General features: G+C 32.2%; 60 protein-coding genes (1 of these 60 running past the window's edge). 32 read left to right on the forward strand and 28 right to left on the reverse strand.

Features of this window, described 5'->3' with window-relative positions; translation table 11 throughout:
• Nucleotides 1-1,054: 1,054 nt before the first annotated feature.
• On the forward strand, nt 1,055-1,309 hold the full coding sequence (locus tag CIGNP103_RS00005; protein WP_336526465.1) for a DNA-processing protein DprA: 255 nt from the start codon (nt 1,055-1,057) through the stop codon (nt 1,307-1,309).
• 587 nt (nt 1,310-1,896) lie between these two features.
• Nucleotides 1,897-2,766 carry a zinc transporter ZupT gene (gene zupT / locus CIGNP103_RS00010; protein ID WP_086224646.1) on the forward strand — a complete coding sequence of 290 codons (870 nt, stop codon included), beginning with the start codon at nt 1,897-1,899 and terminating at the stop codon, nt 2,764-2,766.
• Nucleotides 2,767-2,803: 37 nt separating this feature from the next.
• On the opposite strand, the gene CIGNP103_RS00015 is transcribed toward zupT, so the two are convergent.
• Genes CIGNP103_RS00015 through CIGNP103_RS00045 form a run of 7 tightly spaced genes read right to left on the reverse strand, consistent with a single transcriptional unit; the run spans nt 2,804 to nt 8,490 of the window.
• Nucleotides 2,804-3,070 (reverse strand): FlhB-like flagellar biosynthesis protein, encoded by a 267-nt coding sequence (locus CIGNP103_RS00015; protein WP_086224645.1) that lies wholly within the window; start codon nt 3,068-3,070, stop codon nt 2,804-2,806.
• Nucleotide 3,071: 1 nt separating this feature from the next.
• Complete coding sequence (fliK, locus tag CIGNP103_RS00020; protein ID WP_236847400.1) at nt 3,072-4,922, reverse strand: flagellar hook-length control protein FliK; 1,851 nt, start codon at nt 4,920-4,922, stop codon at nt 3,072-3,074.
• Nucleotides 4,906-6,126, reverse strand: a complete 1,221-nt coding sequence (locus tag CIGNP103_RS00025; protein ID WP_086232176.1) for an MFS transporter — start codon at nt 6,124-6,126, stop codon at nt 4,906-4,908. Before CIGNP103_RS00025 ends, fliK begins: the two co-directional genes overlap by 17 nt.
• The gene (locus CIGNP103_RS00030) at nt 6,113-6,625 is read right to left on the reverse strand and encodes a hypothetical protein (RefSeq protein ID WP_086224642.1); all 513 of its coding nucleotides are present in this window, start codon (nt 6,623-6,625) and stop codon (nt 6,113-6,115) included. Before CIGNP103_RS00030 ends, CIGNP103_RS00025 begins: the two co-directional genes overlap by 14 nt.
• A complete protein-coding gene (locus CIGNP103_RS00035; protein WP_086224641.1) occupies nt 6,622-6,867 on the reverse strand; it encodes an AtpZ/AtpI family protein in 246 nt (81 codons plus the stop codon). Before CIGNP103_RS00035 ends, CIGNP103_RS00030 begins: the two co-directional genes overlap by 4 nt.
• Nucleotides 6,864-8,135 (reverse strand): glutamate-1-semialdehyde 2,1-aminomutase, encoded by a 1,272-nt coding sequence (gene hemL / locus CIGNP103_RS00040; RefSeq protein ID WP_086241372.1) that lies wholly within the window; start codon nt 8,133-8,135, stop codon nt 6,864-6,866. Before hemL ends, CIGNP103_RS00035 begins: the two co-directional genes overlap by 4 nt.
• Nucleotides 8,125-8,490 (reverse strand): c-type cytochrome, encoded by a 366-nt coding sequence (locus CIGNP103_RS00045; protein WP_086224639.1) that lies wholly within the window; start codon nt 8,488-8,490, stop codon nt 8,125-8,127. The genes hemL and CIGNP103_RS00045 overlap by 11 nt, the downstream gene beginning before the upstream one ends.
• Before the next feature lie 76 nt (nt 8,491-8,566).
• Here CIGNP103_RS00045 and folD point away from each other — a divergent pair, with 76 nt between their 5' ends.
• The 15 genes from folD to CIGNP103_RS00120 all read left to right on the forward strand — a co-directional run bounded on the left by folD (nt 8,567) and on the right by CIGNP103_RS00120 (nt 21,800).
• Entirely contained in the window at nt 8,567-9,418 is an 852-nt protein-coding gene (folD, locus tag CIGNP103_RS00050; RefSeq protein WP_086241371.1) for a bifunctional methylenetetrahydrofolate dehydrogenase/methenyltetrahydrofolate cyclohydrolase FolD, read from the forward strand.
• 3 nt (nt 9,419-9,421) lie between these two features.
• Nucleotides 9,422-10,255, forward strand: coding sequence for a signal peptidase I (gene lepB / locus CIGNP103_RS00055; protein ID WP_086268364.1), 834 nt, complete (start codon nt 9,422-9,424; stop codon nt 10,253-10,255).
• 88 nt (nt 10,256-10,343) lie between these two features.
• Entirely contained in the window at nt 10,344-10,793 is a 450-nt protein-coding gene (rpiB, locus tag CIGNP103_RS00060; protein WP_086224636.1) for a ribose 5-phosphate isomerase B, read from the forward strand.
• Nucleotides 10,784-11,116, forward strand: a complete 333-nt coding sequence (locus CIGNP103_RS00065; RefSeq protein ID WP_086224635.1) for a hypothetical protein — start codon at nt 10,784-10,786, stop codon at nt 11,114-11,116. Before rpiB ends, CIGNP103_RS00065 begins: the two co-directional genes overlap by 10 nt.
• Before the next feature lie 27 nt (nt 11,117-11,143).
• Entirely contained in the window at nt 11,144-11,683 is a 540-nt protein-coding gene (locus tag CIGNP103_RS00070; RefSeq protein ID WP_086268365.1) for an adenine phosphoribosyltransferase, read from the forward strand.
• 3 nt (nt 11,684-11,686) lie between these two features.
• Nucleotides 11,687-12,292 (forward strand): DedA family protein, encoded by a 606-nt coding sequence (locus tag CIGNP103_RS00075; RefSeq protein ID WP_086232168.1) that lies wholly within the window; start codon nt 11,687-11,689, stop codon nt 12,290-12,292.
• A complete protein-coding gene (locus CIGNP103_RS00080; protein WP_086268366.1) occupies nt 12,282-13,751 on the forward strand; it encodes a leucyl aminopeptidase in 1,470 nt (489 codons plus the stop codon). The genes CIGNP103_RS00075 and CIGNP103_RS00080 overlap by 11 nt, the downstream gene beginning before the upstream one ends.
• Complete coding sequence (ychF, locus tag CIGNP103_RS00085; RefSeq protein ID WP_086268367.1) at nt 13,751-14,854, forward strand: redox-regulated ATPase YchF; 1,104 nt, start codon at nt 13,751-13,753, stop codon at nt 14,852-14,854. The genes CIGNP103_RS00080 and ychF overlap by 1 nt, the downstream gene beginning before the upstream one ends.
• 407 nt (nt 14,855-15,261) lie before the next feature.
• Nucleotides 15,262-18,039, forward strand: a complete 2,778-nt coding sequence (gene napA / locus CIGNP103_RS00090; protein WP_086268368.1) for a periplasmic nitrate reductase subunit alpha — start codon at nt 15,262-15,264, stop codon at nt 18,037-18,039.
• 1 nt (nt 18,040) lies between these two features.
• Nucleotides 18,041-18,793 (forward strand): ferredoxin-type protein NapG, encoded by a 753-nt coding sequence (gene napG / locus CIGNP103_RS00095; protein WP_086224629.1) that lies wholly within the window; start codon nt 18,041-18,043, stop codon nt 18,791-18,793.
• Nucleotides 18,790-19,575 (forward strand): quinol dehydrogenase ferredoxin subunit NapH, encoded by a 786-nt coding sequence (napH, locus tag CIGNP103_RS00100; RefSeq protein WP_086241365.1) that lies wholly within the window; start codon nt 18,790-18,792, stop codon nt 19,573-19,575. The genes napG and napH overlap by 4 nt, the downstream gene beginning before the upstream one ends.
• Complete coding sequence (locus CIGNP103_RS00105; protein WP_236845186.1) at nt 19,572-20,108, forward strand: nitrate reductase cytochrome c-type subunit; 537 nt, start codon at nt 19,572-19,574, stop codon at nt 20,106-20,108. Before napH ends, CIGNP103_RS00105 begins: the two co-directional genes overlap by 4 nt.
• A complete protein-coding gene (locus tag CIGNP103_RS00110; protein ID WP_086224627.1) occupies nt 20,105-20,566 on the forward strand; it encodes a 4Fe-4S ferredoxin in 462 nt (153 codons plus the stop codon). Before CIGNP103_RS00105 ends, CIGNP103_RS00110 begins: the two co-directional genes overlap by 4 nt.
• Nucleotides 20,566-21,462 carry a hypothetical protein gene (locus CIGNP103_RS00115; protein ID WP_086232162.1) on the forward strand — a complete coding sequence of 299 codons (897 nt, stop codon included), beginning with the start codon at nt 20,566-20,568 and terminating at the stop codon, nt 21,460-21,462. Before CIGNP103_RS00110 ends, CIGNP103_RS00115 begins: the two co-directional genes overlap by 1 nt.
• Entirely contained in the window at nt 21,462-21,800 is a 339-nt protein-coding gene (locus CIGNP103_RS00120) for a chaperone NapD (protein WP_086232161.1), read from the forward strand. Before CIGNP103_RS00115 ends, CIGNP103_RS00120 begins: the two co-directional genes overlap by 1 nt.
• Before the next feature lie 72 nt (nt 21,801-21,872).
• Here CIGNP103_RS00120 and CIGNP103_RS00125 read toward each other — a convergent pair whose 3' ends face one another.
• The 8 genes from CIGNP103_RS00125 to glmU all read right to left on the reverse strand — a co-directional run bounded on the left by CIGNP103_RS00125 (nt 21,873) and on the right by glmU (nt 29,404).
• The gene (locus CIGNP103_RS00125; RefSeq protein ID WP_086228081.1) at nt 21,873-22,961 is read right to left on the reverse strand and encodes a type I restriction endonuclease; all 1,089 of its coding nucleotides are present in this window, start codon (nt 22,959-22,961) and stop codon (nt 21,873-21,875) included.
• Nucleotides 22,962-23,090: 129 nt separating this feature from the next.
• The gene (truA, locus tag CIGNP103_RS00130) at nt 23,091-23,855 is read right to left on the reverse strand and encodes a tRNA pseudouridine(38-40) synthase TruA (RefSeq protein WP_086268369.1); all 765 of its coding nucleotides are present in this window, start codon (nt 23,853-23,855) and stop codon (nt 23,091-23,093) included.
• On the reverse strand, nt 23,855-24,880 hold the full coding sequence (locus CIGNP103_RS00135; RefSeq protein WP_086268370.1) for an LptF/LptG family permease: 1,026 nt from the start codon (nt 24,878-24,880) through the stop codon (nt 23,855-23,857). Before CIGNP103_RS00135 ends, truA begins: the two co-directional genes overlap by 1 nt.
• Nucleotides 24,877-25,605 carry a prepilin peptidase gene (locus CIGNP103_RS00140; RefSeq protein WP_086268371.1) on the reverse strand — a complete coding sequence of 243 codons (729 nt, stop codon included), beginning with the start codon at nt 25,603-25,605 and terminating at the stop codon, nt 24,877-24,879. Before CIGNP103_RS00140 ends, CIGNP103_RS00135 begins: the two co-directional genes overlap by 4 nt.
• Complete coding sequence (uppS, locus tag CIGNP103_RS00145) at nt 25,605-26,282, reverse strand: polyprenyl diphosphate synthase (protein WP_086232157.1); 678 nt, start codon at nt 26,280-26,282, stop codon at nt 25,605-25,607. The genes CIGNP103_RS00140 and uppS overlap by 1 nt, the downstream gene beginning before the upstream one ends.
• Nucleotides 26,279-26,950 carry a hypothetical protein gene (locus CIGNP103_RS00150; RefSeq protein WP_086268372.1) on the reverse strand — a complete coding sequence of 224 codons (672 nt, stop codon included), beginning with the start codon at nt 26,948-26,950 and terminating at the stop codon, nt 26,279-26,281. Before CIGNP103_RS00150 ends, uppS begins: the two co-directional genes overlap by 4 nt.
• A complete protein-coding gene (gene coaBC, locus CIGNP103_RS00155; RefSeq protein ID WP_086241360.1) occupies nt 26,947-28,107 on the reverse strand; it encodes a bifunctional phosphopantothenoylcysteine decarboxylase/phosphopantothenate--cysteine ligase CoaBC in 1,161 nt (386 codons plus the stop codon). The genes CIGNP103_RS00150 and coaBC overlap by 4 nt, the downstream gene beginning before the upstream one ends.
• Nucleotides 28,097-29,404, reverse strand: a complete 1,308-nt coding sequence (glmU, locus tag CIGNP103_RS00160; protein ID WP_180381786.1) for a bifunctional UDP-N-acetylglucosamine diphosphorylase/glucosamine-1-phosphate N-acetyltransferase GlmU — start codon at nt 29,402-29,404, stop codon at nt 28,097-28,099. The genes coaBC and glmU overlap by 11 nt, the downstream gene beginning before the upstream one ends.
• 131 nt (nt 29,405-29,535) lie before the next feature.
• On the opposite strand from glmU, the gene CIGNP103_RS00165 reads away from it, so the two are divergent.
• From CIGNP103_RS00165 to CIGNP103_RS00180, 4 genes are read left to right on the forward strand one after another with little or no spacing between them, the layout of a single operon-like run.
• Nucleotides 29,536-30,729 (forward strand): efflux RND transporter periplasmic adaptor subunit, encoded by a 1,194-nt coding sequence (locus tag CIGNP103_RS00165; protein WP_086252423.1) that lies wholly within the window; start codon nt 29,536-29,538, stop codon nt 30,727-30,729.
• On the forward strand, nt 30,729-32,654 hold the full coding sequence (locus CIGNP103_RS00170; RefSeq protein WP_086226938.1) for a MacB family efflux pump subunit: 1,926 nt from the start codon (nt 30,729-30,731) through the stop codon (nt 32,652-32,654). The genes CIGNP103_RS00165 and CIGNP103_RS00170 overlap by 1 nt, the downstream gene beginning before the upstream one ends.
• A 1-nt stretch (nt 32,655) precedes the next feature.
• Entirely contained in the window at nt 32,656-33,951 is a 1,296-nt protein-coding gene (locus CIGNP103_RS00175) for a TolC family protein (RefSeq protein WP_086241357.1), read from the forward strand.
• Nucleotides 33,952-35,208 carry a ComEC/Rec2 family competence protein gene (locus CIGNP103_RS00180; RefSeq protein ID WP_086241356.1) on the forward strand — a complete coding sequence of 419 codons (1,257 nt, stop codon included), beginning with the start codon at nt 33,952-33,954 and terminating at the stop codon, nt 35,206-35,208.
• Here CIGNP103_RS00180 and CIGNP103_RS00185 read toward each other — a convergent pair.
• The 3 genes from CIGNP103_RS00185 to CIGNP103_RS00195 are packed head-to-tail and all read right to left on the reverse strand — an operon-like array spanning nt 35,179 to nt 38,580.
• Nucleotides 35,179-36,426: an ArsS family sensor histidine kinase gene (locus CIGNP103_RS00185; protein WP_086228943.1), complete on the reverse strand. Its 1,248-nt coding sequence runs from the start codon at nt 36,424-36,426 to the stop codon at nt 35,179-35,181. The genes CIGNP103_RS00180 and CIGNP103_RS00185 overlap by 30 nt on opposite strands.
• A 21-nt stretch (nt 36,427-36,447) precedes the next feature.
• On the reverse strand, nt 36,448-37,122 hold the full coding sequence (locus CIGNP103_RS00190; RefSeq protein WP_086224612.1) for a response regulator transcription factor: 675 nt from the start codon (nt 37,120-37,122) through the stop codon (nt 36,448-36,450).
• 45 nt (nt 37,123-37,167) lie between these two features.
• Nucleotides 37,168-38,580 (reverse strand): Do family serine endopeptidase, encoded by a 1,413-nt coding sequence (locus tag CIGNP103_RS00195; protein WP_086228069.1) that lies wholly within the window; start codon nt 38,578-38,580, stop codon nt 37,168-37,170.
• Between the two features lie 151 nt (nt 38,581-38,731).
• Here CIGNP103_RS00195 and CIGNP103_RS00200 point away from each other — a divergent pair, with 151 nt between their 5' ends.
• The 10 genes from CIGNP103_RS00200 (at nt 38,732) to CIGNP103_RS00245 (ending at nt 48,972) form a co-directional block, all read left to right on the forward strand.
• A complete protein-coding gene (locus CIGNP103_RS00200) occupies nt 38,732-39,619 on the forward strand; it encodes a DnaJ C-terminal domain-containing protein (RefSeq protein WP_086224610.1) in 888 nt (295 codons plus the stop codon).
• Between the two features lie 10 nt (nt 39,620-39,629).
• Nucleotides 39,630-39,989 carry a heat shock protein transcriptional repressor HspR gene (locus CIGNP103_RS00205; protein ID WP_086224609.1) on the forward strand — a complete coding sequence of 120 codons (360 nt, stop codon included), beginning with the start codon at nt 39,630-39,632 and terminating at the stop codon, nt 39,987-39,989.
• Between the two features lie 5 nt (nt 39,990-39,994).
• A complete protein-coding gene (locus tag CIGNP103_RS00210; protein WP_086252425.1) occupies nt 39,995-41,662 on the forward strand; it encodes a cation:proton antiporter in 1,668 nt (555 codons plus the stop codon).
• Nucleotides 41,663-41,664: 2 nt separating this feature from the next.
• The gene (locus CIGNP103_RS00215; protein WP_086224607.1) at nt 41,665-43,101 is read left to right on the forward strand and encodes a potassium/proton antiporter; all 1,437 of its coding nucleotides are present in this window, start codon (nt 41,665-41,667) and stop codon (nt 43,099-43,101) included.
• A gap of 8 nt (nt 43,102-43,109) precedes the next feature.
• The gene (locus tag CIGNP103_RS00220; protein WP_086241354.1) at nt 43,110-43,871 is read left to right on the forward strand and encodes a TSUP family transporter; all 762 of its coding nucleotides are present in this window, start codon (nt 43,110-43,112) and stop codon (nt 43,869-43,871) included.
• Nucleotides 43,872-43,979: 108 nt separating this feature from the next.
• Complete coding sequence (locus tag CIGNP103_RS00225; protein ID WP_086224605.1) at nt 43,980-44,660, forward strand: F0F1 ATP synthase subunit A; 681 nt, start codon at nt 43,980-43,982, stop codon at nt 44,658-44,660.
• Nucleotides 44,661-44,838: 178 nt separating this feature from the next.
• A complete protein-coding gene (locus tag CIGNP103_RS00230; RefSeq protein WP_086232147.1) occupies nt 44,839-45,375 on the forward strand; it encodes a thiamine phosphate synthase in 537 nt (178 codons plus the stop codon).
• A 67-nt stretch (nt 45,376-45,442) separates the two neighbouring features.
• Entirely contained in the window at nt 45,443-46,864 is a 1,422-nt protein-coding gene (gene gatB / locus CIGNP103_RS00235; protein ID WP_086268374.1) for an Asp-tRNA(Asn)/Glu-tRNA(Gln) amidotransferase subunit GatB, read from the forward strand.
• Nucleotides 46,865-47,026: 162 nt separating this feature from the next.
• Nucleotides 47,027-47,917, forward strand: a complete 891-nt coding sequence (locus CIGNP103_RS00240; protein ID WP_086268375.1) for an NAD(P)H-dependent glycerol-3-phosphate dehydrogenase — start codon at nt 47,027-47,029, stop codon at nt 47,915-47,917.
• Complete coding sequence (locus tag CIGNP103_RS00245) at nt 47,914-48,972, forward strand: glycoside hydrolase family 3 N-terminal domain-containing protein (RefSeq protein ID WP_086224600.1); 1,059 nt, start codon at nt 47,914-47,916, stop codon at nt 48,970-48,972. The genes CIGNP103_RS00240 and CIGNP103_RS00245 overlap by 4 nt, the downstream gene beginning before the upstream one ends.
• Here CIGNP103_RS00245 and CIGNP103_RS00250 read toward each other — a convergent pair.
• The 10 genes from CIGNP103_RS00250 to CIGNP103_RS00295 all read right to left on the reverse strand — a co-directional run bounded on the left by CIGNP103_RS00250 (nt 48,969) and on the right by CIGNP103_RS00295 (nt 57,069).
• On the reverse strand, nt 48,969-49,403 hold the full coding sequence (locus tag CIGNP103_RS00250; protein WP_086252427.1) for a hypothetical protein: 435 nt from the start codon (nt 49,401-49,403) through the stop codon (nt 48,969-48,971). The genes CIGNP103_RS00245 and CIGNP103_RS00250 overlap by 4 nt on opposite strands.
• Nucleotides 49,390-50,265 carry an EamA family transporter RarD gene (gene rarD, locus CIGNP103_RS00255; RefSeq protein ID WP_086268376.1) on the reverse strand — a complete coding sequence of 292 codons (876 nt, stop codon included), beginning with the start codon at nt 50,263-50,265 and terminating at the stop codon, nt 49,390-49,392. Before rarD ends, CIGNP103_RS00250 begins: the two co-directional genes overlap by 14 nt.
• Nucleotides 50,265-51,008 (reverse strand): amino acid ABC transporter ATP-binding protein, encoded by a 744-nt coding sequence (locus tag CIGNP103_RS00260; protein ID WP_086252429.1) that lies wholly within the window; start codon nt 51,006-51,008, stop codon nt 50,265-50,267. The genes rarD and CIGNP103_RS00260 overlap by 1 nt, the downstream gene beginning before the upstream one ends.
• A gap of 9 nt (nt 51,009-51,017) precedes the next feature.
• The gene (locus CIGNP103_RS00265) at nt 51,018-51,680 is read right to left on the reverse strand and encodes an amino acid ABC transporter permease (protein WP_336526372.1); all 663 of its coding nucleotides are present in this window, start codon (nt 51,678-51,680) and stop codon (nt 51,018-51,020) included.
• Entirely contained in the window at nt 51,673-52,422 is a 750-nt protein-coding gene (locus CIGNP103_RS00270) for a transporter substrate-binding domain-containing protein (RefSeq protein WP_086268377.1), read from the reverse strand. Before CIGNP103_RS00270 ends, CIGNP103_RS00265 begins: the two co-directional genes overlap by 8 nt.
• 123 nt (nt 52,423-52,545) lie before the next feature.
• Nucleotides 52,546-53,085, reverse strand: a complete 540-nt coding sequence (gene pgsA, locus CIGNP103_RS00275) for a CDP-diacylglycerol--glycerol-3-phosphate 3-phosphatidyltransferase (protein ID WP_236845433.1) — start codon at nt 53,083-53,085, stop codon at nt 52,546-52,548.
• Nucleotides 53,085-53,873: an enoyl-ACP reductase gene (locus CIGNP103_RS00280; protein ID WP_086224594.1), complete on the reverse strand. Its 789-nt coding sequence runs from the start codon at nt 53,871-53,873 to the stop codon at nt 53,085-53,087. Before CIGNP103_RS00280 ends, pgsA begins: the two co-directional genes overlap by 1 nt.
• Nucleotides 53,873-54,766: a 4-hydroxy-tetrahydrodipicolinate synthase gene (gene dapA, locus CIGNP103_RS00285; RefSeq protein ID WP_086232139.1), complete on the reverse strand. Its 894-nt coding sequence runs from the start codon at nt 54,764-54,766 to the stop codon at nt 53,873-53,875. Before dapA ends, CIGNP103_RS00280 begins: the two co-directional genes overlap by 1 nt.
• Complete coding sequence (locus CIGNP103_RS00290) at nt 54,763-56,010, reverse strand: M16 family metallopeptidase (protein ID WP_086238392.1); 1,248 nt, start codon at nt 56,008-56,010, stop codon at nt 54,763-54,765. The genes dapA and CIGNP103_RS00290 overlap by 4 nt, the downstream gene beginning before the upstream one ends.
• The gene (locus tag CIGNP103_RS00295) at nt 56,011-57,069 is read right to left on the reverse strand and encodes a quinone-dependent dihydroorotate dehydrogenase (RefSeq protein WP_086241346.1); all 1,059 of its coding nucleotides are present in this window, start codon (nt 57,067-57,069) and stop codon (nt 56,011-56,013) included.
• Nucleotides 57,070-57,301: 232 nt separating this feature from the next.
• On the opposite strand from CIGNP103_RS00295, the gene CIGNP103_RS00300 reads away from it, so the two are divergent.
• Nucleotides 57,302-57,671, forward strand: partial view of a hypothetical protein gene (locus CIGNP103_RS00300; RefSeq protein ID WP_180379737.1) — the start only. It continues 392 nt past the right edge of the window; 370 of the gene's 762 nt are visible here — the first part of the coding sequence; the start codon lies at nt 57,302-57,304; the stop codon falls past the right edge of the window.

A 57,671-nucleotide genomic window follows, 5' to 3' on the forward strand; every position in this document is an offset into this window, starting at 1 on the left:
TTTTTACTTTATATCTTTTAACTAATTTATTAATTCTTGGATATTTTATTATTATAAGTTGTTAAGTTTAGATGTTTTAGTGTTTTTATGGCTTATATTATTAATCCTTTAGGTATTCTTGTTATTGATTTGGATGGAACTTTATTGGATACTAATTATACTAATCTTATATTATATAAAGATGTTTTAAGCAATAAGTTTGGAATGTCTCACTTAATAGAGTTGCTATAAAAATTTTAAATAACTGTTTGTAAAATCCATTATCTGCAGTAGAATTACTTAAAATAAAAGAGTATAAAGAACAAATTTATTCTAAATATTTAAATTTAACAAAAGTAAATTATTTACTATATTATCTAATATTAGAATTGCATAAAACAAATAGAATTATTTTATTGACTAATACTAATAAAAATAGAGCTGATGAGCTTATAAAATTTTTATGATTTACAAAATTATTTTTCTTATATCTATTATAACTCTAGCAGAAATAAGTATTATAATTTGAGCAATAATTTAAATTTGGTTCCTAATAATCTTATTGTTTATGATGATGAAACAATTGAAATTTAAAATGCAAGAATGCGTAAGTAAAATTATATTATCAAATTTTTATATAGGATAAAATATGCAAAAATATAATATATTTGATTTTACAATTAGTAGAAATGATTTTTATCTAAAAATATAAAAGCCTTTTATAGCTTAGATTATATTGGTAATTTACGTGTTGATTGTGAAAATTTAAAAAAGAATCCTGCTAGATTTATTTATACTATTAAAGAGGATTTTTGCAAATCAAAAGTTCAAGGTAAATTTGATAATACTTCAAATATATGTTTTAGATATATCTATACTTTTTTATCAAATATTGATTTGCTTAAATGGTCTTTTAAGCATTCATATTATGTTTGTTTGGTTTCTGAACTATATGCTAATAATGAAAAAATACGCTTTAGAGATAGCTAGGTTTGTGTGAATAATTTAAAAGATTCTATAATAAAGATGGTATTGATTTTTTCTTAGAGTTAAAGATGATGAGTGTTTGTATATATTGCTTCTAAATTTGTACAAAAATGGAGTCGTGATTGCAAGTGGATTAGCATTTATATGTGATGGTATTGCTCATAGGGCTGCTTTTAAATTTAATATGCTAACAGTTACGATTTTACCAAGTAAGATAAAAGAGATTATCCCTAAACAAAATACTGATTTGGCAAACCAAATATCTATTAATGGTGGATTGATTATTAGTAGATATTATAAAGATACTTTAAATTTTAAAGAACAAATGAGTGGATGTGTGTAAAGAGATAGATTGCAAGTGTTATTTAGCGATATGATGGTTTTAACTACTAGCTATAGCAAAAGTGATGCTAAAAAGAATAAAAAGTTAAATAGTTAATGGTTCAAGACACGTTATAAAAAATCTAAAAATTATGGTATAAAATTTGCTGTTATATATGATGAGAAGCTTTATAATAGTAAGCAGTTTAATTTAAATATGGAATTTATAAACAAATATAAAAATTATCATGATACATCTGGGATAAATAAAAATATACGATAATTTAAGTTTATAAGCTCTCAAAATACTAAATTAAGCTATACTAAATTTAAGAGTATTTAAATTTGAAATTCTAAATTAATAATGGATTATATTAAATAAAGATAAAGATAATATAAATTTATCTTTATAAATAATTATTTGATTTAGTTTTATTTTTTTCTTAAATTTAAAATAGTTAATATTCTCATTTTATAAGTTTTTATATTTTATTGGCATAACAAAAAATATGTAAATAAAATATAAAATTGGTAAAAGATGGAAATTTGAGTATTTTTAAAGCTAAATTTAGCTATATTAACAATAAAAATTATTATTTGGATATATAGATGGAATTTGGTTTTATGCAACTTTTTTATGCATTTTTGCTTACGCTTTTTGCTGGGTTTTCTACTTCAATTGGTGCAGTAATTGCATTTTTTAGTAAAAAGGATGATTATAGGCTTCTTAGTATTGGGCTCGGATTTAGTGCTGGAGTGATGATTTATATCTCATTTATGGAGATTTTGCCTAGTTCGATGGATGATTTTGCTAGAATTTTTGAAAGTAAAAATGCTGAGTTTATAGGACTTTTAGCATTTTTTAGCGGAATAGTTTTAACTGCTTTAATTGATAAATTTATTCCAAGCGATTTAAATCCTCATGAACCAAAAGATAGCCTTGATGAGCTTAAATTTTGCCCACTTCCAAAAAGTAATGAGCCACGTCCAACCTATCATCCAGGAATTAGTCAAAAGAGCTTAAAGAGTTTAAAACGAACCGGGATTATTACTGCTTTTGCTATTGCGATACATAATTTTCCTGAGGGATTTGCGACATTTATTAGTAGTGTTGAGTCGTTAAGTTTTGGGCTAGCAATTGCTGGGGCTGTAGCATTACATAATATCCCTGAGGGATTAGCAGTTTCATTGCCAATATATCATGCTACTGGAGATAAAAAGCGAGCTTTTGCCTATTCGTGTTTATCAGGACTTGCTGAGCCTATTGGCGCAATTGCTGGAGCATTGATTTTGATGCCTTTTATGAATGAGACAGTGATGGCTAGTGTTTTTGGTGTTGTTGCTGGAATTATGGTTTTTATTAGCTTTGATGAGCTTTTACCAGCAGCTAGGAGTTATGATAAGGCACATGATAGTTTATATGGTTTAGTTGCTGGTATGGTGGTAATGGCAGTGAGCTTGATTTTACTTGGGATCTAAATTTTTGTATTAATTTTAGATCCATAATTTAGCTAATTTATTTTTTTATCTTAGTAGTACGGTATAAGAAACTAAATACTTCAGCGACGGCTTTGTATAAATTTGGTGGAATTTCTTGATTAATATCAACTTTGCTTAGAATCTCGACTAAGTCGCTATCTTCTCTAATGGGAACTTTATAAATTTTGGCTGCTTCAATAATTTTATTAGCTACTTCACCTTTGCCGCTAGCTAGAACCATTGGAGCATTGTTTTTATCTTTATTATAACCTAGAGCAACTGCCTTTTTAATTTTTTTTGCCATCTTATGCCTTTTTGTTAAATCCAAAATCAAATGCCCTGTCAGCTTGATGATACGGGGCTTTTTTAGGTTTATGAACCAAAGTAAAGCTACTAACTATTAACCCCAATCCAGTGATTGCGCTTTTTAGTTCTTTACTAGCACTTAGGATTAGGTTTTTAAATTCAGCCGTACCAGTAGCAATACTAATATCGATATATTTGTTATCGCTTAAGGCAATTACGATATCAACATTACCAAAATGAGTAAAATTTAGATCAATTTTAGCGTAGAAACGTTTCTTTTTACCTTGTTTAAAAGCTACGCTACTACTCTCAAGCGCATCCCATGAGTATGGTAAGTATGTTTGAAGCGAATTTTGTGCATAGCTAATTAGCTGGTGCATTTCGATTTGAGTTAAAAGTCTATTTATATTCTGATTTAACGCAGCCTGATTTGGTTGATTGGCTGTGGCTTCTTTTAGGGCTAAAAGTGTGGCTTTAACATCGTTTTGTAGTGTTTGAGTAGCTAGATTTTTATCATTTGGAGTGATATTTGCTATATCAGCTTTAGCTAAATTTGTAGCTTTTATCAATTCTTTTAGTTCAGCTAGATGGCTTTTAGCATCTTGGCTATTTTTATCAAAAAAGTTAATAATATTTGATAGCTTTCTAGCAGCCATAGAGAGTTTATCTTGTAGATTTAGATTATTAGCATCAGTGTTAATATGTTGTATGAAATTACTTAAATTTGTGCTATTTTGAGATTGATTTAGACCGCTTATTAGACTTTCTAAATTTGGCGTAGATTGAGTGGTTTGTGCTATTGTAGCACTATTAATCTGGCTTAGCTGTGTAGATTCTAGCATAGCTGAGAGGCGATTAGCACTGGCTGCTATATTGTTTGATAGCTTAAATTCTTTTATATCAAGAGCGGGATTATTTATATTGGATTTTAGTGAATTTAACTCAGCTTTGATATCTAGAAGCATTTGGCCTAGCTGCGTACTTAGAGGTTTGACATTTTTTAAATTTGGGTGGTTAAAATTAATCTGTGATAGCGAAGTTTCTATATTTTTGATTATATTTTGACCTTGGTTTATAGCTCGTGATATATTTTGCTCTATTGAGAGTGGATTTTTGGGATTAGTTTGAATTTGATATGCGATTTTATCAAGGAATTTCGCCATATGTTCTAGCTTAGTATTTGCATCTAAAAGTGGCTTAAAATTTGAGTTTTGTATAATTTGGTTATTTTTTAATTTATTTTTTTGTAAAATTTCTAAAAGTGCATTAAAGCTCTCTTGTGGACTACTTTCTTTGGTATTTGCAAGACCCATAAAGGCTAGCGTAAGATCTTTATTAGTAGTATTTTTCATCAGTGATAAAAGTTCTTTAATGCTTGATGGCAAAATTTCAGCCTTTAGAGTTTGGGCGAGTTTAGCCTCTAGCATTATGCCTGTATCTTTGATAGTTTGGGCAATGTTTGTTGTTTTAATATGCTCAACTGGCTTGATAAAACTTTCAAGCTTTGCACCAAGTTGACTTAGCTTCGGGTCTGATTTTATAGAATTTAAAAGAGAGGCTAGATCTTTGGCTAAATTTGGTGCTACTTGCGATGATTTTATCTGGGCTAAGGCATTTTGTTTATATGTTCCATCATCGATATTAGCCTTGAGTGCATTTAATAGTTTTGATGTGAATTTATTTAATTCTAAATCGAGTTTAGTCTGCTCAATTACAACACCTTGGGTTGGTTTTTTTAGTATGGTTTTGCCATCATTTAAGGTAGTTGTATTACTAGTCTCTTTAGATGATTTTTTATCATCTTTGGTTTGGGTTGGTTGTTGGGTTGGGGTATTATTTACTATTATCATCATTTAACTCATCAAAAATCACACTATGACCACCGTGGCGAGTAAATGCCACCTCTTGGTCTTTGGGTACATTTTTTTGAAATGTAGCAAAGATTATCAAAAATGCCAACAGTGTAATGTAGTAATATATAAAAGCTGTAGCGCCAAATTGGTTTATTAAAAATCCTATAATTATTGTAGATAAAAATGAACCTATTAAGTAGTTAAATAGTAAAGCTCTTACAACTTCGACATAAGTAGTTTTATCCGTTACAACATCGTTTGCCCTAGCTAATGCTAGTGCGTAAAGTACAAATATTCCAAAACCTAAAAAGAAAACAATAAGATACTGTAAAGCAATATCTGGGTTAATAAATATAAATATAAGACACGCTAGAAGTGCTATGCTAGAGGCTAAAATAATAGCAAACTTTCTACCAAATTTATCAGAAATAGTTCCAAATATAGTATGTGCCATAAATCCGCCACTCATTCCAATAATTATAAAAATTCCAGCTTGTGCTGGGGTATAGCCTTGGGTTATTATAAATAGTGAAGCCATTGAGAAAAATCCATTCATTGTAAGACCAGCAATTATACTTGTAGCAAGCGCTAATGGGGCGATATTGTAAATTTTAGGCAAGCTAATACTCATTGCTTTTGGGATTTTAGGTGATTTGATTTTAAGAAAATTTAATGGAATTGAACCTAAAATGATTGCAATTGTGCCAATTAAAAATACCTTCGTAGTGCTTAAATCCATACTCATAATCACAGCGCCAATGGCAAAGGCGCTATAAAAGATAATTTCATAAAATCCAAGTACCCTTGAGCGAACAGAATTTGAAATCTTCTCATTTAACCAACTCTCTACAATTAATACAATACTATAATAGCAAAACCCTAGCATAAATCTTAAAATAGCCCAAAATATGAGATTTTCACTTATATCATGAAGTAGGGCTGAAATGGCAAAAAGCGCAGTAAATATAGCATAAGCTCTCATATGTCCTACATGTGAAATTAACCTATGCGATATAATTGTACAAGTAAGCGCTCCCATAAAAAAGCAAGAAGTAATAAGGCCAATTTGCGTATTTGAAGCTCCTAATTCATTTAGTAGAACTCCAGCAGAACTAACAACTAACCCACTAGCTATAAATATAAAGCTAACTCCTATAAATAAAGCACTAAGAGAGGTTATAGCTCTTTTACTTCCTGCCATAAAATACTCCAGCGCAAAATACACCAAGAGGCATTAAAGCAAGTCCGGCTAAAAATGCGATTGGTTCTAAAATTCCGTGCCTAAGCAAAACAAAAAAGGCAATAATTAAAATAAAATAGCTAAGCAGCCTAAGCGGTTTAAAAGCACCTAGAATATCTATTTTACGAAATTTAGCTAACTTTTTATCACTTTTGGTAGTAAAATTTTTCTCATTTAAATTTGTAATATCAACATTTAAATTGTCTGAATTATCATTGTTTTTAATCTGCTCATCTTCGCTATCTTCAAAAAGCTCAAGTTCTTGCTCGCTTAATTGATAATTAACACTTTTATTCTCAACTCTACTCTTATATCCAAAATAACTAGCAAATAAAATAAGCGTAGAACAAATAAAAGCCACTTGAGAATTCAAAAGCTCAACCGCCCCAAAAGCCGAAGTAATAGCTATCAACAATAGATCCAAGATTAGATAAAATATAGCTAAATTTTTAAATTTCATCTCTTTTCTTTAAACTCTTCATAGCTTTTAACTTGAGATTTATAGGCTTTATAGATATTATTTATCGCAGCGCCAACACCTATGAAAATACCAACTCCAAGTCCCCAGTTTGAGCCTGTTAGCTCCTTTAATCCCCAGCCGATGCCAAAGCCTATAAGCACCGCAACTACGATTGAGATCCCAAGGCTTAGGCTATCAGCGGCTTTTATTGCGGTGTTTATCTTTTTGCTTTTTTGGCTCATAGTGATTTAAAACTCTCTTTTATGGCTTGTGCGGTTTTGTCTAAGCTAGTTTGGCTTAGAGGCTTGCAAACAAAGCAAGTTTCAAACTGACTTGGTGCTAGGTATACTCCACGCTTTAGCATTTGAGCGTGGAATTTGGCAAATAAATTTGTATCGCTTTGTAGGGCTTGAGTGTAGTTAGTAACAGGATTTTCATTGAAGAAAAATCCCCACATAGACCCACGCACTTCAACTTGTAATCCAATCCCGCTCTCATTAGCAGCTTCTAGCATACTATCTGTGATAAATTTGCTTTTTTGCTCTAGTTCATCATATAAATTTGGCATATTATAAATTTTATTTAACGCAGCTAGTCCTGCAGCCATAGCAACAGGATTACCACTTAGCGTCCCAGCTTGATACACTCCACCAAGTGGGCTAATTAGCTCCATTATATCCTTTTTGCCAGCATAAGCAGCACAAGGCATACCGCCACCAATAACCTTACCAAAGGTAACTATATCAGCTTCAATCTTATTTAATCCATAGCTACCAGTGGCACTAGCTCTAAATCCACTCATAACTTCATCAAAGATTAAAACCGCACCATTTTCATCACAAATCTTTCTAAGCCCATGTAAAAACTCATCGCTACCAGGCACCAATCCCATATTTCCAGCGATTGGCTCAACGATAATAACGCCAATATCACCATTTTTAAAGCACTCTTCAACACTATTTAAATCATTATATTTAGCTAGATGAGTATTTTTGACTATATCATTTGGGACGCCTAAGCTACTTGAATATCCAAAAGTGGTAGCTCCACTCCCAGCTTTGACTAATAATCCATCGCTATGGCCGTGATAGCAACCTTCAAATTTGATTATTCCATCTTTTTTACTATATCCACGAGCTAATCTAATAGCGCTCATAGTAGCTTCAGTCCCGCTACTAACAAAGCGAATTTTATCTAAATGAGGGAATTTAGATAATACTAATTTCGCAAGCTCAGTCTCTAATAAGCATGGCGCACCAAAGCTTAGGCCCTTTTTAGCCGTTGATATCACAGCATCTTCTATATCCTTATCACAATGCCCAAAGATGAGTGGCCCCCAGCTTAAAACATAATCAATATACTCATTATTTTCAATATCATAGATAAACTCACGCTCACCCCTATCTATCATCACAGGAGTAGAACCAACTGAACCAAAGGCACGAACAGGCGAATTTACACCACCTGGGATATATTTTTGTGCTTTTTGGAATTCATCTTTATTTCTCATCTTTTTTATCCTTATTAAATGAAGTTATGTATTCAAATAAATTTAAAATCTCATTTTGAGTAAGAAAATATGATGGCATAATGCCTTTTGAGTCTGTGACTGCAGATTTGAATTTATCGAATTCAAGATTATTTATGCGTGGTGCCATCAAAGACCTCTCCTCATATTTATTAGTTTTTTTATTAAATGCTTTGTATTTTACTATCAAAGCACCATCCCCTTTGCTTCCATGACACTTGTCACAGCCGATTCCACGAGGATTTTTATATAGCATTTTAGCATATTCGCTCTCAGTAATAAACTCTTCACTAAAAGCAAAAGTAATAAAAAGCAAAAAAAAGCCAATAAATTTCATAAATCTCACCTGAGTTTAATTTGAATTTAGGTATGATACAATTTTTGTAATTAAAAAATGCATAAAAGGATTAAAAATGCAAATAATTGATGGTAAAGAGATAAGTAACAGAGTAAAAGAGAGAGTAAAAGCTGAAGCTATAGCTTTAAAAGATATGGGAATTACTCCAACTTTAGCAGTTATTTTAGTAGGTGAAGATAAAGCTAGTCAAACTTATGTTGCAAGTAAAGAAAAATCTACAATAGCTTGCGAAATGGGTTCAGTAGCTCATAAATTACCTGAATCTACTACTCAAGACGAGCTTTTAGCTTTGATTGAGCTTTTAAATGCAGATGATAGTATAGATGGAATTTTAGTTCAACTGCCGCTTCCAAAACATATAGATAGTAATAAAATTTTAGAAGCTATTGATCCAAGTAAAGATGTGGATGGATTTCATGCTATAAATGTAGGTAGATTAAATAGCGGTCTTGATGGATTTGTGCCTTGTACGCCACTTGGGATAATGGAGCTTTTAAAAGAGTATAACATTGAAGTTAGTGGCAAAAATGCCGTGGTAATAGGAAGAAGTAATATAGTAGGTAAGCCAATGGCAGCACTGCTACTAAATGCTGGGGCTACTGTGACTATAGCTCACTCTAAAACTAAAGATTTAGCAAAAGTTTGTCAAAATGCCCAAATTATAGTAGTTGCTGTAGGTAAACCAAATTTTTTAACTGCTGATATGGTAAATGATGGAGCAGTGGTAATAGATGTGGGTATAAATCGTTTAGATAATGGTAAGTTAGTAGGTGATTGTGATTATGAGAGTGTAGCACCTAAATGCTCTATGATAACTCCTGTACCAGGTGGAGTAGGGCCAATGACAATTGCTATGCTACTTAGCAATACGCTAAAATCAGCAAAAAATAGAAAATTAAAAGGTTAAGCTTTGAGAAAAATTTTATCGAAATTCTATAATTTTTGTAGTAGTTGGACGGGGACTATAATTATAGTTTTGTTTATAATATTTTTTATCGCTCAAGCATTTGTAATCCCTAGTGGCTCTATGAAAAATACTCTTTTAGTTGGAGATTATCTATTTGTAAAGAAATTTTCTTATGGAATTCCAACGCCACATATCCCTTTTGTAGAAATTCCAGTTTTACCTGATAGCGATGGTGATGGGCATTTGATAGCTAGTGATGGGCCAAAGCGTGGTGATATAGTAGTTTTTCGCTATCCAAAAGATCCTAAAATTCACTATGTAAAGCGTAATTTTGCTACTGGAAATGACGAGGTTATATTTGCTCCAAGTGCAATGTATCTAAGACCAAGCGGTGGTGATGATGAGATAAATAGTAAATTTAAAGATGCTGATATTGTAATATTAGGTGGTAAAAGATTTATAAAAGAGCCATATAAGATGGCTGGAATTCACTATGATAATAACACTGATAAAGATAATTATGGTGGATTAGAAGCTGATACATTTACTATTGCTGGTATGGTGGATTTTGCTATGAGTGAGATTATGGTGCCAGAACTGCCTAAAATTAATGGATTAAATTTCAACGCATATTATTTCAAAGTGCCACAAAATGAGTATTTCATGGTAGGTGATAATAGAGAAAATAGCAGCGATAGTAGATTTTGGGGTTCTGTGCCTTATAAATATATAGTTGGCAAGCCGTGGTTTGTCTATCTAAGCTATGATGAAAATTACAAAATTCGCTGGGAGCGTATCGGACGCTTAGCAAGTAGCTTAGAAGAGATGGCAAAATAGATAGGTTGGCTAAGTTGATTAACTAAAAGCCAAATTTATATCATTTTATATGATATAATCAGATAATTTTAATTTAAAGTAGGTTTAGATGAATATTTCTAAGATTTATATAGCAAGTGATCACGCTGGATATGAGGCTAAGATGCAAGTTAAGAGTATTTTAGAAAATATGGGCGTATTGGTGATAGATTTAGGAACTGATAATGCTAAAAATAGCGTGGATTATCCTGATTTTGCTGCTTTAGTGGCTAACAGTATTAAAAGTAATGATGAATTTGGTGTACTAATATGCGGTAGCGGGATTGGTATATCTATAGCAGCTAATCGCTTTTCTCATATACGCTGTGCTTTGGGTCATAATGCTACTATTGCAAGACTATCTAGAGAGCATAATGATGCAAATGTGCTGTGTTTTGGTGCTAGAGTAGTTGGCGCTGAGATTATCAAAGATATGGTTGAAGTATTTTTTACTACTGAATTTAGTGGTGGTAGGCATCAAAAACGAGTTGAAAAACTAGGAGTTTGTCAATGTTCTTAGATTGGATTTTTTATACATTTTTTATTTGCTGTAGCCTTTATTTGGTTGTTATGGTATTTTATTATAAAACTTTACTTAAAAAAGAGCGTGCTATGCGTGATTTTGTTAAGAACAATCTAGATGATACTGAAATAATAATTCGCAAATTGCAAGTTCAACTTCAAAGAAGTCTTGGGAATATAGATATTTTAACCGATGAATTAAATAAAATTAAAAGTGATGTAAGCAGCTTAAGAGCTAGAAATTCTCAATACAGAGTAGAAAATGACAAATTAAGAGCTAGAATAAAAGAGTTAGAGGGCAAAATCGAAGCGCTATTGTAAAATAAATTTATTTATAGAAGGACTAGTGTGTATAGTTTATCACAAGAACAAAAAGATTATTTAGATTCAATTATTAGAAAGATTGCTGATTTTCCAAAGCCTGGAGTGATATTTCGAGATATTACTACGCTTTTAGGCGATGGTAAGGCATTTAATCTTTTAATCTCTCATCTCTATGATAGATATAAAGATAAAGATATTGATTATGTAGTTGGGATCGAGAGCCGTGGCTTTATCTTCGGTGCGGCTTTGGCTGATAGGCTTGGGGTGGGATTTGTGCCTTTTAGAAAAAAGGGTAAATTACCAGGTGCTACTATCTCTGAAAAATACTCATTAGAATATGGAGTAGATGAGATTGAAGCGCATATAGATGCCTTTAAGCCTAGAGCAAATCTATTATTAATAGATGACCTTATAGCTACAGGTGGCACGGCTAAGGCGGCTTGTGAGCTTATTTTAAGACTTAATGGAAATTTGGTTGAAATCATCTCTATAATAGATATTGGAATTGGTGGGTTAAAAGAGCTTAAAAATTATGCGCCAATTTATGTGGTATTACAGGAGTAGGATATGGAAGAGTTTTTAAAGAATTTATTATATGAGTATCAAAATTTCGCCTATCTTATTATATTTTTATGGTGTATTGCCGAAGGAGAGTTGGCGCTTATTTTAGGCGGGATATTTGCTCATGAGGGGCATGTGAATTTAGGGCTTATAATATTTGTGGCTGGACTTGGTGGATTTGTGGGAGATCAAATTTATTTTTATATTGGTCGCTATAACAAAAAATATATCCAAAAAAAATTAGCCAAACAAAGACGCAAATTCGCCGTCGCTCACCTACTACTTCAAAAATTTGGCTGGCCGATTATCTTTATGCAGCGTTATATGTATGGATTTCGCACTATTATACCTATGAGTATAGGAATCACTAGATATAGCGCTAAGAAATTTGCTTTTATAAATTTAATTAGCGCTTGGGTATGGGCGGCTATTACGATACTTTTGGCTTGGCATTTTGGTCAGCTCATTTGGGCTGGGATAGAGTGGGCCGAGTCGCATTGGTATTTTGCGGTGCCAATTATCGGTGGATTTTTGGCTTCTTTATTTTTTGGTTTAAAATATATGGAAAAACGAATCTTAAATGAAAGGAAAAAGAGAAGAAATGAATGTTGAATTAGTAGATAAAAAAATAGCTGATATTTTGGCTGATTATGAGGTAATTTTTATTGTTGATAAGAATTTGAGTCATAGATTTGTAGATGATCTGGGTGAGTTTGATTTTTACTCTTATAAGGGTGATGGGGTTTTAAATTTGCCTAGTAAGAGACGGATTTATGTAGGTATTAAAAATCTTGATTTAAATTCTCTTAGATTAGCGAGTGCTACGGCTTTTAATGCTATTAAAGAGCTTAATATCAAAAGTGTCAAAATCGCTAGTTATAGCGGGGATTGCGTTAAGATGAGTTTTGAGGCTATGGTTGAGGGATTTTTGTTAGCTAGTTATAAATTTGATAAATACAAAAGCGAGAAAAAAGAGAATAAAATAGAAAAAATTCTAATCTCAACTGAGGATTATAATAGCAAAAAGATCGCCCTAGATGAAGCGCAAATCGGCATAGATCACGCTCATATCATAGCTGAAGCGACTAATTTTACAAGAGATATAGTAAATGAAATTCCAGAGATCTACACCCCGCAAAAGATGGCCGAAGATGCGAAAAATTTAAGCCTAAGCTATGCTAATATAGAGTGCGCTATACATGATGAAAACTACCTAAAAAGCCAAAATATGAATGCCTTTTTAGCGGTTAATAAAGCCTCAATTCATCCACCACGCCTAATACATTTAAAATACACCCCAAAACAGAGCATTAAAAGAGTTGTATTTGTAGGTAAGGGTCTTACATATGATAGTGGTGGGCTAAGCTTAAAACCAGCTGATTATATGCTAACTATGAAAAGCGATAAGAGTGGTGCAGCGGCTGCTATGGGAATCATAATGGGAGCGGCTAAGATGGAGTTGCCATTTGAAATTCACGCCGTTTTGGGTGCGACTGAAAATATGATAGGTGGAAATGCGTATAAGCCTGATGATGTGCTAATTACTCGTAGTGGAGTTAGCGTAGAGGTTAAAAATACAGATGCTGAAGGCAGGCTTGTTTTGGCTGATTGTTTGGATTGGGCGCAAAGTGAGCTTGACCCAGATCTTCTTATAGATATGGCGACACTTACAGGTGCTTGTGTTGTAGGGCTTGGTGAATATACTAGCGGAGTTATGGGAAATAGCTATGAGTTACAGAGTGAGTTTAAAAATTACGCTAGTAGAAGTGGAGAGTATCTAACTGTTTTGGAATTTAATGATCATCTAAAAGAGCTTATAAAAAGCGATATAGCCGATATCTCAAATATCTCTTCAAGTAGATATGGTGGGGCTATTACAGCTGGAATCTTTTTGGATAAATTTATAAAAGATGAGTATAAAGATAGGTGGTTACATCTTGATATCGCTGGGCCTGCTTATGTAAATAAAGCATGGGGATATAATCCAGCTGGGGCTAGTGGAGCTGGAGTTAGAGCGTGTTTATACTATCTACAAAAATTAGCTAGAAATCATCAAAAAGGTCAGAATTAATGGGATTATCAGTAGGTATTGTAGGTTTGCCAAATGTGGGTAAATCAACTACATTTAACGCACTAACAAAAGCTAGTAACGCTGAAGCGGCCAACTATCCATTTTGTACGATTGAACCAAATAAGGCTATAGTGCCAGTGCCAGATCCTAGGCTTGATGAACTAGCTAAAATCGTAAAACCAAACAAAATTCAACACTCTGTAATTGAATTTGTAGATATCGCAGGGCTTGTAAAGGGTGCTAGTAAGGGTGAAGGGCTTGGGAATAAATTTCTTTCTAATATTAGAGAGACAGAGGTGATCTTACACATGGTAAGGTGCTTTGAAGATTCTAATGTTACGCATGTAGAAAATAGCGTAGATCCAATTAGAGATATCGAAATTATCGAAACTGAGCTTATACTAGCTGATATAGAGCAACTTGCTAAAAAGATTGAGAAATTAACCAAAGAGGCTAAAGCAAATGTAAAAGGCGCTAAAGAGAGCTTAGAGTGTGCTAAGGCCTTAGCAGATCATTTAGATAGTGGCAAGAGTGCGGCGTTGTTTAGTGAATTTGATAGTGATGTTTTTAACGCTTTAAATAAAGAGCTTAGACTTCTTTCAGCAAAAGAGGTTATATATGGTGCCAATGTCAATGAAGATGAAATTTCTATCGATAATGAGTATGTAAAAAAGGTAAAAGAATACGCCAAAGAGCGTGGGGCAGAGGTTATCAAACTTTGTGCTAAGATAGAAGAGGAGCTAATAGGGCTAGATGATGCTGAGGCTAAAGAGATGCTAGAGAGCTTAGGAGCGAGTGAGAGTGGATTAGAGAGCATTATACGCACGGCATTTGCGAAGCTTGGGCTTATTAGTTATTTTACAGCTGGGGTTGTGGAAGTTAGGGCTTGGACTATTCACAAAGGGTGGAAAGCCCCAAAGGCTGCGAGCGTGATACATAATGATTTTGAAAGAGGTTTTATCAGAGCTGAAGTTATCAGCTATGATGATTATATCGCTTGTGGCGGTGAAGCCAAGGCTAAAGAAGCTGGCAAGATGAGATTGGAAGGTAAGGATTATATCGTTAATGATGGCGATGTGATGCATTTTAGATTTAATGTGTGATAATTCAATCCGAATTTAGAGAGATCTAAATTCGGATATATTCTATATATTAATTTTAATTTAAAAACTTATTTTTCAATTATTAAAAATTTATAAACTATTGTATAAATTGAGCTAAAGTACAAGATATTTTATTTATATATTTTTATAATTTTATTTAGTATTTATGATAATAAATATCAAATATTTTGTAAATTTTAAATTGCTAAAATTTATTATATATAGCTTAAATACTGATTTTACCATATATTTTTTGATTTTAATAAAAATATAAAAAGAGTATTAAAGTCTAAATTTAATTAAAATATATTATATAAATAATTATATATCAAAAAAATTTTAAGTAGTAAAATACAAATAAATGTATATAATAACACCAATTCTACATTATTTTAGAAAGGTCGAACATGGATAGACGAGATTTTATTAAAAGCTCAGCTGTTGCAGCTGCGTGTTCAGCAGCTGGTCTTACTGCGCCTAGCGCACTAAGTGCTGCTAACAAAGAGCAAGATTGGCGTTGGGATAAAGCAGTATGTAGATTTTGTGGTACTGGTTGTGGTATTGTCGTTGCTACTAAAGATGGTAAAATAGTTGCGGTAAAAGGCGATCCATTGGCTCCTGTAAATCGTGGTTTGAATTGTATTAAAGGCTATTTTAATGCTAAGATTATGTATGGCGAAGATAGAATTACTAAACCACTTTTAAGGGTAAATTCTAAGGGTGAATTTGATAAAAATGGTAAATTCGTTGAAGTTAGCTGGAAAAGAGCATTTGACGAGATGGAAAAACAATTTAAAAGAGCTTATAATGAGCTTGGACCAACTGGTATTGGTGTATTTGGCTCTGGACAATATACTGTCCAAGAGGGATATTCGGCTGTTAAGCTAATCAAAGGCGGTTTCCGCTCAAACAATATTGACCCAAATGCTAGACACTGTATGGCTAGTGCGGTTGTGGGTTTTATGCAAACTTTTGGTATAGATGAACCCGCTGGTTGCTATGATGATATAGAGCTAACTGATACAGTAGTATGCTGGGGTGCTAATATGGCGGAGATGCATCCAGTTTTATGGGCTAGGGTGAGCGATAGAAAACTTCAAAATCCAAATAATGTAAAAATTATAAATTTATCTACATTTTCAAATAGAACATCAAATATCGCTGATATGGAGATTATCTTTAGACCACAAACTGACTTAGCTATATGGAACTATATCGCTAGAGAGATTGTATATAATCATCCAGAAGCTATCGATGAAAAATTCGTAAAAGAGCACTGCGTATTTACTACAGGTCCAGCTGATATTGGTTATGGTATGAGAGATAATATCAACCACCCTAAATATCTACCAAGTGAGCTAGATACTGCAGCCAAAGAGAGATCTAAAGTATTAACTGAAGCTGAAGGCGTAACACTAGCATATTTAGGAATGAAAGCCGGTGATACAATGGAAAATAAACACACAGCCACTCCAGATGCTCATTGGCAAATTTCATTTGATGAGTTTAAAAAGGCTTTAGCGCCATATACACTTGATTTTGTAGCGAAATTAGCCAAAGGTGATGATAATGAAGATTTAGAAGAGTTTAAGAATAAACTTCAAACTCTAGCAAATTATTATATAGATCAAAAACGCAAAGTTGTGAGCTTTTGGACTATGGGTATGAATCAGCATACTCGTGGTACTTGGGTAAATGAACAAAGCTATATGGTGCATTTCTTACTAGGCAAACAAGCTAAACCAGGCAGTGGAGCATTCTCGCTAACAGGTCAGCCAAGTGCCTGTGGTACCGCTAGAGAGGTTGGGACATTCTCACACCGCTTGCCAGCAGATATGGTCGTAGCCAATCCAAAACATAGAGAGATTACAGAGAAAATTTGGAAACTTCCAGCCAAAACTCTAAACCCAAAACCAGGTGCGCCATATATGAAAATTATGCGTGATCTTGAAGATGGTAAGATTAAATTTATTTGGGTACATGTAAATAATCCATGGCACAATACCGCAAATGCTAACCACTGGATTAAAGCGGCAAGAGAGATGGATAACTTCATAGTAGTGAGCGATCCATATCCAGGTATTAGTGCTAAGGTAGCTGATCTTATCTTGCCAACAGCTATGATATATGAAAAATGGGGAGCTTATGGTAATGCTGAGAGAAGAACTCAACATTGGAGACAACAAGTCCTTCCAGTAGGCGAGGCTATGAGTGATACATGGCAATATATGGAATTTAGCAAACGCTTTAAGCTAAAAGAGGTTTGGGGTGAGCAAAAAATCGATAACAAACTAACACTTCCAAGTGTCTTAGATGAAGCGGCTAAATTAGGCTATACCCCAGAATCAACTCTATATGATGTGTTATTTGCTAATGCTGAGGCTAAATCATTTAGTGCTGATGATGCCGTTATAAATGGATTTGATAATACTGAAGTATTTGGTGATAGCAGAAATGTAGTTGGTAGCGATGGCAATGTATTTAAAGGCTATGGATTCTTCGTTCAAAAATATCTTTGGGAAGAGTATAGAAAATTTGGCGTAGGCCACGGTCACGACCTAGCAGATTTTGATACATATCATAAAGTTAGAGGTCTTAGATGGCCAGTTGTAGATGGCAAAGAGACTCAATGGAGATTTAATACAAAATATGATGTATATGCGAAAAAAGCAGCTCCAGATAGCGATTTTGCTTTTTATGGTAACGCAGGTGGTGCTCTACCAAGTGGGGATTTGACCAAGGTTACTAACCCTGAAAAAACATCTATTAAAAATAGGGCAAAAATATTCTTTAGACCATTTATGGATGCACCAGAAACTCCAAGCAAAGAGTATCCACTATGGCTATGTACAGGTAGGGTGCTAGAGCACTGGCATAGTGGTACTATGACAATGCGTGTTCCTGAGCTATACCGTGCTGTTCCAGAAGCGCTTTGCTATATGAATGAAGAAGATGGCAAAAAAATCGGCGTAGCTCAAAATGATGTCGTATGGGTAGAGAGCCGCCGTGGCAAAGTAAAAGCTAGAGTGGATTTCCGTGGTAGAAATAAACCACCTGTAGGCTTGGTATATGTGCCTTGGTTTGATGAAAATGTATATATTAATAAAGTTTGTCTAGATGCTACTTGTCCATTATCTAAACAGACAGACTTTAAAAAATGTGCTGTAAAAGTCTATAAGGCCTAAAATGCAAAGGCGAGATGCTATCAAGACGGGTTTTAGTTTAGTTGGACTTTTAGCTGCTAGCTCATTTGTTTATAAAGAGTATGCAAATGCTAAGCCTGTGCTTAAACTGCGTCCGCCTGCAGCTTTGGATGAAGATGAGTTTTTGACTCGTTGTATTAGGTGCGGGCTATGCGTTGAGGCGTGTCCTTTTGATACGCTAAAACTCGCTGAATTTAAAGATAGTGGCGTAGGTATCGGAACTCCATTTTTTACCCCAAGGGATATTCCTTGCTTTATGTGCGAAGATATTCCTTGTGTAGTTGAGTGTCCAACAGAGGCGCTAGATCCTAAGCTAGTTACAAAAGATGGAGCTTTGGATATTAATATGGCTAAAATGGGTGTAGCGGTTGTAGATGAGAAGAGCTGTGTAGCCTATTTTGGAATTCAATGTGATGCGTGTTATCGTGCTTGTCCATTGATAGATAAGGCTTTATTGATAGATTATAAACGCAATGAAAGAACTGGCAAACACGCATTTTTATTGCCAATTGTAGATAGTGATTATTGTACTGGATGTGGTAAGTGTGAAATAGCATGTATCACAGATAAAGCCGCAATAACCGTGCTTCCAAGAGATATGGTTATGGGTAAGTTGGGTAATAACTATGTAAAAGGCTGGGTAGAAGGTGATGATGCTAAACTAAAAGATGCTGATACTAAAATGCATTTAGATAGCAAAAAGGGTATTAAGTATCTAAATGGAGATGAGCTATGAAATTTACAATTGCTAGAAGAGTAGTTCAATTAACTATTTTGGGATTGTTTATAGCTGGAAATATATATGGCGTAAATATCTTAAAAGGAAATTTAAGTAGCTCAGAGCTCTTTGGCGTGATAGGTCTTAGCGATCCATATGCTTTGCTTCAGCTATTTTTGGCTGGATTTAGTGTGGGAAGTGCAAGTGTAATTGGAGCTTTGATTATGGTTGTCTTTTATGCTTTGATAGCACCTAGAGCATTTTGTTCTTGGGTCTGTCCAGTAAATATTCTAACAGATCTTGGTGCATACATAAGAACAAAGCTAAAAATTGGCAAAAATATGGTTAATATAAGCTCAAATTCAAGATATTATCTATTTGTGCTGAGCTTGATATTTAGCTTTGCTTTTAGCATAGCAGCCTTTGAAAGTATAAGCTATATAGGGGCTTTTACTAGAGGTGTTGTATATCTTAGTGGATCGGCTATTAGTATAGCTATCATAATTATTTGTATAGAGGCTTTTTTAGGTAAGCGATTAATATGTGGTCATTTATGTCCTTTGGGAGCATTTTGGGCATTAGTTAGTAGATTTAGCTTAATACGCATCTATCACAACAGTAAAAATTGCACTCATTGCAATAAGTGCAAAGTTGTTTGTCCAGAGATGCAAGTCTTGGATATAGTAGGTAAACAAAGTGGCAATATAAGAAGCGAGTGTATAAGTTGCGGACGTTGCGTAGAGGCTTGCGATGATGATGCACTTAATTTTAGTATATTAAAATTTAGGAGAGAACAATGAAAAAGGTTTTGCAAAATGTTTTACTTAGTGCGACTGCAGCACTAGTTTTAGCAGCTTGTAATTTGAGCACAGGACAAGGCTCAGCAGTAGAAGATACACAAATTGGCCTTAGAAGTGTGGAACTTAAAGATGAAGTTAATGTAAAAAATCCAGTAATTACTTGGAAAGGCGATCTGCCAGGTAACAATGAAGTATATGAAAGAAGCTATGAAAATGCTCCGCCATTAATTCCACATAGCTTGGAGGGTTTGTTGCCTATTACAATAGAGTCTAATATGTGTTTGACATGCCACACTCCAGAAACAGCTAAAGAAATGGGTACAATTCCAGCTCCACAAAGTCACTATATGTACCTATCAACTGGTAAAAAAACAAAAGAAATCAATAAAGAGAGATTTAACTGCGTTCAATGCCACGTACCACAAGCAGATGCTGAACCGCTAGTTAAAAATAACTTTAAAGCTGATTTTAGAGATGGTGAGGGTAATAGATCATCTAATCTTATTGATGTTTTAAATCAAGGTATTAAATGATAGATAGGCGAAATCTCTTTGCTAAATTTAAGCAAAGAGAGCCTAGACTTATTGCACCGCCATATTTTAGCGGAGAGTTTGATTGCATTAACTGCCATGCGCCTTGTGTGTCTAGTTGCCAAAGAGAACTTTTGGAGTTTGATGATGGTAGAATTAAATTTAACCAGTATAAGCTTGGTTGTAATTTTTGTAAAGAGTGCGCTATAGCGTGTGAATCTATAGGTAAGAGTGTGTTAAATTTGGCTTATCCGGCTAAAATAAATGCAAGCGTAGAGATAAATACGGCAACTTGTTTGGCTTGGAATGAGGTTATATGCTACAACTGCTTAGATATTTGTAAATTTAGAGCCATAGAGTATTTAGGAATGTTTAGGCCTACTGTTAATGATAGGTGCGTAGGGTGTAGTGAGTGCGTAAGCGTATGTGTAAATAACTCAGTAATTGTAAGGGGAAATTGATGAGATTTTTTGTAGTTTTATTTATGGCTATTACATTTTTATGGGGTAGTTTTGAGTTAAAATTACCTGCAAATGCTGTAAGTGTCAAGCTTGATAAGGATGAGCTATTAATAGGGCTTGATAATGGTGAGCTTTATAATTATAGCATAAAGACTCAAGAGCTAAATAAGATGATAGATCTACCAAAGTTCTCAAATTATTTTGATAATGATATAGCACCAAAGATTTTTAGTATTGACAAACTTGGCGAAGTGGTAGCTATTTTGTATGAGAGCGATAATGGAACCAAGTCGCTTGGTATTTTAGAAAATGGAAATTTAAAGAGCTTTAAAATGCATACTGATGGAGTTAAAAAGATATTTTTACTCGATAGTAATAATGTAATTTTTGTTACTTTAAGTAGCGAGGTTGAGTATTATAATTTTAGAGAAGGTAAGGTTGTTTTTGAAAATAAATTAACTACTTCAAGTACTGGAGATGCTGCTTTTGATAGAAAAAATGGTATTATAGCTATTGGGATTGAAGGTGGTGTGATATTTTATTTTGATACTAAGCTTAAAAGAGTTGTAAAGCAGATAAATGCCCAAAAAGATACAATTTATAGCGTTGGTATTGATGGCAAATTATTAATTAGTGGTTCTGCTGATAAAAAATCATACTTTAATAACGGCTCAAAAGAGTTTTATTATGAGGCTAAATTTTTAGTATATTGTGTTGGAATAAGTAGTGATAAGGGAGCATTTAGCACAGAAAATAGTATAAAAATTATTGATAAAAATGGTGAAATAATTAAAAATATAGAGTATGATGGAGCTTCATTAAATTATTTAATTTTTAATGATGAGTATCTAATTGGTTCAAGCTATGATAATAAAATATATTTTTGGAGTATGTAATGAATAATATATCAAGTGTGGTTATAACTCTAATGAATCCTAATCTTTGCGAAGAAGTAGCTACAAAGATAGATAAGATTTCAAACTGCGAAGTAGCTGCTAAAGAAAATGATAAGATAGTAGCTATCATAGAGTCTGCAGATTTAGATGGAGAGTTGGCTACTTTTAGAATGTTAGAACAAATAGAAGGCGTAAGTACTGTAGCTATGATATATAGCTATCAAGATTTAGAAGGCGATATATCTAAAGCCAACTCAAATGATATAGGTAGTATAGTACGCAAAATAGATGAAATGGATGTTAAAGATATAAAATATAATGGCAATCCAAATATTTGATTTGGATTAATTGTATATAAAACTAGGTTTTTTTAAGCTCCTGTATTGGAGCTTAAATCAGATTGAGTTATATCATTTTGTGATAGAATTTGCATATTTTATTAATTCTTCACGCAAAGAGTAGATATCATCTGGTGTTTGAATATCATATCTTTTATCTTCACCATTTTGATCTGGTATGATAATATAAGATCCATTTGGACGATAATAAATTCTACATACCCATTTTGTTGTTTTATTATATAGATAAACATAAAAATAACTTCTTGTATCTTTATAATTCACATCGCTTGCTTGAATGGTTGGACTACAAACAAGTATGGAGCGCACAATATAAAATGACTGCAACTCTTCTTCTGTTGTTATTATTTGATTATCTTCTGCTGTGTTTATGTTGCTTTCTTCTATTTGGGATTGTTGCGAGTTATTGTGTGATTGATTTTGCTTAATTTGAGCTTGGATACTATCGATTTTTTCATTTGCAATGTCATTTATCATATTGGTAAATACTCTTTTGATATGAGATCTAAATTTATCTAAGACATTTCCAGTTATTCTATTGCTAGTAATTTTTTGAGCAAAAAATCTAGTAAAATCATCACTAGGATTTTCTATTTCTTGTTTAAATATATCTCTGATTTTATTATGATATATTTGCTCTGTAGCCATAGATGATAGGTCATCTATATTTAGCTTATCACACTTAAATTTTTCCAACTCTTTTAATTTGCTATCTATTAATTGATTCATATTGATAAGCAAGAAAGGAGTTAAATCCATTATATTAGGTTCTTGGCTATCAGTATAAAATCTATACTCTATACCGTTTGTCAATATTGCAAATTTAGCCTTAGTAACATTAAAATAACGCATAAGTTGATTACAATGAGTGTCTAAATTTTCACTATGATGCTTAGCTTCGATCAATATTAAAGGAGAATCATCTTTTAATATAGCATAATCAACCTTTTCTCCATTTCTTGTTCCGATATCTGCTGTAAATTCTGGTACTACCACAGATGGATCGGTTGCATCATATCCTAAAATTCTAAGAAATGGAACTATAAAGCTCATCTTTGTAGCTTCTTCAGTTAGCACTCTATCTTTTGTATTTTCTATCCTTTTAGAAAGTTTTAAAAGCTCTTCTTTAAACTCAGCCATTTTTACTCCTTGCTAATTTTGCGTAATTTTAGCAAATTTAAAATAAATAATCAAATTTAAATTCAGATTATTTTCATTTGTTATGCTTGTAAATTTTACAAATAAATGTAAAATATAATCTAGTATTGCTTAAGTTTTAAAAAATACCTTTTTTAGATAGAGTCCATTTGGTGGAGCTGGTATTTTTGTTAGTGGTTTTTGAGCTTTGTGAAGCTCTATAAACTCCTCTAGCTTTTCATCGCTAGTTGCAGCTTTTATAGCGTTTGCGACCATTAGCCTAACTTGAGCTCTTAAAAAGCCATTGGCTCTAAATTTAATAATAGTTAAATTTGGTTTATCGCTATATCTATTTATGCTAAATGCAGATTTTTGAATTTGATACGCATAAGCTTTGTAAATCTCTCTAATAGTTGATTTTTCACCACTTCCAACTTTGTAATATGGTTTAAAATCTTGCTTACCAATAAAGCAAGCAAGTGCTAAATTTAATCTTTTTAAGTCTAAATTTGGATAAAAATATACAAAATCACTCAAAAATGGTGATTTATCACCATGATAGATTATATATCTATACTCTCTAGCAGTTGCGCTAAATCTAGGATGAAACTCTTGATTTACAATCCATATATCTTTAAGATTAATATATGGGCTAAGATGGCGGCTAATTTGATCTTTTAATCTATTTAAATTCCAAAAATCACCACAATGCACGGTTGATATTTGATTTAATGCATGAACGCCTTTATCGGTTCTAGAGCCTGATAGTATTGGCTCATAAATTCCTACATGATTTAATGCTTCATTTATAGCATCTTCTACGGCTTGGACATTTGGTTGTGTCTGAGAACCGCTAAATTTAGATCCATCATAGCTATATTTTAGAGCAATTTTCATTAGTATTTTTTTACTACTTTATTTATAAATGCTACTTGACTTAATAAAAATGTAACAACAAAAACAAGCGGAATTCCATAAAATGGATGTTTAGATAGTAGTAAAATTGCTGTAAAATATGCCGATAAAACAGCAAATATTCCAATATATACCATACCTTTTTCATATCTATATGTTACAATTCCAAAGCTTAGTGCAAATAGAGTGCTAGCTAGAGGGAATAGGGCGATAAGGCAGTATATTGTAAGATTTTTAGCAACTTTTGGATCGCTACTGGTTTGTTTCCAGTATGCAGCTATACTAAAATTATCATTAGAACTATCTTGTATATTTGAACGAATCGTTAGTAAGTCATATTTTGAAACATTCCATTTGTTATCTTTAATATCATAAATATAGCCATCTTTTAAGATTAAATTTAGTCTTGCATTTTCATTTGTGATATCGCCACTACTAGCAGTAATAAATCTTTCGCTATCTTTGTTGTGATTATATAATACAATATTTTCATATTTTGAGAGATTTTCATCTATATTTTGCTTATCTATAAATACCATCCACTCGCCAAATTTCTGCCCAAATTCGCTTGGTTTTATATTTAGGCTTAGTTTTGTTTTTTTATATGCTACAAAGTTATTATTTAAATTCATTGCAGTAGGCATTGCAACAAGAGCTATAAATAATAGCGTAATTGATAGTATAGTTGATATTTTTAGAAAAAATTTGGCTATATCTTTTGGATTGTATCCTAAGGTAAATATAACTATACTCTCATTCTCTCTTGAAAGACGAAAAAAACTCATCGCTAAAGCAACAAAAAATCCAATAGGTATGGTAAAAAGTAGAATTTGTGGAAGCATAAATAGATATAATTTAAGAAGCTCAAAAAAACTAATATCTATATAGCTAGTAATTCTAGCAATTTGGATAAAAAATACAATTGAAACTATTAAAAATAGCGTAGCAAATAAAGAGGCAAAAGTCGATAAAAAGCTACTAAAAAGATATCGATTAACTCTATTCATATTAATCCTAAATTTATATTTGTAAAATTCTTAAGGCTTGCAGCAACGATAAATCCGCCAAAAAGTGCCGGAATAAATGCAATGGTTTTATCTTTTATAGATATGTGGATAAAAAGCTGAACTAATGCGCCTAAAAATAGAGCTATAAATCCCCACTCAAGCCCTAAAATCGCCACCATCGAAGCGATAAAAATACTATCAGCCTCACCTATTGGTTCTAAAATTTGATGGCGTGGGCGTAGCATTAGAGTGCTTTTTAGTATTACCATAATACCAATTATGATAAATGAGTCTAAAATATTGTTAATTTGAGTTATAGAAGCATATAATACAGCCAAAAAATATCCACTCATTAGAAGATAATTTGGAACAGCTTTTAGTCTAAAATCGATCGCCCCAAGGGCATAAAATATAGCAAAAATTAACGCTAAAAGCATAGCTAAGATTAAATTTGATTCTAAAAAAAAGGCAAAAATTGCCAAAAATCCTACTATTAGTTCAGATAACGGATAAAATGACGAAATTTTTGTTTTACAGTTTTTACACTTTGCTTTAAGCATTACCCACGAAAGTAGAGGTATAAGCTCAGTAGCGCCAAGCTTTTTAGCGCAGCTTGGGCAGCGGCTACGACTAAAGACAAAATCCTCTCCAATAGGTATGCGAGTGATTAAAACTGTAGTAAATGAGCCAAGACATATCCCAAAAATAAAAAATATCAATAGCATTAAATTGCCCCAAATTTACGGTGAATGGATTTAAATTTAGCTATAATTTCTTCAAGTTCTTTGCTGTTAAAATCTGGCCAAAGAGTTGGCGTAAATGCTAGTTCTGCATAGCTAGACTGCCATAATAAAAAGTTGCTAAGCCTTTGCTCTCCACCAGTGCGAATAAGTAGATCTACATCTCCAAAGCTAGCACTATCTAGATGTTTGGCTATGCTTTGTTCTGTAATTTTATATCCATTTTCAAGAGCTAAATTTACAGCTCTTGTAATCTCATTTTGACTTCCATAATTTATTGCTAGGATTAAATTTAATCCATTATTGTTTTGGGTTTTGTTTTTTAGATTTGCTATGGCGTCTTTTAGTTTATTGCTAAATGGACTTAAATCACCTATAGTATGGAATCTAATATTGTTTTGTAAAAAAAGCTCCTCTTTGAGTTTGATAAATTTCAAAAGCAAATTTAGTAAAAAATCAACTTCGCTTTTTGGTCGTTTCCAGTTTTCTGTGCTAAAGGCATAAAGTGTTAAATTTTTTATATTATTTTTAGCACAATATATGGCAATATCATTGACCACATCTGCTCCTTTTTTGTGGCCATTAGTCCGTACTAAAGAGCGATTTTTAGCCCATCTTCCATTGCCATCCATAATTATAGCTAGATGATTTAATATATTCATATTGTAGCCTTTATGACTGTTTTTTGCCATAGAGGTGATACTTGTTTAATTTCAAATTCGCATCCTAACTCATCAGCTAAGGCCTTGCTAAGACTAACATAAGGTGAGCTAACTAGGCGAATTTTTCCATCTTTTATAAAGATAATTATTGGTGCAAATAAAGAAAATATCAGATAAATTTTAGGATTTTTCCCAAGTAAAATTTGTATTAATGCAGAACGGTTATCATAATAAAATGGTATATGAAGTATGTTCTCATTTAATGCCATAATCATATCTGCGTATATGCTAAATTGATCTTTTGAGAGTGGATTTGCCATTTTGGATTTAATATATGGTATTAGCCATGAGAGATTTTGCGAGCTTGCTACCATCTCAATAAGAGCTACTCCATCATCTAAAACTGGCTTTATAATCTCTCTTTTAGTAAGAGAGTTTATACTTATCATACCGCCGCTTTGAGATCCGATATTAGCGTAGTATTCGCTTCCTACTTCTAGATCTTTATAGCTTGTAGTGCTGATTGTTTTGGTGCCAAATTTAATATTATAACGATTAAATCTAGTCTGTTCTAATACTTTGATGATAACTGGCAAACTTGAGTTTATTATTGTTGGAATATTATTTGATATTTGAGCAGATTGAATTTTAGATAATTTATTTATCATATGTTTTTTGCCAATTTAGTAATTTGTGATGCGACTAGTTCTTTTGATGTTAGTTCTGTTTGTATAACTGTATCTTTAGTTATAAAACTTATCTTGGTTTCATTAGAGCCAAATTTAATATCATCTCCTAAAATATTTAAACACACTGCATCAAGATTTTTATTCATTAGCATATTTTTAGCATTATGTAGAGCATTTTTAGCGTCCATTTCCATTTTAAAGCCAATTTTTTTACACTTTAAATTTAGATTTTTTAATATATCGATATTTAATTTTAGCTCAATTTTATCTCCCATTTGATCTTTTTTGATCTTGCCATCTTTGGGATTAGCACAGATAAAATCACTAACTGCTGCACACATTACTAATATATCATCTGGAGCGACTATTTGCTGATTTAATATGCTATTTAATTGGTCTGAGCTTTTAAATTTAATTATCTTATATGGTGTGTTAAAATCAATAGAGCTAATAAATACAACATCAGCCCCAGCATAGTAAAAGCTATCAGCTAAAGCTTTAGCCATTTTACCGCTTGAGTGATTGGTAATAGCTCTTGCATCATCTATTTTTTCAGTTGTTGGACCACCGGTGATTATAACCTTTTTGCCTTTGTAAAACTCATCTTGGTTTAATACTCTTTTGGCGGTTTCTACAATTAGCCATGGCTCATTTAATGCGCCTTTTCCATAATCTCCACAAGCTAAAGTTTTAGTAATTGGCTCAATAATTGTAAAACCATCATTATTTAAAATCTTTAAATTTCGAATTGTGGCTGGATTATCTAGCATATTATTATTAGCAGCTGGAGCTATAATCTTAGGACAAGAGGCTGCTAGAATTGTTTGTAAAAATATATTATCAGCTATTCCATTTGCAATTTTATTGATACTATTAGCTGATGCTGGTGCGATGATAAGCAGATCATTTTTACTAAAGCTTATATGATCTAAACCATTTGTCCAGCTCTCATTAAGCGATGTTAAAACACCATCGCTAAGAGCTTCAAAGCCCACTGGAGTAGCAAATTTAAGAACCCCATCGCTTAGTAGCACTTTAACATTTGCACCATTTTTTTTAAGCAGACTTAAAATTTCATAAGCTTTATAAAAGCTAATACTCCCACAAACTGCTAAGAGAATATTTTTATTTTTCATCTTTTTTACCAAAAAATTTATAAAAGAATCCACTTTTATTATTTTGTTTGGCTCTAGCTATGATTAGGTCGCCTTTATGACTATCGTGTGTTACGCTTGAACCTGCTGCTATTAGAGTATCATCAGCGATATTTAGTGGTGCAATAAGCTGTGTATCGCTACCTATAAATACATTTTTGCCTATTATGGTTTTATGTTTGTTTTTACCATCGTAGTTGCAAGTGATTGTACCACATCCTACATTTGTTCCACTATCAATTTGGCAATCTCCCAAATAGCTTAAATGGCCAGCTTTTACACTATTTAAATTTGCATTTTTAAGCTCTACAAAATTGCCAATGTGAGTAGAGACTATGTGGCTTTTTGGTCTTAGGTGTGCCATTGGACCAATATCACTATCAATTACGGTGCTATACTCTATAACTGAACTGCTTTTAATTATAGAGTTTTTAATAAGACAATCGCCTTTAATCACACAGCCGCTCTCTATCTCGCACTCTCCTTCAAATTTGGCTCTACTATCTATAAATACAGTTTGAGGAAGTCTAATGATAATGCCATTTTTCATCAAATTTGCTTTTATCTGCTCTTGCATTATATTTTCAGCTTTGCTTAGAGCTAGCTTGTCATTAATACCCATAAAGTTTTGCTCATTTACTAAGACAGAGCTTACGCTTTTGCCAGCTTTTAACGCTAGTTCTATGGCGTCTGTTAGATAGTATTCATTGCTTGCATTTTGGTTATTTATCTGTGGTAGGAGTGAATTTAATAAAGCCGTATCAAAGCAGTAAGCCCCAGCGTTGCATAGATTTATTGCTTTTTCATCTTCGTTGGCATCTTTTTGTTCTACTATTTTGATAACTTGATCGCCATTTTTTACCACTCTACCATATCCAAAAGGATCTTTAGATTCAAAAGCAGCTATAGTTATATCAGAATTTGATTGAGTTAGTGATATTAGTTCGCTAGTTGCAACTAGTGGCATATCAGCGCATATTATTAGAGTTTTATCAAATTTAGGTTTTGCTGCCATTACGGCTCCAGCAGTTCCAGGAAAGTTGATAGTATCTTGAGCGACAATATTTATATTATTAAATTCTCTATTTATCTCTGAGCTTACTTCATCAAATTGATAGCCTAAAACTACTGTTATATCATCAGATATTTGTAGTGATTTTTCTACTACATGAGCAATCATTGATCTACCGCTTAGAGTGTGTAGAACTTTAGATTTAGGTGATTTCATACGAGTACCATTACCAGCTGCTAGTATAATTATTGATATATTTTTCATGATCTTTTCTTTTGGATTAAATTTGACAATATTGTAGCTAAATATGGTTAAAATTGATTAAATCTAAATTACAATCTTAACAATAAATTTACATAAATTTCATACAATGGCAATAAAAAATTCTAAGGAAAATAATGAAAATTTCAAAAAAATTATTAATTATTACCGGTCTTATAGCTGTTAGTGGGGCTATTTTATGGTGGGGATTAAAAGATGATGAGCCAAAAGATAAATATATCACAACAGTTGTTAAACGCGGAGATATCATACAAAGTGTAGATGCAGTAGGTGAGGTATTTGCTAGTAATCTAGTAGATGTTGGTGCTCAAGTAAGCGGTCAGATAAAAGAGCTATATGTAAAAGTAGGCGATAAGGTAAAAGCTGGAGATAAAATAGCTCAAATAGATAGCATAAAGCAGCAAAATACGCTTGATCAGCAGCTTGCGGCTTTGGAGATTTTAGAAGCGAAGTTAAACTCGGCTAAAATTTCAGTTGATATCGCATTAAAGCAGTATAAAAGGGAGCAAAATCTAGCTAAACAAAACGCCACAAGCCAAGAGAGCTTAGAAAATGCTAAAGATACTTATAGTTTAAAATTAGCTAGCTTAAAAGAGATAGAAGCTCAAATTAAACAAACTGGAATTGAGATAGATACTGCTAGAACAAATTTGGGCTATACTGATATTAGGGCGCCATTTGATGGAGTTGTAGTATCTGTGCCAGTAGAGGTTGGTCAAACTATCAACGCTAATCAAACAACTCCAACCTTAGTAAATATCGCAGATTTAAGCAAAATGGAGATAAGATTGCAAGTTAGCGAAGGAGATATACCAAATATTAAGGTAGGAAATAAGGTAGAATACTCGATTCTTTCAAATAATACTAAAAAATTTACCGCATATATAAGCTCAATTGACCCAGGTTTGACTACTTTAAGTGATGGCAAATACTCCACTTCAAATTCAAATTCAAGCAGTACTAGCTCAAGCTCAGCTGTATATTATTATGCTAAGGTAAATGTAGATAATAGTGATGAGATTTTGCGTATAGGTATGACAACAGAAAATAAAATAATAATTGCTGAAAATAAAGATGTTTTATATCTACCTACAATGGCGATAAAATCAGGTAAAGATGGTAAATTTGTATATATTAAAAATGGTGATAAAATCGAACAAAGAGCTATAACTACAGGAATTACAAATGGTATAAATACACAAATTCTAAGCGGTCTTAGCGAAAATGAAGAGGTAATATATTTTCATCTAAACTCAGCTAGTATGCAAAATATAATAAATGGCTCTAAAAGACCGATGATGAGGTTCTAATGATTAGGCTAAGCAAAATCCGTAAATCCTTCAAAGTCGGTGATACTCAAACAGAGGTATTAAAAGGGATAAATTTAGAGATTAAAAAGGGCGAGTTTGTAGCTATTATAGGGCAATCAGGTAGCGGCAAGAGTACGCTTATGAATATCTTAGGTTGTCTAGATACTCCAACAAGTGGTAAATATGAGCTTGATGGTAAAGATATAAGTAAATTTAATAAAGATGAACTCTCAAATTTAAGATTAAAAAAATTTGGCTTTATCTTTCAGCGTTATAATCTACTTAGTTCAAATGATGTCAAAAGCAATGTCGCCTTGCCTGGAATTTATGCTGGAATGAATAAAGATGATAGATTAAATAGATCTAAAGAGCTTCTAGCAAAACTTGGCCTAGAGTCTAAAATAGATACTATGCCAAACTATCTAAGTGGCGGTCAGCAGCAGCGTGTAAGTATCGCTAGAGCGCTGATGAATGGTGGGGAGATTTTGCTATGTGATGAGCCTACTGGAGCGCTTGATAGTGCTAGTGGTGTGATGGTAATGCAGATCTTAAAAGAGCTTCACAAAGATGGCCATACAATTATAATAGTAACACATGATAAAGATATAGCTAGTTGGGCAAATCGTATCATAGAGATTAAAGATGGCAATATAATTAAAGATGATATAAAAAATAATCAATGTTACGAAAAAAGCTCTAAAAACATATCTATAGAATCAAATTTCAAAGCTTTAAAAGATCGTTTGTTAGAGAGCTTTATGATGAGTATTGGAGCGATTAAATCGCATAAGCTTAGATCATTTTTGACTATGCTTGGTATTATTATAGGTATTGCTTCTGTAATTTGTGTAGTTGCTTTAGCCAAAGGTAGTGAGCAAAAGATTTTAGCTAATATCAATAGTATGGGAACAAATACAATTACATTGCATTTAGGTAAAAATTTTGGTGATAAAAATGCTAGAAAGTTAAAAGATTTTAGTATTGAGAGCTATAAGATGCTTGAGAGTCTTAGCTTTGTAGATTATGCTACGCCTAGGATTAATGCTACTGGATTACTCACATATGGCAATAAAAATATAGATGCAAGTCTAAGAAGCGGAAGTGAAAATTTGCTTAATGTCTCTGGGGTAACAATTACGCATGGTAGGGATTTTGAATTTGATGATTTAAGATTTTCAAGATCAAATATTATCATTGATAATTTAGCACAAAAAGAATTTTTTGAAGGTGTTGATCCTATTGGCAAAACAATTATATTTAATAAACAACCTTTTACAATTATAGGAGTAGGATATAAGGATTCAGGCTCATTTGGTGCTGATAATATTACTGTATATCTGCCATATACTACAGCAGTAAATAAATTAACAGGTCAACAAAACATTCGATCAATAATTGTAAAAATTAATGATGAGGTAAATGCTCAAGTAGCTGAGAGCGGGATAATAGAGGCTATGAGTTCTATGCGAGGGACAAAGGACTTTTTTACTATAAATTCAGATACTATTATGCAAACCGTTCAAAGCACTGTAAATTCAATGAGTCTTTTAATCTCTGGAGTGGCTTTTATCTCACTGATGGTTGGCGGAATTGGGGTTATGAATATTATGCTTGTAAGTGTATTTGAGAGGACTAAAGAGATTGGTATTCGCATGGCAATTGGTGCTAAAAGTAGAGATATTTTACTTCAATTTTTAATAGAGGCGATATTGCTATGTGCTATTGGCGGGGTAATTGGAGTTGGACTAGCATATTTAGTTGGTACTATTATAAATGCTTTAGATACTGGATTTACGATGATATTTAGCACAGCTTCGATTATTATAGCTATTGGAGTTTCTAGTCTTATTGGGATAATTTTTGGTTATATTCCAGCTAAAAATGCATCTAAATTAAATCCAATTGATGCGCTACTAAGGGATTAAAATGAGATATATAATTGTTATTTTTATAGCTATTATCTTTGGCGGATGTGCTGGCAAAAAGCTAGATTATGAGATTAAAGATGTTGAGTTTTATACTCCTAAGTGGCATAAAGATTTTAACCAAACTACCTTAAATGAGCTTATTGATTTGGCTCTTAAAAATAATGAAGATATTGGTGTAGCGGTGTTAAATTTAGAAGTAGCTATGCTAAATGCAGGTATAGCAAGTGATGGCTATATCCCATCAATGAGTGGCGAGATAGGAGCAAATAGCAGTAGAGATATAGGCAAAAGTGATGAGTTTAGCAGCAAGTTTAATTCTAAATTTAGCCTTAGCTATGAACTTGATATATTTGGTAAGATATATGATAATTATAAATCAAAAGAGTGGATAATGCACTCTAGTAGATTAACATTGGATAATTTAAGATTGACTATTATTAGTCAAGTAGCAAATAGTTATTTTAATATCTTATATCTTAATGACTCTTTGCGTAGTTTAAAGCAAAATTTAGATAATGCAAAGATGCTTGATGATATAGTTAAGGTTAAATTTGAAAATGGTAAAGAGGAGCTTTTAGCTATTAAGCAAAGTTCTCAAAATATATTAAAAATTCAAAATCAAATTCACTCTACACAAAGATCATTAGAATCTAACTATGAGAGTTTAAAAAATCTTACTAGAAGTAATAAAAGGTTTGATGAGCTTAGCTTAGATGGTGTCGAATTTATAGGAATTGGCCAGTTTGATGTTGGTGAGCTTTCAAATCGTCCAGATATTAATGAAGCAGTAGCAAAACTAAATTCGAGCTTTTATGAGTATCGTCTAAGTCAAAAAGAGCTTTTGCCTAGTCTTAGTCTTGGTGCAAATTTAAGCGATAGCGATAAAGAGTTTAAAAATAGCTTTGATTTTAATCAACTTGGTGGAGTTGTGAGTTTTAGTTTGCCTTTTTTGGACTATTTTAAGCTTAAAAAACATATTAAAATTAGTGAGCTTGAGTTTAATAAACTTAAATTTAGCTATGAAAAAACGCTAAAAAATGCCATAAATGAGTCTTTAAAATATCTATTATTTTATCAAACTGATAAAGCAACATATGATAATTTAGTCATAATGGCAAGCGATCAAGCTAAGATTGTCGCAATTTATAAGAGTAAATATAATGAAGGAAGTGCTGAGTTAAAAGATCTATTAGAGGCGCAAAATAATCTAATCTCAGCCCAAATTTCACTCCTTAATCAAAAATTTGAGCTATTAAATGATGAGCTAAGCTACTATAAAGCCATTGCAAAGTAGATGAATTTATTTTCTAACTTTAGACAATTTGGAGTATTTATTGCTATTTGTATTGCGATTTTTACTCTAAATTTGTATCTAGAGTTTAGAAGTTATGAAGCTTTTAAAGCTAAGCCATATAGTTTTATTAAGGCTGATCTTTTATTTAGCGATAAAAGACAAGGAAAAAACTCCGAGTATTATGTTTTGCAGTTTAAAAGTGATAACTTTATATTTTATACTCGCTCTAAGAGCTTGCCAAAGTGTAGTAGTTGCGAAGTAGGGGTAATAACTAAAAATCTTAAATTTAAAGATTATATTGCTGGTAGATTTTTCTTGCCTAGTTTTAAGATTAGTAAGCTTGATATAAATTATAGTCTTGCTAATATTCTTAAAAATGCAATCATATCTCAACATCAAAATCCTAAAATGCAAGAATTATATAGTGCCTTATATTTAGCAACTCCAATGAGTAAAGAGTTGCGTCAAAATGTTACTCACTGGGGAATTGCGCATATTATTGCAATTAGCGGATTTCATCTTAGTGTAATATTTATTTTTGTATTTTTTGTAGCTAGATTTACTATTGTGCCGTTGCAAGACCGATATTTTCCATACTTAAATTTAAGATTTTATATAAGTTTGATTTTGTTTATTTTAATGGGATTTTATCTATATATTTTAGATTTTACTCCTAGTTTCTTGCGTTCATATATTATGGGTGTGGTTGGGTTTTTATTGCTTAGTCGTGGGCTTAAGGTTTTTAGTTTTGGAAATTTGGTTTTAGCAATATTGATTGGATTAGCTTTTAGTCCGCAATTACTATTTTCTATCGGGTTTTATTTTTCATGTCTTGGGGTCTATTTTATATTTTTATATATCTATCATTTTGGCAATAGAAGCGACCTTAGTAGTTTAAAGAGAATTTTGATGCATACTTTAATTCTTGAGATTTTTGTATTTTTAGCGATGAATATTCCTGTTTATTACTTTTTTCCTATAGCTAGCTGGTATCAAATTAGTGTAATTCCACTATCTTATGTTTTTATAATATTTTATCCAGTTAGTCTATTTTTGCATCTTTTTGGAATAGGCGGGCTTTTTGATGATTTTATGATTAGATTTATTGAATTTGCACCAGCTCAAGGCAAGGCTAATCTGGAGCTATGGCAGTTTATAGGGTATAATATTATTGCATTATTAGCAATATATAAAAAGTGGATAATGCTTTTATTGGCGTTACTTGGATTATTTGTCTATATTTTTGCCTTGATTTAAATTTATATCACTAAAGATAAAGTTATTTATTCCATTATTATATTTATATATTAGTTTTAATTTATGGGCTATTAAGATATTATGTACTATATATAGACCTAGACCAAAGCTTTTTTTGGCATTTGTTCCTTGTGTAAATGGTTCTATATAGTGCTTTATATCATTTTCTAATGGCTGGCCTTTTGATGAAAATACTATCTCATTGTTTGTGATAGTGATTTTAACAAATTTATCATCTGAATATTTTAGAGCATTATCAATTATATTTTTGCATGCAATTGCTAAAAGTTTAAAATCTGCCTTTACAGTAGCATCATCTATGGCCTCAATTCCAACGCTAGACTCTTCAGCCATAGCAATATCTATAGCTTCATCTATTACATCTCTTACTTTACAAGGTTTTAATTCTCCTATTAATCTAGAAGTGGCACGCTCTACAGCTGCAAATTCATTTATTAAGCTCTCTAATCTTTCAAATACATCTATCAAACGCTCTTGATTTTTATTTTTTTGAATCATCTCAGCAGTAATTCTACCTTTTGTAATTGGAGTTTTTAACTCATGCATGATATTGCGTAAAAAGAGCTGACGGCTATTATTTAAATTTTTAATCTGGCTAACAGCATCATAAAAAGCACTTGCTACCTGACTGATCTCATCATTTCCAGTGGCGACATTTTTGATCTCTAAATCCCCTTGAGCAAATTTATCAATCTGGCGTTTTAACTTTCCAAGTGGCATAATCTTACGAATAATAAATATATATGTAAGCAAGATAATTCCAGCTACAAAAGCAAAAATAATCTGAATAATTATATATCTATATGGCTGATATGCTGTATCTATAAGAAGTAGAGTATTGTCATCTTTGGTAACCTTTAAATAGTTTTTTTTCTCATAAAATAATATAGCGCTTGATCCTAATTCAGTAGTAATCTCTTCTAAGATTACAGCTTGATTTAGTATTTTTTCTTTTTTTTCTATATTATCTATTTGGGGCATATATAAATTTGAGACCTGTTCTTTATACTCATCTTCATTAATTAACTCATTTAAATGAAGTAAAGTAGCCCTAGCTACAATAGAATATTTGGTATTTAATTCTCTTGCGTAATTGGCTTTATCATACTCTATAAGCCATAAAAATGCTATTCCTATAGCCCCAATTCCAAGGGCGAAAATAAGCGTAATGGTGTAAAAAATTGATGAAAATCTCATTTTGCCCTTTTTGGTTTTAATTTATTGTTCTAGCTTGTAGCCTACGCCTCTAATAGCGTGGATATATTTTGGCTCTTTTGGATTTTCACCTATTTTGGTGCGAATACGACCTATGATAACATCTATACTTTTATTTGTGCTATCTTCATTTATGGAGTTGCAATTATAAATTAACTCTTCACGACTTATAGCGCCACCTTCTTTTTTAATTAAATATCTTAAGATATCATACTCAGCAACTGTAAGCTGAAGCGGCTCGCCTTTTAGAGTAATAATATGACGAAAATCATCACATACTAGATCTTTTGGAGCTGGAGATATCTCTTGCATTGTGATACTTTGGCGTCGTAAATGGCTTTTGATTCTAGCTAGAAGCTCTTGGGGATTATATGGTTTTGGCAAGTAATCATCTGCGCCAAATTCAAATGCATTTATCTTATCGCTTATATCATGTCTAGCACTAGAGATAATGATGGGAATTGTATGTTTGGTGCGTATCTCTTTGCAAACCTCAAGCCCATCAATACCTGGCAAGGTAAGATCTAAAATAACTAGATCAAATTTATTTGTATTAAGAGTAGAAAGGCCAAGATATGGATCATCACATATCTTAACCTCTATTTCAAATTGCTCTAAATATTCGCTTAATATCTCTGCAAGTTCAAAATCATCTTCAATCATTAGAATCTTTATCATATATCTGCCTTATAAATTTGAGCTGATTATAGCCAAAAATAGCTATTATTTCAATACAAGCCCCATTAAAATTCCAGCTCTATTTATCCAGATTATTGGTTTTCTTTTTGATGCTTTTGACGCTTTTATCTCTTGGCTAAATTCATTAATATTATTTATAATTTTCTCATTTACTTGAATAATTATATCTCCACTTTCAAAGCCTGTATGTGCAGCATTTGAACCATCTTTGACATCTGTGATTAATATACCTTTTATCTCTTGAGGTATTTTGTATTTATATTTTATTTCTTCACTTAAATTTTGCACGCTTAAGCCATCAATGCTTAAATTTTCAGCTGTATTACCAGTAACATCTGTATCAGCTAGCTGGAGTTTAGTAGAGTAGATTTTTCCTGCTCTTTCATATTCTAAATTAATTTTTGTATTTGGCGAGTATGCACCAATTATATTTTTTAAATCATTTGCACTTTTTATGATTGTATTATCTACTTTGATGATAAGGTCGCCTCTTTGAAGGCCGGCTTTACTAGCTGGATAGTCTTTTTCTACATTAGTAATTAATGCGCCTTCTTTGTTTTTATATATCTCTTTTTGGTCTTTTGTTAAATTTGCAATCATAACACCAATGTAGCCACGAGTTATCTTTCCATCGCTAATTAGCTTTTGAGCTATTGTTTTTACCATATTTGATGGAATGGCAAATCCTATTCCATTATTGCCTCCACTTCGGCTAAGAATAGCTGAGTTTATACCAACTAAGGCACCACGACTATCTATTAAAGCACCGCCACTATTTCCAGGATTTATACTAGCATCTGTTTGGATAAAATCTTCATATTGATTTAATCCAATATTATCTTTATTTAATCCACTTATTATTCCGCTTGTGATACTTCCACCTACGCCAAAAGGATTACCAATAGCAAATACTACATCGCCTTCAAGAAGCTTAGAGCTATCAGCAAAATATGCTGGTTCTAGGTTTTTAGCATCTATTTTTATAATTGCTAAATCTGTTTTTGGGTCTGAGCCAATTATTTTAGCTTTATACTCTTTTGAATTATCTAACATTGATACTATAATCTCATCGCTATCTTCTATTACATGATAATTTGTAACTATATAGCCATCACTAGAGATGATTACACCTGAACCAAGAGATGAGCTTTTTTGGCTTCTTTGTTCTGGAATATTAAAACCAAAACCAAAAAATTCTTTAAAAAATGGATCATTCATTAGGCTATTTAGATTATTTTTTACCTTTATAGTTTTGGTTGTTGATATATTTACAACTGTCTGTTTTGCTTTTTGAATTGAACTATTATATGATAGGATTGAGTTTTGATCTACAGTTGGATTTATGCGGTTAAAATTTGGGTTTGCATCACTAAATTCTACATTAGCACCAAAAATTGTTGAGGCTGCTATAAGTGATATTAATGTTATTTTTTTCATATTATTCCCTTTTAAAAAATTGCTTTGGATTATATTATGTAGGGATAAATATAAATTTAATATTTATACAAATGAATTTAAATAAGTTGATTGACATTAGCTCAACTTTTATGATATAATTTATATAAAAAAATATAAGTGGAGAATTATAATGAGTAATAGTTTATATGAAACTTTGGGAATCTCTAAAGATGCTAGTAGCGATGAGATTAAAAAAGCCTATAGAAAGCTAGCTAGGCAGTATCATCCCGATATCAATAAAGACCCAGGAACTGAAGAGAAATTTAAAGAGATTAATGCAGCTTATGAAATTTTAAGCGATGAAACGAAGCGTAAGCAGTATGATCAATATGGCGATAGTATGTTTGGCGGGCAGAGTTTTCATGATTTTAGTAGAGAAAATTTTGGCGGTAATGCTGATTTTAATGATATATTAAATCAACTTTTTGGCAATTTTGGTGGTGCAGGACGATCTAAGAGAGGGTTTAGTGGATTTAGTTCAGCAGGTTTTGGTGGATTTGATGGTTTTGATCAAGGATTTGGGCAAAATTTAGATATTCAAGCTAGAATAAATATTTCACTTGAACTAGCTGTAAATGGCGGTGATTATGAGTTTAGTATAAATGGCGAAAAGATTAAAATCAAAATTCCAGCCGGATTAAATAGCGGTGAAAAGCTACGGGCTAGAAATAAAGGTAAAAGTGCTGGAAGCCATAGAGGAGATCTAATTATTACTGTAAATATAGAAGAGGATAAGGAGTATAAAAGAGATGGCGATGATCTATATAAAAATTTAGATTTAACTCTTAAAACTGCTCTTTTTGGTGATAAAATTGATGTAAAGACATTTAAAAAAGATGTATCAATCAAAATACCGCCTAATACTAAAAATGGTCAAAAAATTAGATTAAAGGGTTATGGTGTAAAAAATAGAAAAAGCAACATCTATGGCGATATGTATTTAGTTACTAATATAATTTTACCAGATATTGAGCGGATTGATCCACAATTAAGAGATATGTTGCAAAGCAAACTATAAAGGAGATGGTATGAGAGATTATGAAGAGCCAGTCTATCTAATAAGCGTAGTAGCAAAGGTTTTAAGTATCCATCCCCAAACTCTAAGACAGTATGAAAGAGAGGGATTAGTAGAGCCTAGCAGAACTGAAGGCAAGATGAGACTCTATAGCGAAAAAGATCTTGATAGGATTAAGATGATTTTAAGACTTACTAGAGATTTAGGTGTAAATTTAGCAGGTGTTGATGTGATTTTGCGCTTAAAACAAAGACTTGAAGAGTATGAAGCTGTAATAGAGGAGTTAAGGGCAAATATAAAAACACAAAATAAAGGTTCGCTAGTCAAGCGTGGTAGTAGTTTTGATTTAATATTTGTAAATGATAAAAAGTAGAGAAAATGGATAATATCATATATATATTTGTAATAACAGCTGGTTGTGCTGTTTTATTTAATCTTATATTTCGCAGATATGGAATCCCAACTATTATAGGTTATATTGCTACAGGAATCTTGATTTCACAGCTTTTTGGGCTAAAAAATAATCATGATTTAAGTTTTGTAGCTGAATTTGGGATTGTATTTTTGATGTTTACTATTGGGCTTGAGTTTAGTATTAAGCATTTAATGTCAATGAAAAAATATGTATTTATGTATGGTCCTATTCAAGTATTTGCTACTGGCTTTGCATGTAGCATTTTATCGGTTTATATATTTGATATAGATATTAAAAGCGCTATTATTATAGGCTTTGCATTATCTCTTAGTTCCACAGCAATAGTTTTAAAAACATTAAATGATAATGGGCATATATCAAAGCGTTATGGACGCAAGGTACTTGGAATATTATTATTTCAAGATATAGCAGTTATTCCTTTGCTTTTAATGATAGATATATTTAATGTAGAAGATGGCGCTGTAAGCTCTTTGATATTTACATCTATGGTTAGTGCTTTAATATTAATTGTAATATTATATTTTATTGGTAAGTATATATTAAGTCGTGTTTTATATTTAGTAGTGAGTGCAAATTCAAAAGAGATATTTATAACTACTATTTTATTTACGGTTATTGGCTCTAGCTTTTTAGCACACTATTTTGGATTTAGTTATTCACTTGGAGCATTTATTGCTGGTATGCTAATAGCTGAAACGCAGTATAAACATCAGATTGAGACAGACCTTATACCTTTTAGAGATCTTCTTTTGGGTCTATTTTTTATAACAGTTGGTATGCAGATAAACTTTAATGTAATTGCTAATAATCTTTTTATAATTGCTTTAGTTTTGATTACTGTTTTAATAATTAAAGCTTTGATTATTTATCTATTCTTAATGATATTAACTAGAAAAAAAGTCGCATTAAAAGCAGCGCTAAGCTTAGCTCAAGTTGGAGAGTTTGCTTTAGCTATATTTACATTATTATCTGTAAAAGGTATGGCTGATGATAAAACATTGCAGATTTTAACTGCTGTAGTAGTTATATCTATGGTTCTTACTCCATTTATCTTAAAAAATGTGAGCAAAATCGCTGATAGCATGGAAGAGCAAGATGAGCTAATGCAAGCAGTTGTAACTACAAAAGAACAAGATGAGATAGAAGAGCTTGTAAATATAGATATTCCAGAGTATAAAAACCATTTTGTAGTATGTGGATATGGCAAGCTTGGTCGTGAAATAGTAAGGCAATTAAAGGCTAAAGGTTGTTCATATATAGCACTTGAAAATGATTTAAATTTAGTAGAGCGTGGTAAGAATAGTAGAGATAATGTATATTATGGAAATGCTATTCAAAAAACTACTTTAGAAAAAGCTCATATTAAAAATTGTATAGCTACAATAATTGCTGTTAGCAATGAACAAAAATCAGAGCTAATAGCAAACTCTATAAAAAATCTAGGATATGATGTAAATACTATCATAAGATTTGCTGATACTATAGAGAAGGGGCTTTATACTGATTTTGGAGATCATTTTTATTTGATTAAAGAGAGAGAAGCTGTGGCTAAAGCTATTATTAGTAAGGCTTTAAAGTGCAAAATAAATAATGACTTAAATCAAGGATAATTATGGATAACTCGTTGATTATATTTGGAGGATTATTTATCCTTAGTGTTTTATTTAGCAAAATATCTGATAAATATGGAGTTCCAGCGCTGCTTATGTTTTTAGCAATTGGTATGCTAGCAGGTAGCGATGGGCTTATAGGACTTGAATTTGATAATGCTAAAATGGCTGAAAATGTAGGAACTATAGCACTTATATATATACTGTTTTCTGGTGGATTTAATACCAACTATAAATCAATAAAACCTATTTTTAAAAGCGGTATAGTATTAGCAACTTTTGGGGTTGCTATCTCAGCTGTGATTACTGGAGTATTTGCTTATTATATAATTGGCTTTTCTATGCTTGAGTCGTTACTATTTGGTGCAATTATTAGCTCGACTGATGCAGCAGCAGTATTTTCTATTATGCGTTCAACTAAGCTTAAAAATAATCTTGCTTCGCTACTTGAGTTTGAAAGTGGCAGTAATGATCCGATGGCTATCTTTTTAACTATTACTCTACTTGGACTTCTTACAGCTACTACAGTTATAGATCCATACACAATGAGTATCAAGCTTATACTTGAGTTTATCCTTGGTGGTACAATGGGTTATGTATTTGGTATTATAATCCCAAGCCTTATAAATAGAGTAAAGCTAGGCTCTTGGGGGTTATATCCAGTGCTTTTAATAGCTTTGGTTGCTGTGCTTTTTGGTTTGACAGAAAAGATTGGTGGTAATGGATACATTGCAGTATATGTAGCTGGAATTATCGCTAATAAAAAAGAGTTTTTGTATAAAAAGAATTTAACTGGTTTCTTTGATGGAATAGCTTGGATGATGCAGATATTTATCTTCCTTACACTTGGGCTTTTGGTCTTTCCTAGCGAACTACCTCATGTTGCTATGATTAGTATTTTAATGTCGCTTGTTGTTATGTTTATTTCAAGACCTATTAGTGTATTTATGTCTACTATATTTTCTAAATATAATTTAAAAGAGAAGTGCTTTATCTCATGGGTTGGCCTTAGAGGAGTTGTTCCTATTATTTTGGCTACATATCCTCTCTCAGCTGAACTAGAAAATGGTCAATTAATCTTTAATATAATATTTTTTATGGTATTAATATCTGTGCTTACTCAAGGCACTACGCTTAATAAAAGCGGAAAAATATTTGGAGTTATCGAACCATCTAAGACTACAATTCCAAATATGCCTAGCAGCCCAATATCTTATTCGGACATAAAGCAGTATAAAATAGGGGAATCATCAAAGGTAATTGGTAAAAACTTAACGGAGCTTGGTTTGCCAGATGATTTTTTAATTGTTTTAGCAAAACGAAATGGCGAGCTTATAAAGGTTAGTGGTTCATTTGAATTTATGCAAAATGATATTTTGCTTATTTTGTGCAATAGCGAGTTAAGATATCAAAAGATTATTAGAATTTATGAATTATAGGATTTGAAATGGAGTTAGAAATTTGGGTTTTTGTCCTGTTGTTTTGTGTGGCGTTTTTTAGTGGTTTTGTAGATGCTATCGCTGGTGGTGGTGGGCTAATTACCATCCCAGCATTAATAGCAGTTGGTATCCCAGAGCATGTAGCATTAGCTACAAATAAACTACAAGCTACATTTGGTAGTTTTACAGCCGCAGCTAACTTCACTCATAAAAAAATGGTGGATTTTAACTCTCTTTGGCGTGGAATTATATGGACATTTGTAGGGGCAGTGTGTGGTACATGGTCAGTACTTTTAATCGATGCTGTGGTGATTAAATATCTAATTCCAATCTGTTTAGCAGCAATTTTAATCTACACTATTTTTACTCCAAACCTTGGTCAAATTGATAGAGAAAAGAGAATAAGTCAAAATTTATTTTACGCTATTTTTGGGTTAGGAATTGGATTTTATGATGGATTTATCGGGCCTGGTACGGGATCGTTTTGGATGTTTGCTTTTGCTAGTTTGCTTGGTTTAAATTTAAAAACCGCAGTAGCAAATACTAAAATCTTAAATTTTACTTCTAATATAGTATCTTTAGCTGTATTTATTGGAGGTGGGCAAATTCTATGGCTACTTGGAATAGTTATGGGTTTTGGCCAAATGATTGGAGCTTATTTTGGTTCGCATATGGTTATAAAAAAAGAGATTAAATTTATAAAAATTATCTTTTTAACTGTGGTAAGTTTAACTATTGTTAAGATTATTTATGATTTATTTATTAAATAAAATTTAGAATAAAATAACCAAAAATAGATATTTAAATTGATTTTTTAATTTGTGCTTAATCTAAATTAAGATATAATTACCGCAAATTTTTTTAAAAGGCGCTTTTCTATGAAAGATCTGTTTCTCTTTTCAAATTTGATCGTTAATGATCATAGCTTTACGTACCTTTTTCACATTATTTTAGTTGCGATTATAGTACTAATTGTTGCTAAAATGGCTACTAGCTCGATGCAGCTTGTACCTCGTGGTACTCAAAATTTACTTGAGGCATATTTAGAAGGTATCGTATCAATGGGTCGTGATGTAATGGGTAGTGATGAGCTTGCTAGAAAGTATCTACCGCTAGTAGCTACAATTGGTTTAATCGTATTGACAAGTAATGTAATTGGTATTATTCCTGGTTTTGAAGCTCCTAGTTCTAGCTTGAATCTAACTCTTTGTTTGGCTCTTTGTGTGTTTATATATTACAACTTTGAAGGTATTCGCACTCAAGGTGTGATTAAATATTTTGCCCATTTTATGGGACCAAATAAATTTCTTGCTCCTTTAATGTTTCCTATCGAGATTGTATCTCATTTATCTCGTATAGTTTCATTATCATTTAGGCTTTTTGGAAATATCAAAGGTGATGATCTATTTTTGATGGTTGTTCTTAGTCTTGCTCCGTGGGTTGCTCCACTTCCAGCATTTGCATTACTAACATTTATGGCATTGCTACAAACATTTATCTTTATGATTTTAACATATGTTTATTTGGCTGGTGCTGTGGTAGTTTCTGAAGAGCATTAATTTTTGGTATACATTTTAAATTTTATTCTGGGTGCGTCGTTGGCAGTTGCTATTGTCGGCGCACTATTTTGTATCTATCATTTTTATTTTTTAGGGCTTTTTCTTAGTGGTTTAATTGGGGCTAGTTTTGGTCTTATTTTAGCTTTGATATCATATCTATTATTAAGGATTTTAAATAGTGATCAAGTATGCAATTAGCGATCCTAAATTTTATTCAAATTTGGATTATGCTTTTAATAATTTTATTAGATTAAAAGAGGCTAATATGCTACTTTTTAGAGATAAAAATTCTAATAACTATGATAAAACAGCTCAAGAATTTATTAAATTTAAATCTTATAATATAAAATTTTTACTTCAAAATGATATCGATTTGGCTTGCAAACTTGGCTTTGACGGTATTCATTTTAGTTCAAATTTTATTCATTTATTAAAGGAAACTCCGCCAAATTTAATCAAAATTGCTAGCACTCATAATATTAAAGAGATAGAATTGGCCAATCAATATGGAGCCGATTTTATTACATTTAGTCCAATTTTTGCAACTCCAAATAAGGGCAAACCAAAAGGCTTAGAAGGATTAAAAGAAGCTATAAAAATATCAAAATTTAAGGTTATTGCTCTTGGCGGGATAATGAGTGCTGAGCAAATTTGTGCTGTGATGAAGTGCGGTGTGGCTGGATTTGCATCAATTCGCTATTTTACGCTAGATTAACCTTATTAATATTTAATTTTTTTTGTGCTAAAATATACTATTTTATCAATATCAAAAGGCTAAATTTATGTTTGAAACAGTTATAGGATTAGAAGTACATTGTCAGTTAAATACAAAAACTAAGATATTTTGTGGATGTTCAACTAGTTTTGGAGAGGAGCCAAATACTCATGTTTGTCCAACATGCTTAGCTCTTCCTGGGGCATTGCCGGTGTTAAATTCTCAAGCAGTAAAAAAAGCAATTAGCTTTGGTAAAGCAATAAATGCAACGGTAAATAAAAAGAGTGTTTTTGACCGCAAAAACTACTTCTATCCAGATTTACCTAAAGCCTATCAGATATCTCAATTTACTATTCCAATTGTAGAAAATGGTGAGCTAATTATTAAAGTTGGCGATAAAAGTAAAAGAATTGGTATTACTAGAGCGCATTTAGAAGAAGATGCTGGCAAAAATAGCCATGAGAGTAAATCTAGTCTTGTAGATCTAAATCGTGCTGGAACTCCGCTTTTAGAGATCGTAAGCGAACCAGATATTAGAAGTAGTGATGAGGCAGTAGCGTATCTTAAAAAACTTCATAGTATTTTAAGATTTTTAAATATTAGCGATGCTAATATGCAAGAAGGCTCTTTTAGATGCGATGTAAATGTTAGCATTAGACCAAAAGGTGATGAAAAGCTATATACAAGAGTTGAAATTAAAAATTTAAATTCATTTAGATTTATTCAAAAAGCTATTGAGTATGAGGTAGAGCGTCAGTGTGAAGCTTGGGAGGATGGCAGATATGATAGTGAGGTTGTTCAAGAAACTAGACTATTTGATACGACAAAATTAATAACTAAACCAATGAGAAGTAAAGAAGATAGTGCAGAGTATCGCTATTTTCCAGATCCTGATTTATTACCAGTTATTATTCCTGATGAGCTTATGGAAGAAGCTAGTATTTTACCTGAGTTACCAGATGAAAAAAAAGCTAGATATATAAGTGAATTTGGAATAAAAGAGAGCGATGCTGATGTGATAATTAGCAGCTATGAGATGGCAAAATATTTTGAAGATCTAATAGCTGGTACAAACTCACCAAAACTATGCGTGACTTGGCTTACTGTAGAGCTTTTAGGTAGATTAAAAAATGGTGTAACTATAGAGACAAGTCCAGTTAATAGCGCAAAACTCTCAACTCTATTAAACAGAATAGAAGATGGCACCATCTCACAAAAAGCTGCTAAAGATGTTTTAGATGCAATAATAGAAAGTGATGAAGATATAGATAGCGTGATTGATCGTCTGGGCCTAAAACAAGTAAGTGATGATTCAGCTATATTATCTATCATTGATACAATATTAGCTACAAATGAAGATAAAGTAGCTGAGTATAAGAGCGGTAAAGATAAATTATTTGGTTTCTTTGTTGGTCAAGTTATGAAAGAGGGCAAGGGTGCATTTAATCCAGCCAAAGTAAATGAGTTATTAAAAACGAAATTAGGGTAGCATTATTGGTTTATTAGCAATTTTCATAAGATTAAATTTATTAATATATAGCAAGATTTTTATTTATAAAATTATGTTTTTTATTTTGCAAAATTAAATTTAATCTTATAGAGATTTTGTTAGTAAGTATTAGTAGCGATATAAAACTATGGATAGCAAGATATGAAAATAGCAGTAATCGGTGCTGGAAAATGGGGGCAGGCTTTATACTCAGCACTTAAAATAAATAATGATTGCATTATCTCATCTCGAACAAAGCGTGACATTGAAGGTTTTGTAGAGTTGGATAAGGCGCTAGAGTGCGACTATTTGCTCTTTAGTATATCAACTCAAAAAACACATGAGTTTTTACGCTCAAATTTTAAAGCAAAGAATCAAAAAATATTAGTAGCTTCTAAAGGTATAGATACGATTAGTGGAGAGTTTTTACATGAGATCTATTCTAAATTTGCTCCAAGCGAAAATTTGGCATTTTTAAGCGGTCCTAGCTTTGCAAGTGAGATTATACAAGGATTGCCGTGTGCTTTAGTGATAAGCAGCGAAAATGATGAGTTAGCTCAAATTTGGGCTAGCACTTTTCCAAGTTTTATTAAGCCATATATTAGCGACGATGTTATAGGAGCTGAGATTTGTGGCGCATATAAGAATGTGATCGCTATAGCTGGCGGTGTATGTGCTGGTCTTGGTCTTGGGCAAAATGCTAGAGCTAGTTTGATATCTAGAGGATTAGTAGAGATGGCTAGATTTGGTGAGCATTTTGGTGCTAAGAGTGATACATTTTTAGGTCTTAGTGGAGCAGGGGATCTATTTTTAACTGCAAGTAGTGAATTATCTAGAAATTATAGAGTTGGTCTTGGATTAGCTAGTGGATTTAGTCTTGATGAGATTTTAGCTCAAATTGGAGAGGTGGCTGAAGGTGTAGCTACAGCATATGCAATTACTAAAATTGCTCAGCAAAAAGCGATTTATACTCCAATTGCTAGTCAAGTAGTTGATATGCTAGGTGGCAAAGACGCCAAAGAGGCATTAAAGGATTTATTAAAACGACGATGAAAAAGATTATTTTGCTATTTATTTTTACTATTTCACTCTTTGGCACACCAAGTGATAAAGAGTTAAGAAATATGATTGGTCAGATGGTGATGGTGGGATTTACTGGAAACAGTTCTAGTGATGAGTGGGTTAAGCAGCTTCATCTTGATATTAAAAATGGTAGAATCGGTGGAGTAATGATACTAGCTAGAAATATTAGCAGCAAACAGGGGTTAAAAAATTTAACCAAATATTTAAATTCCGCCAGTTCTAAATATCCTCTTTTTATAGCTATCGATGAAGAAGGCGGGCAAATTAGTAGATTTAATAAATTTAGCGATTTTGAGCATTTTCCATCAGCTTATAAGGTTGGTAGTGAGTTAGATTTAAATAGTGCTAATAAGCTATATACTAATATGGCAACTCAGCTTAAAAATCTTGGAATAAATATGAATTTTGCTCCAGTAGTTGATCTTCATAATGATATATCACCTATAATTGGTCAAAGACAAAGAGCATTTAGCAAGGATGCAGGTGAAGTAACTGCATATGCTAGTGAGTTTATATCAGCTTTTGATAATGTAGGCGTTGCTAGTGTGTTAAAGCATTTTCCAGGTCATGGCAATGCCTCATCTGATACGCATAAGATTAGCACTATAGTAGATAGTTTTGATTTTGATGAGATTAGGCCGTATTATGAATTAATTAAGCGTAAAAAGGCTAAATTTATAATGGTTGGCCATATGATAATCCCTACAATCGATGATGTAAATCCAGCTACGCTCTCACGCCAAATAGTTACAAATTTACTAAAAGATAGCTTAAATTATGAAGGCGTTGTCATAAGCGATGATATGTTAATGAAAGCACTTGGAGGAACACTTGAGCAAAATGCTATAAAGGCAGTAAATGCTGGAGTAGATATATTGCTAGTAAGTGAGTATTTTTATAATAAAACCAACTCTATAAAAGCTTTAAATGATGCAATTTTTAACTCTGTTAAAAGTGGTAAAATAGAGATTGCTAGAATTATTGATGCGTATAATCGTATAATTGCTCAGAAGGCTAGATTCTAATCTCTATCTAGCCCAAGTCTGTTAAACTCATCTCTTAAATTCTCTTTAATGCTTCTAGCAAGCTGTTCTCCGTTTATAAAATTAGACTCTACAAAACTATCAAGTCTGCTAAGAAGAGCAAAAAGTTTACTTTGCCATTGGGTGCTATCTTTTGAATTTAAAGACTCAATAAATACAAGTTCTTTACTAAAATCGCTTAAAACCTCTAGTATTTCATCTTTTTTATTAGGTTCTAATATCATATCTTCTTGGGTGTTTTGACGCAATATATCTATTTGATTGTCTATCGCATCACAAAATTTAGAATAGACTAAATGTGGATTTTCATCATCATTTGTGATATTTTGTGTTACTTTATTTATCTGTTTATAGAGTATTACTCCTACAATTAATACAGCAACTGCCATTATAATTAAATCATTTTGTGCCATTTTTTCTCCTTAAATTTGAAATTGTAGCAATTGCAAGACTAATCCATATGAGTGCAAAGCTAATAATTTTATAAAAATCTAAAGTCTCATTATATATAAAAACTGCAATAATCATACTTAAAGTTGGGCTTATGTATTGCAAAAATCCAATTGTAGAGAGCTTGAGATATTTGGTGCTAGCATTAAATGTAAGTAGTGGTAGTATAGTTACAAATCCGCTTAAAAATAGCATAATTCCATTAAAATTTATCCCAAATTCACTGCTATTATTTATAGCTAGATATAGCAAATAAAGTAGAGCAAAAGGTGTTAAAATGATAGTTTCAATAAATAACCCCTCAAAAGTTCTAACCCCAAGTCTTTTGCGTAAAAGTCCATATAACGCAAATGATAATGGCAGTATAATAGATATTAGCGGTAGATTGCCAATGGCATAAATTTGAACTCCAATAGCAATAAATACGATAAAAATTGAGAGTTTTAAAGCAGGACTTAACCCCTCTTTTAATATAATAGCACCAAGAAGTATGGAAAAAAGAGGATTTATAAAGTATCCAAGACTAGTTGCTAAAATTTCATTTTGGTTGATTGCATAGATAAATACTCCCCAATTACTAGCAATTAATGCACCTGTAATGGCTAAGGTTAGAGTAACTTTTTTGATTTTTGCGATTCTTTTTAGGCTTGTTAGCTTTTTTGTGACTATAAGCACAATAAATAAAATCACCGATGACCAGATGATTCTATGAGCTAAAACCTCAGTGGCGCTAATGCCTTGGATGAATTTGAAAAACACAGGAAACACGCCCCACATAATAAATGTAGTTAAAGCTAAGATAAATCCTTTTTGTGTTGCTTGCATTAGTAATTTAGATCACCTATAAATTTGAGAATTCTTGGATTGTTTTGCGAACTAAAAAACTCTTTTGGGGATTCAATAGTAACTATTTTGCCATCTTCTAAAAATATAATCTTATCAGCGATATCCTTGGCAAATTTGAGTTCATGAGTGACTAAGATCATAGTTTGGTGTTCATTTGCTAGCATTTTAAGCGTGGATAAAACTTCGCTTACTAGTTCTTTATCAAGTGCGCTTGTAGGCTCATCAAGCAATAAAATATTTGGTTTTAAAGCAACAGCTCTAGCAATTGCAACACGCTGCTGTTGTCCTCCGCTTAAAGAGCTAGGATAGGCATTGGCTCTATCTTTGAGGCCAAATTTATTTAGTAAATTTAAAGCAATCCCAATGGCTTTTTCTTTTGGCATTTTTTGGACACTGATTAGCCCTTGGGTGATATTTTGCGTAGCATTTAGATGAGCAAAAAGATTATAAGATTGAAATACCATTCCCATTTTGCGTCTTAAATTTAAAATTTCTTGTTTGCTTGGATGGGATTTAAAATCAATTTTTAATGAACCATCGCTAAATTCCAAAATCCCGCTATCTGGTATCTCTAGATAGTTTAATGAACGAAGAAGTGTAGTCTTGCCACTTCCGCTTGGCCCGATAATTGCAATTATCTCACCTTTTTTAATATCAAAACTAATATTTGATAATATGGTATGAGAGCCGATTTTTTTATTTATATCTCTTATTTGTAGCATATTTTCCTCTTATAGATGCTTGCTAAATTTTGCCTCAAGGTGAGTTTGTAAATATCCAAGACCTATACAAATAATCCAGTATATAAGAGCAGCTTGCGAATAGACTCTTAGAAATTCATAATTTTGAGAGGCGATAGTTTGAGCTTGACGAAATAGTTCAGCTACCAAAACCACTGAAGCTAAAGATGTATCTTTAATAAGCGCTATAAAGGTATTAGATAGAGTCGGCAAGGCTATTTTAAGGGCTTGCGGTGCTATAATTTTAATAAAAGTATCGCTATTAGTTAGTCCTATACTCCATCCAGCCTCCCATTGTCCCTTTGGTACAGCTAAAATACTAGCTCTAATAGTTTCACTGCTATATGCGCCAATACTAAGACTAAAAGCAATAATTGCGCTAATGAATGGATCTAGCGTTATGCCAATATTTGGCAAACCATAAAATATTATAAAAAGCTGTACAAGTAGAGGTGTTCCACGAATTATAGAGATGTAGAACTGACAAATAGCCTTAGCTAAATTTGATAGTGGATTTTTGCTGTGATTGATACGGATAAGCGCTACAATAACACCTATTGCAATACCACAAATAAAAGATATAATACTAAGGGGGATTGTATATAAAATAGCCCCCTTAATCATAGGCAAAAATGCCTCAATATAATTACTCACTAACATCTATTCCAAAATATTTTTCTGAAATTTGCTTTAGCGTTCCATCTTTTTTCATAGATTCAAGAGCTTTATTGATTATATCTCTTTGTTCGGTTAGCTCTTTTTTAAATAAAAATACACTTCTTGTGCCATTGCCAGTGCTAAATGCGACTTTGATATTTTTATCTCCAGTTGTTTTGATATAGTTTAATATAGCAAGTTTATCATTCATAGTAGCATCTGCTCTACCTTGACTGACTGCTTTAATAGCTGGTGCTAATCCATCAACTAAAACAATATTTGCCCCATTTTCTATGGCAATCTCGTAGTAGTTACTACCCATTGCTTGAGCAATATTTTTGCCTTTAATATCGCTTAGTGAGTTGATGCTATTATCATTAGCTCTTACAGCAACGGCAGCTGAAGTAACTATATATGGATCACTTAGCGTGTAAAGCTCGGCTCTTTTAGGGTCAGCATCGCTTATTTGATTTGCTATCATATCAAACCGATTTGAATTTAATCCTGAGAATATAGCATCCCAATTTGTTTCATGAAATTCAATCTCAAATCCAGCTCTTTTGGCTGCTTCAGTGATTACTTCTACATCATATCCGACTAGTTTGCCACTTGCATCATGATATGAAAATGGATTATATGTACCTTCTGTTGCGACTCTTAATTTATCTTTGTTGGTATTATTAGAAGAACAACCAATCATTAAAAGACTAATGAATAAAAAAGATATTAACTTTTTCATATTTACTCCTCAAATTTATTTAAAATTTCATAATATTATCTAAAATATATAAATAAATTATAAAAATTATATATTTTAGATAAAGGCTATATTATAGTTATTTAAAAAATATATATAGTAAAATTATATATTTTTAATATTTTTAATATAAGCATGTATATATTCATATCCCGAATATAAGGTAAGAATAACAGAAATCCAAAGTAAAATTTCGCCACCCCACCATTGCATAGATAAAAATCCAATAGCTACCATCTGCATTATTGTTTTAATCTTGCCAGCTATGGATGCACTTATATCTATATTTTCACTAGCCATTACAACTCGAAATCCAGTAATGAAAAACTCTCTAACAAGAATTATATATACTGCCCATGCATCAGCTCTATCTATTATCATTAAACCTAAAAATGCTGCTAAAATCAACATTTTATCGGCAAGCGGATCTAAGATTGCACCTAGTTTTGTCTTTTGATTCCAGCTTCTAGCTATATATCCATCAAAAAAATCAGTAATGCTAGCTACTACAAATGTTAAAGCACAAAAGTAATTAAGCCAACTAATCTCTATAGCATCTCCATTGCCCTTAATACATAAAAGCAAAAAAAACATAAGTGGAGCTAAGAGTATACGAAATATAGCTAGAGAATTTGGTAAATTTATCATTTAAAAGTAGTGCCACCATCTATTATAAATGTATGGCCTGTTACCCAGCTAGCTTTTGAGCTGCATAGAAATAAACAAGCACCAGCAAGATCAGTTGGTTGCCCCATGCGACCTAAAGGACTTAATGATGCTGTAGCATCTCTTACTTCTTCATAATTTGTAAATGCTCTTAAAGCATCAGTTTCTATTGGCCCACCACTTACTACATTTACTCTGATGTTTTTCTCGCCAAGCTCAGTAGCTGCGTATCTTGCCATAGCCTCCACTGCAGCTTTTGCTGTGCCGTGACCGCTATAGTGTTCTATATAGACTAGGTTTCCAGTTGAGCTTAAGCTAACTATGCTACCACCGCCTACTTTTTCCATTCTTTTAGCAGCTTCTTGAGAGCCTACTACAAATGCATTTACGGTGGCTGTAAAGATATTGTTTATTCCACGAGGTTTTAACTTCATAAATTTAGTATAACCACCAGCTACTGCGCGTCCTGAAATAATTGCATTTGATACAAAAAAATCGACTCTATCAAAATCTTTATCTATCTCTAAAAATAGCTCTTTATAAGTTTCAGGTTCAAGAATATTTAAAGGATATGCTCTAGCTTTGATGCCAAATTCTTTTTCTAACTCTAATGCTTGATTTTTAGCCATCTCTTCATTAGAGTTATAGGTAAATGCAATATTTGCACCATATTTTGCAAATTCAAGTACAATTGCTCTACCAATTCCTCTTGTACCGCCACTAATAACTAGGGTTTTGCCTTTAAATTCTTCATGATAACAGTTCATTAAAATCCTTTTATATCGTAAGTTTTCATTATTGATTCTATCTTTTTGAGATTCTCACTGCTTGGAGCTACAAGTGGTAATCTATATTCTAAGCTATCTATTAAACCAGCAATATACATAGCAGCTTTAATAGGTATTGGATTTGACTCGCAAAATAGAACTTTATTTATATTATATAGTTTATCATTAATCTCTTTTGCTTTTAGAAACTCATTTTGCATAGCATAGTGAGTAAGAGCTGAAGTTTGATCTGGTAAGAGATTTGATGTAACTGATATAACGCCTTTTCCTCCATTGCTTAAAACTGGATAGTTAATAGCATCATCACCGCTTAATAAATATATCTTTGGTTCATGAGCTAAAATATCAACACATCTTTCTATATTGCCACTTGCTTCTTTAACTCCATAGATATTATCGCAATCATTAAATAGCCTTATAATTGTCTCTGGCAATATATCGCATCCAGTTCTAGATGGGACATTGTATAGCAAGATAGGTATATTTACTGACTCAGATATAGCTTTGTAGTGTTGATATAATCCTTCTTGGGTTGGTTTATTATAGTATGGTGCTACTGATAAGATTCCGTCTGCGCCACAATTTTGAGCAAATTCAGCCAAACCTATAGCCTCGTGAGTAGCATTGCTTCCAGCACCCGCTAATACTTTTACATCGCTATTTTTACACGCATTTACAGCTATCTCAATACAAATTCTATGCTCATCATGAGTAAGAGTCGCACTCTCGCCCGTAGTTCCTACAGGTACAACTGCATCAATTCCATTTTTTATCTGTCTTTTAATAAGTTTTTCATAACCATTTTCATCTATTTTACCATTTTTAAAAGGTGTTACTAGAGCTGTCATCGCTCCATAAATACTTTTTTTCATTTGATTCCTTTTAATATAATTGTAGTGGATTTATCTTTGTTAAAATACCTATTTGCACACTCTTTGATATCTTGTGTTGTAAGTGCATTTGTCCTATCTGAGAGTTGCCAAAGTGGCTCTATATCGCCTCTTGCTATATAGCTTCCATACAGACTTGCAAGCTTGCTTGCGCTACTTAATGAGTAGATAAAATTGCTCTTTAGGCAATTTTTAATTTTAGTTAGCTCATCAGTATCTATATCGCTATTTTTTAGTTTTTTTATCAGCTTTAAGATTTCTTTTTTAACTAGTTTGGCTTTTATACCTGGATTACAAATAGCGATTATTATAAATAAATTTTCATCAATGCTTTCCATAGGATAAGCATAAATTTGATTTACTAAATTTAATTTATCTATTAAAACTCTTTCAAATAATGAGCTTTTACCGCTGCTAAGATATTCGCCAATTGCACTTAATGCAGTCTGGTCTGGATGATTAAATGGCGGTATTTTATAAGCGATAGCTATCATCTCTACATCACTTTGTTTGCGAATTATTAAAGACTTTTCTCCGTTTTGTTCAGGCTCTATGCAGTGCATAGTAGGTATTTCGCAGCGGTTTGCTATACCTTCAAAGTGTTTTTTGCCAAGTTCAAATGCAGTATTCTCGTCAATATCTCCAGTAATCATTAAAAATGCATTTTTTGGTTGATAAAATTTAGACCAAAACTCCTTAATATCAGCAATATTCCAATTTTCAATATCTTTAATAAATCCAATTGGCGTCCAGTGATAAGGATGATATATAAAAGCGTGATTAAATAGTCTAAAATATAGTATTCCAGTTGGATTATTGTCCGTTCTCCATCTGCGTTCTTCTAAAACAACATCTCGCTCAGGTAAAAATTCATCTTCTTTAAGGCTTAAATTTGCCATTATATCAGCATAAAGTTCTAGCGATGTATCTAAATTTTGACTCGAACATTTGATAAAATAGTGAGTAAAATCAAAGCCAGTACTAGCATTATTTACTCCGCCAAAACCCTTTACAATGGAGTCAAACTCACCAGCTTTTCTATTGTCTGTACTTTTAAAATTTAGATGTTCTAACATATGTGCGATTCCGCTCTTACCCATTGTTTCGTTTCTAGAGCCAACTTTATAATAAAGATCTATGCTAATAACATTTGAACCTAAATTTAAAGGGGTATGATAGATCTCAAACCCATTTTCAAGGGTAATTTTGCTAAATTTTGGTAGCATTTATCTCCTTAGATTAGCGCCAACTGCTTGAGAAATATTTTCATATCCCTCGCTTAAGGCTAAATTTAATATTTGACTATTGATATTTTTACAAATACTTGGACCTTCATAGATAAAACTAGTATATATTTGTACTAAGCTTGCACCCATTTTGATACGCTCATATGCATCTTGACCATTATCAATTCCACCACAGCTAATTAATACTGCTTTACCATAAAGCTCTTTAGCAACCTCTTTAAATAGCTCTTTGCTCTTGTTTTTAATAAGTTGGCCGCTGATACCGCCAAAATCTTTTGCCTTTGGTGTAAGAGAGTAATCCACGCTAGTATTATTGATAATTAACCCTTTAAATCCAGCATTTGCAGCTGTAGAACAAAGAGATATAGCTGAGTCTATACTCATATCTGGAGCTATTTTTAAAATTAGAGGTTTTTTGGTTAAGCTACTTAAAGCAGCAAATAGTTCATTTATAAAAGACTCGCTTTGTAAATCTCTCAAATTTGGAGTATTTGGTGAGCTGATGTTGATTACAAATGCATCACAGCAACTATCAAGCCCTTTAACCAAAATTTCATAATCTTTAATAGCCATATCATTTGGTGTAATCTTATTTTTGCCAATATTAGCAATAAGAGGGATACTAAAAGGATATACCTTTGAGGCTCTAGCTTTAATCTTATCTAAGCCATCGTTATTAAATCCCATGGCATTTTGTATACTTTTTTCTTCTATTAAGCGAAATAGCCTTGGTTTTGGATTTCCATCTTGAGGTTTTGGTGTAAGAGTGCCATACTCTAAAAATCCAAACCCCATCGCAGATAGCGGTGTAATCATTGTAGCATTTTTATCAAATCCACCGGCGAGTCCAACTGGATTTAAAAAATTAATTCCAAAAATATTTTGTGATAGCTTAGTGTCAATAAAACAGAAATTATCCACCAAATAGTCGCTAACAAATGGAATTTTTACAGATACTTTCATTCCAAATTCAGCTATTTTATGGGCATTTTCTGGATTTAGTTTAAAAAAAATTTTTTTAATATCACTATAGTTCATAACATTCCTTTAAACCTGCTATTTTAGCTAAAATTTGCTTAAATTTGCTTATAATTAATAAGAAATTTAATGATATTTTGGGCAATTTATAGATATAATATTTTATAAATTTAAGGAGTAAAAGTGGCATATCAAGAGAAAAAATGGTAAAATTTTTATGAAAATGCTTAGGCTATAAGGGCGGAGTTCATGAGTCAATTTATAAATAGGGGGGGGGTATAACGCTCTTCAAGTGATTGGCGAATTAGAGAAAAAGGAGCGTTTAAATCAACTTAAAGCAGATGAAAAAGGTGTGTTAAATTGGTATAAAACTAATTTTCCTAGTGAGAAATTTAACTTTGCTGATATTCCGCATAATAAAATTACTTCACTAAATGGATTAAATATTTTGGTTCCATTTTATACTGATAATTCTATTGTTGATTTTATTATTGATGCTTTATCGTTTGATGAGTATGATAGTGTGGTGGAGCTAGGCTGTGGATATGGACAAAATCTTTTTAAGATATTTTATAATGGTAGCGGGGTGAATTTGAGATATTTTGGTGGCGAATTTACCAAAAGCGGCGTAGAGATGGCAAAAAAATTAGCTAGTATTGAGC

The sequence above is a fragment of the Campylobacter sp. P0103 genome (assembly GCF_002139545.1).
Classification (GTDB): domain Bacteria; phylum Campylobacterota; class Campylobacteria; order Campylobacterales; family Campylobacteraceae; genus Campylobacter; species Campylobacter devanensis.

What these genes read in the sequence shown, in the direction of transcription:
- zupT (WP_086224646.1), top strand. Translation starts at nt 1,897, where the DNA reads ATGGAATTTGGTTTTATGCAACTTTTTTATGCATTTTTGCTTACGCTT.
- CIGNP103_RS00015 (WP_086224645.1), bottom strand. Translation starts at nt 3,070, where the DNA reads ATGGCAAAAAAAATTAAAAAGGCAGTTGCTCTAGGTTATAATAAAGAT.
- fliK (WP_236847400.1), bottom strand. Translation starts at nt 4,922, where the DNA reads ATGATAATAGTAAATAATACCCCAACCCAACAACCAACCCAAACCAAA.
- CIGNP103_RS00025 (WP_086232176.1), bottom strand. Translation starts at nt 6,126, where the DNA reads ATGGCAGGAAGTAAAAGAGCTATAACCTCTCTTAGTGCTTTATTTATA.
- CIGNP103_RS00030 (WP_086224642.1), bottom strand. Translation starts at nt 6,625, where the DNA reads ATGAAATTTAAAAATTTAGCTATATTTTATCTAATCTTGGATCTATTG.
- CIGNP103_RS00035 (WP_086224641.1), bottom strand. Translation starts at nt 6,867, where the DNA reads ATGAGCCAAAAAAGCAAAAAGATAAACACCGCAATAAAAGCCGCTGAT.
- hemL (WP_086241372.1), bottom strand. Translation starts at nt 8,135, where the DNA reads ATGAGAAATAAAGATGAATTCCAAAAAGCACAAAAATATATCCCAGGT.
- CIGNP103_RS00045 (WP_086224639.1), bottom strand. Translation starts at nt 8,490, where the DNA reads ATGAAATTTATTGGCTTTTTTTTGCTTTTTATTACTTTTGCTTTTAGT.
- folD (WP_086241371.1), top strand. Translation starts at nt 8,567, where the DNA reads ATGCAAATAATTGATGGTAAAGAGATAAGTAACAGAGTAAAAGAGAGA.
- rpiB (WP_086224636.1), top strand. Translation starts at nt 10,344, where the DNA reads ATGAATATTTCTAAGATTTATATAGCAAGTGATCACGCTGGATATGAG.
- CIGNP103_RS00065 (WP_086224635.1), top strand. Translation starts at nt 10,784, where the DNA reads ATGTTCTTAGATTGGATTTTTTATACATTTTTTATTTGCTGTAGCCTT.
- CIGNP103_RS00075 (WP_086232168.1), top strand. Translation starts at nt 11,687, where the DNA reads ATGGAAGAGTTTTTAAAGAATTTATTATATGAGTATCAAAATTTCGCC.
- CIGNP103_RS00080 (WP_086268366.1), top strand. Translation starts at nt 12,282, where the DNA reads ATGAATGTTGAATTAGTAGATAAAAAAATAGCTGATATTTTGGCTGAT.
- ychF (WP_086268367.1), top strand. Translation starts at nt 13,751, where the DNA reads ATGGGATTATCAGTAGGTATTGTAGGTTTGCCAAATGTGGGTAAATCA.
- napA (WP_086268368.1), top strand. Translation starts at nt 15,262, where the DNA reads ATGGATAGACGAGATTTTATTAAAAGCTCAGCTGTTGCAGCTGCGTGT.
- napG (WP_086224629.1), top strand. Translation starts at nt 18,041, where the DNA reads ATGCAAAGGCGAGATGCTATCAAGACGGGTTTTAGTTTAGTTGGACTT.
- napH (WP_086241365.1), top strand. Translation starts at nt 18,790, where the DNA reads ATGAAATTTACAATTGCTAGAAGAGTAGTTCAATTAACTATTTTGGGA.
- CIGNP103_RS00105 (WP_236845186.1), top strand. Translation starts at nt 19,572, where the DNA reads ATGAAAAAGGTTTTGCAAAATGTTTTACTTAGTGCGACTGCAGCACTA.
- CIGNP103_RS00110 (WP_086224627.1), top strand. Translation starts at nt 20,105, where the DNA reads ATGATAGATAGGCGAAATCTCTTTGCTAAATTTAAGCAAAGAGAGCCT.
- CIGNP103_RS00115 (WP_086232162.1), top strand. Translation starts at nt 20,566, where the DNA reads ATGAGATTTTTTGTAGTTTTATTTATGGCTATTACATTTTTATGGGGT.
- CIGNP103_RS00120 (WP_086232161.1), top strand. Translation starts at nt 21,462, where the DNA reads ATGAATAATATATCAAGTGTGGTTATAACTCTAATGAATCCTAATCTT.
- CIGNP103_RS00125 (WP_086228081.1), bottom strand. Translation starts at nt 22,961, where the DNA reads ATGGCTGAGTTTAAAGAAGAGCTTTTAAAACTTTCTAAAAGGATAGAA.
- truA (WP_086268369.1), bottom strand. Translation starts at nt 23,855, where the DNA reads ATGAAAATTGCTCTAAAATATAGCTATGATGGATCTAAATTTAGCGGT.
- CIGNP103_RS00135 (WP_086268370.1), bottom strand. Translation starts at nt 24,880, where the DNA reads ATGAATAGAGTTAATCGATATCTTTTTAGTAGCTTTTTATCGACTTTT.
- CIGNP103_RS00140 (WP_086268371.1), bottom strand. Translation starts at nt 25,605, where the DNA reads ATGCTATTGATATTTTTTATTTTTGGGATATGTCTTGGCTCATTTACT.
- uppS (WP_086232157.1), bottom strand. Translation starts at nt 26,282, where the DNA reads ATGAATATATTAAATCATCTAGCTATAATTATGGATGGCAATGGAAGA.
- CIGNP103_RS00150 (WP_086268372.1), bottom strand. Translation starts at nt 26,950, where the DNA reads ATGATAAATAAATTATCTAAAATTCAATCTGCTCAAATATCAAATAAT.
- coaBC (WP_086241360.1), bottom strand. Translation starts at nt 28,107, where the DNA reads ATGAAAAATAAAAATATTCTCTTAGCAGTTTGTGGGAGTATTAGCTTT.
- CIGNP103_RS00165 (WP_086252423.1), top strand. Translation starts at nt 29,536, where the DNA reads ATGAAAATTTCAAAAAAATTATTAATTATTACCGGTCTTATAGCTGTT.
- CIGNP103_RS00170 (WP_086226938.1), top strand. Translation starts at nt 30,729, where the DNA reads ATGATTAGGCTAAGCAAAATCCGTAAATCCTTCAAAGTCGGTGATACT.
- CIGNP103_RS00175 (WP_086241357.1), top strand. Translation starts at nt 32,656, where the DNA reads ATGAGATATATAATTGTTATTTTTATAGCTATTATCTTTGGCGGATGT.
- CIGNP103_RS00180 (WP_086241356.1), top strand. Translation starts at nt 33,952, where the DNA reads ATGAATTTATTTTCTAACTTTAGACAATTTGGAGTATTTATTGCTATT.
- CIGNP103_RS00185 (WP_086228943.1), bottom strand. Translation starts at nt 36,426, where the DNA reads ATGAGATTTTCATCAATTTTTTACACCATTACGCTTATTTTCGCCCTT.
- CIGNP103_RS00190 (WP_086224612.1), bottom strand. Translation starts at nt 37,122, where the DNA reads ATGATAAAGATTCTAATGATTGAAGATGATTTTGAACTTGCAGAGATA.
- CIGNP103_RS00195 (WP_086228069.1), bottom strand. Translation starts at nt 38,580, where the DNA reads ATGAAAAAAATAACATTAATATCACTTATAGCAGCCTCAACAATTTTT.
- CIGNP103_RS00200 (WP_086224610.1), top strand. Translation starts at nt 38,732, where the DNA reads ATGAGTAATAGTTTATATGAAACTTTGGGAATCTCTAAAGATGCTAGT.
- CIGNP103_RS00205 (WP_086224609.1), top strand. Translation starts at nt 39,630, where the DNA reads ATGAGAGATTATGAAGAGCCAGTCTATCTAATAAGCGTAGTAGCAAAG.
- CIGNP103_RS00210 (WP_086252425.1), top strand. Translation starts at nt 39,995, where the DNA reads ATGGATAATATCATATATATATTTGTAATAACAGCTGGTTGTGCTGTT.
- CIGNP103_RS00215 (WP_086224607.1), top strand. Translation starts at nt 41,665, where the DNA reads ATGGATAACTCGTTGATTATATTTGGAGGATTATTTATCCTTAGTGTT.
- CIGNP103_RS00220 (WP_086241354.1), top strand. Translation starts at nt 43,110, where the DNA reads ATGGAGTTAGAAATTTGGGTTTTTGTCCTGTTGTTTTGTGTGGCGTTT.
- CIGNP103_RS00225 (WP_086224605.1), top strand. Translation starts at nt 43,980, where the DNA reads ATGAAAGATCTGTTTCTCTTTTCAAATTTGATCGTTAATGATCATAGC.
- gatB (WP_086268374.1), top strand. Translation starts at nt 45,443, where the DNA reads ATGTTTGAAACAGTTATAGGATTAGAAGTACATTGTCAGTTAAATACA.
- CIGNP103_RS00240 (WP_086268375.1), top strand. Translation starts at nt 47,027, where the DNA reads ATGAAAATAGCAGTAATCGGTGCTGGAAAATGGGGGCAGGCTTTATAC.
- CIGNP103_RS00245 (WP_086224600.1), top strand. Translation starts at nt 47,914, where the DNA reads ATGAAAAAGATTATTTTGCTATTTATTTTTACTATTTCACTCTTTGGC.
- CIGNP103_RS00250 (WP_086252427.1), bottom strand. Translation starts at nt 49,403, where the DNA reads ATGGCACAAAATGATTTAATTATAATGGCAGTTGCTGTATTAATTGTA.
- rarD (WP_086268376.1), bottom strand. Translation starts at nt 50,265, where the DNA reads ATGCAAGCAACACAAAAAGGATTTATCTTAGCTTTAACTACATTTATT.
- CIGNP103_RS00260 (WP_086252429.1), bottom strand. Translation starts at nt 51,008, where the DNA reads ATGCTACAAATAAGAGATATAAATAAAAAAATCGGCTCTCATACCATA.
- CIGNP103_RS00270 (WP_086268377.1), bottom strand. Translation starts at nt 52,422, where the DNA reads ATGAAAAAGTTAATATCTTTTTTATTCATTAGTCTTTTAATGATTGGT.
- CIGNP103_RS00280 (WP_086224594.1), bottom strand. Translation starts at nt 53,873, where the DNA reads ATGAACTGTTATCATGAAGAATTTAAAGGCAAAACCCTAGTTATTAGT.
- dapA (WP_086232139.1), bottom strand. Translation starts at nt 54,766, where the DNA reads ATGAAAAAAAGTATTTATGGAGCGATGACAGCTCTAGTAACACCTTTT.
- CIGNP103_RS00290 (WP_086238392.1), bottom strand. Translation starts at nt 56,010, where the DNA reads ATGCTACCAAAATTTAGCAAAATTACCCTTGAAAATGGGTTTGAGATC.
- CIGNP103_RS00295 (WP_086241346.1), bottom strand. Translation starts at nt 57,069, where the DNA reads ATGAACTATAGTGATATTAAAAAAATTTTTTTTAAACTAAATCCAGAA.